Raw genomic sequence first — 56,291 nt, 5'->3', positions numbered from 1 at the left:
ATGTTCTTCTGAATGGCCTGCTTGATGCTGTCGATCCGCTGCGAATCGGTCGCCTGGACGTAGACCGTGGTGACCTTGTTCTTCGCGTCCGCGAGGGTCTGCGCCTGGGCGAGCGGCAGATAGACGTTGGCGGCCGCGTCCCCGCTGTCGGCGGTCGCGATGCCGATGATGCTGTACTTGGTGCCCTTGACGGTGATGGTCTTGCCGACCGTGAGCTTCTGCTCCTTGGCGTAGGCGCTGTCGACGACGGCGGCCTTGGCGGCGGTCTCGGTGCTCTTGAACGTACGCCCCGAGGTGATCTTCGAAGAGGTCAGCGGCCCAAGTCCCTGATGCGCCACGTCGGTCCCGTACACGGTGTACGAGTTGACGTCGAACGCGGCCCCGCCGCCCTGGACTTCACCGGTGGCCGGGCCGCCCCGCTGCTGCCCCGGCTGCTGCTGGACCTCCCCCCGCTTGAACTGCCCGTTGACCTTCATCACCCGCACACTCAGCCCGCCGACCGCGTCCGCGACGCCGTCCTGCTTGCCGACCTGCGCGACCGTCGAAGCGGCGAGGGTCTCGAACCCCTCGACCATCACAAGGTCCTTGCTCTGCGCGGCGTCGTTGTCGCCCTTGGCGTCGAACGCGAAGCGGGGCTTCCGCGTGGTGTCCCCCTCACCGGGAGGCGCGGCGGCCTTGGTGACGGTCATGTCGGTGCCGAGCCCGTACAGCGACTCCAGGACCTTGTCCTGGGCGCGGTTCATCCCGGACGACACCGAGTTGACGACGATGACCAGCGCGATCCCGAGGGCGAGCCCCGAGGCGACGACGAGCGCCGCTTTTCTGCGACGGCGCAGCTCGCGCCGGAGATAGATGAAGAACATGGTGCGGAAGCTAGGTGCGTGGTGTGAAGGCGGGTTAAGCCCGGGATGAGAGCCGCATGAGTGTTGCTGCGGCGCGCGCCCGCTCGGCCCAGCCCACCGGGACCCGTCGCGTACGACGTCAGGCTGACGCGGCACGCGCCATGCGTCGCTGAACCGGCGTGCAGGGGACGGGACTTGACCAAGAAGGCCGCACGAGCCCTACACCAAGGAACGCACCGGCCTCCGCTACCCTGTGGCCCATGCATGGGGGACTAGAAAACAACTCCAATTTGGCCGGGAGCGGAGCCCAGCCACTGGAGCCCGGACATCCACGGCGTATCGGCTCCTTCCGGCTGATCGGCGTGCTCGGCTCCGGCGGCATGGGGCGGGTCTATCTCGGCATCTCCTCCTCCGGACAGTACGCCGCCGTCAAGCAGGTCCTGCCGGCCCTGGCCGAGGACGACGACTTCCTGCGCCACTTCGGACACGAACTCGACAACCTGGCCAGGCTGCCCGCCGGCGTCAGCGCGCGGATGCTGGCCAGCGACCGCACTGCGCGACCGCCGTGGTTCGCCACCGGCTACATCCCCGGCATCACCCTGAGCGAGGCGGTGCGCCTGCACGGCGGCGCGCTGCCCGGCGACAGCCTCTGGCGGGTGCTGCGCGACGCCGCATCCGGCCTGCGTTCGGTGCATGCGGCCGACATCGTCCACCGCGATCTCAAGCCCTCCAACGTCATGCTGACCCGCGAGGGCCTGACCCTCATCGACTTCGGGGTGGCGCGGGCTGCCGACCAGAGCCGGCTGACCCGGACCGGCATGGTCATCGGCACCCCCGCGTTCATGGCACCGGAACAGGCCGTCACCGGACAGAATTTGAGCGGAGCGGCGGACGTGTTCGCCCTCGGCAGCCTGCTGCTGTACTCGGCGAACGGCCGCCCGCCCTTCGGCGACGGGTCCGGCCCCGACATGCTCTACCGCATCGTCCATACCAAACCGGACATGGGTGATCTGCCGGAGACGCATCCGGACCTGTCCGCCGTGATCACGTCCTGCCTCGCCAAGGACGCCGCGGACCGGCCCACGGCGGCGGAGCTGTTCGAGCTCGCGGGCGACCACACACTGCCGCTGTCGTCCGCAGCGTCCGCGCCCTGGCCACGAGCCGTTGCGGAACGGATCGCCGACCGGGCCGCCTTCGCGGCGACCGTGCCCGCGAACGCGGAGCACGACGACGCGGACGGCGCCGACGGCTCGGGACCGAAGTCCCTGAAGCCCGGCGACCCGGAGCCAGTCGCGCCGGAACCGGAGAAGAAGCCTCAGCCCGATCCCCCGGCGACGCCCGCCTCGCCGGACTCCCCCAAGCGACGCGACCGCCGCACCCGCGTGCTCCTCTTCGTCCTGCCCGTGGTGGTGGTGACGGGCACGACCCTGACCCTCGCGCTCGCGCCCTACGGAGGCTCTTCGCAGGGCGCGGGCCCCGGCGGATCGACGCCCTCGTCCGTGGTCTCACCGTCCGCGTCGCCGACAGGCGGCGGGTCTCCGAAGCCCAAGGCACCGTCGTCCCGCCCGCCGGGCTCCAAGCCCGATCCGAGCTCCGCCCCCTCATCCGGCGCCTCTGGCGCGGCGGGGGGCAACGCAACGACGGATGGGGCCGGATCCGCAGGCTCCGGTTCCGGCGCGTCCAGCGGTTCGAGCAACTCGGGCGGTTCCGGCACCTCCGGCGGAGAGAAGCCCCCTGCGCAGCCCGCACCCTCGGGGACGCACCTGCTCAAGGGCACCTCGACGGGCCGGTGCCTGGCGGACTCCTACTCCCCCTACGCGGGTTCCGCCGTCTCCAACTCGGTGTGCGGCGAGCCGTCGGGCAACGGGACCACCATGAACTACCAGTGGACCTACAAACCCATCTCGGGCAACACGTTCCGACTGGTCAGCCAGGGCAGTGGCCGTTGCATCGAATCCCGGGGCTACGCGGGAATCGCGATCGCGGACTGCAACGGCTCCGAAGCTCAGGCCTGGCAGATCAGTGCCACGAAATCGAACGGCCACACCCTGCAGAACGTCGCCCAGAGGAACTGTCTCGGGATGTCGAGCTCCATCGGCTTCCAGCAGACCTCCTGCAACCCCTCGGATCCGGCACAGCTCTGGCGCAACTCCTGACCCGTCCCCGCCGCCCGGCCGCTACGGCAGGTCGAGGTTGCGGACGACGTAATCGATGAGCTGGTGGAGGCGAGGCTGGACCGCTCACATCTACTCGACGATCCAACAAAGCCGCTGTTGTGGACGGTTCTGGACGAGGCAGTGCTGCGGCGCAGGGTAGGCGGGGCCGCCGTCATGGCGGATGCTCTGAATCACGTGGCGAGGCTCGCCCACCGCCACAGGATCATCGTCCAAGTGCTGCCGTTCGAAGCGGGCGCGCACATGGCTGATGAAGGAGCGCTCAAGCTGATGTCTTTCATCGACGCACCACCACTCGCTTATCTACAGGCGCTGGGAACGGGGCAGTTGCAGGACGATCCGGCTACAGTCGCCCGGTACGAGCTGACCTACGATCTGGTCGGGGCCAGCGCACTGTCACCGCAAGAATCAATGGCTCTGATCGAATCAGTGGCGGAGGATTACGCGCATGAAGATCAGCCCTGAGTACGACCTGAGCGCGGCGACCTGGCGCAAGTCCAGCTACAGCGGCAGCAGCGGCGGCGACTGCCTCGAAGTCTCCGACCACCACCCCGGCATCGTCCCCGTACGCGACTCCAAGAACCCCGACGGCCCGAAACTCGTGTTCCGGGCCGCCGCTTGGTCCGCGTTCGTCGCGGGGCTCACAGGCTGAGCGCGTCCTCCGCGTTGTTCATCCAGGCCGTCACGGAGTTCGTGGGCGCCACGTACAGACCGGGAGTAGAGGCCTTGAGCGGCTTCTGCTCCAGGTCGGACTCCGTGTTCATCGTCATCCGGATGTAGTTCACGGTCTTGCCCTTGCCGTCGTTCTTGCCGCCCATCAGGCCGGCGTAGGCCGACTCGCCCGGCTTGAGCACGAGGTCCTTGCCGGGGAGCGTCTCCTTGCGCTCGTTGGCCTGCCCGTCCAGTTCACCGAAGGTCACGATGGGGGAGGTGAGGGCCTTGCACGGCTTGCCGCTCTTGTTGGTGATCTTCAGCAGGTAGCTGCTCGTGGTGGACTCGGCCAGGCTCGCCGAGAAGGTCGCGTCGTAGGTGCTGCAAGGGAAGAGGTCGTACTCGGGATCGGGCGACGAGTCGCCGCCCGTGGAGTCCGACGGCTTCGCCGGCGAGGGCTTGGCGGGAGACGGTTTCGCGGTCGCGGTGCCGCCGGTGGACGGCTTCGCGGTCGGCGGGGTCGCCGTCGCCTTCCCCGTGCCGCTCGGCTTGTCGGCGGAGGAGCCGCTGGGCTCACAGGCCGTCAGAGCCAGTGCGGATACGGCGGCGAGCACGACGGCGGCTCTGCGAACGTTGGTCCTCATCTGATGTTCCCCCCGAGTGAGAAGCGCGAAGTGCGCTGCGCTGGACAGACCACGAGCTTCCCGTACAACCTTCACAGCTTGGTGACGGAGCCTTGCCGAATTCACCACGGAAGAGGGCTACTCGGCGGCGCAGGACACGTCCCGGGCCGGACGCTCACCCGTGAGGAGGAACCGCGTCACCGCATCGTCCCCGCACGCGTTGCCGTTGGCGCGGTAGGCGCCGTGGCCGACCGAGTCGACCGTGACCATCCGGGCCCGCTGCCCGAAGGCCTTTCGCATCTTCAGCGCACCGGTCAGCGGGGTCCCCGGGTCGCGCAGATTCTGGATCAACAGGACGTTCGACGGGCCGCCGTCCGGCGTGATGCGGACCGGGCGCTCCCGGGGCTCGTCGTGCCAGAAGGAGCACAGCGAGATGTTCACCGGCATGCCTGCGGTGAGCGGGTACCGCTTGCGGCTCTTGGCCACCTCGCGTTCAAAGGCGGCCTGGTTCCCGTCCGGCCAGTCGACGTCGTTGCAGATGGTGGCGCCCGAGGAGGCGGCGGAGTTCTGCATGGCCTCGTCCGGCGGAGTGTTCGGCGCGGGCAGCTCGCGGCCGTCGCGGGCGGCGGCGATCAGCTTGGCGAGGCCGGCGAAGCGGTCCTTGGGTGCGTAGAGGCTCTCCAGCAGTGCCTGGCGCAGGACGTTGCCGTTGAGCTCGGCCGGGTTGGCGCCGGTCCACGGAATCGGTGCCCGGTCGAGGCGCTCGGCGAGCGCGAGGAACAGCGGCCGGACATCGGCGGGTGCGGCGGCGAGGCGGTCGGGGTTCCCGGGGTCGGCCGCCCAGGCGGCGAAGTCGGGGAAGGCGTCCTCGACACCGGTCTGATAGTTGGCGAGCCAGCCGCGGGCCACCCGCTTCGGGTCGGGGTCGTCGTTGCTGTCCAGGACCCAGCGGTCGGTGCGCAGGGGGAACATCTGCGCGTACACGGCTCCCGCATACGTCCCGTACGAGGCGCCCCAGGCGGACAGTTTGCGTTCGCCGAGGGCCTGGCGGACGGCGTCGATGTCCCGTGCCTCGTTGCGGGTGCTGATGCTGCGGAGCACGTCGCCGCCGTTCTTGGCACAGGTGTCGGCGAGACGGCGTGCGGTGGTGGTGTTCTTGTCGATGGACCCGTCGGGCGCGGGGTACGGCCGGATGTTCACAAGGGCCAGGTCGTCGTGCGACAGGTCGCAGCTCACCGGCGTACTGCGGCCAACGCCACGCGGGTCGAAGCCCACGATGTCGTAGGCGTCGCGCACCGACTGGGGCAGGGCCTTCCCCCTGATGGAGGGGTCGTTGATGCCGGGGCCGCCGGGTCCGCCGGGGATCAGCAGCAGCGTGCCGCGCCGGGCCCCGGGGTTCTCGCTGCGTATACGGGAAATGGCGAGGGTGATGTGCGGCCCGCCGGGCTCGGCGTGGTCGAGCGGCACGGCGAGGGTCGCGCACTCCTGACGCTGATCGAGTCCGGTGCCCGGGCACTTCTCCCAGCGGACAGCCGTGTCCGGCCGCGGAGTTGCCGCGGCCGACGCGGGTGCGGGGAGAGCGACCAGGGCGGTCGCGAGAACGGGAAGGGTGAGGGCCACTGATGTGAAGCCGGGCTTCCGGCTGCCGATGATTCGCATGGGACGACCCTCGCGCAGCGGCGGACTATCTCCCACCGGGCCAACTGGCCTGTTCATCCGGGGGTTTGCCCCACCCCGAGACCGCTCTCGGGGTGGGGCAGACCAAGGTCCTGCCAGTAGATGACCGTGTACCCGTTGCCACCGTCCTGGCCGGGGTCACCCTTCGCGCCGTTGACTACGGCGCCCGCGCCGCCGGCCCCACCATCGCCGCCGGCCGCGGAACCCGACGGCAGGCCGACGATCCCGTGGGCGCACGGACGGCCGCCGCGGGAGTGTGATGTTCGGGATGCCGACCGAATGTCCGCACCCGGCACATTCCACTGCCCCTCGCCTCGGCGCTCGCAGACCGGGCGTCACGTGATCCAGCCAGGTGATCGGTTGAGCCGTCCGGGTCTACCCGCACACACGCCCGAGGGCGGTACCCCCCTGGGAGTGGGGGTACCGCCCTCGGTCAGGACCGGGTCCGAGCCGTCAGGCTCAGAAGTCCATGTCACCGCCCGGCATGCCGCCCGGAGCGGCGGCGCCCGCCTTCTCCGGCTTGTCGGCGATGACGGCCTCGGTGGTCAGGAACAGCGCCGCGATGGAGGCCGCGTTCTGCAGGGCAGAGCGGGTCACCTTCGCGGGGTCGATGATGCCCTCGGCGATCATGTCGACGTACTCGCCGGTCGCGGCGTTCAGACCGTGGCCGACGGCCAGGTTGCGCACCTTCTCGACGACGACGCCACCCTCGAGACCACCGTTGACGGCGATCTGCTTGAGCGGAGCCTCCAGCGCGAGCTTGACGATCGCGGCACCAGTGGCCTCGTCGCCCGTGAGCTCGAGCTTCTCGAAGACCGAGGAAGCCTGGAGCAGAGCCACGCCACCACCGGCGACGATGCCCTCCTCGACGGCCGCCTTCGCGTTGCGAACGGCGTCCTCGATGCGGTGCTTGCGCTCCTTGAGCTCGACCTCGGTCGCGGCACCGGCCTTGATGACGGCCACGCCGCCGGCCAGCTTCGCGAGGCGCTCCTGGAGCTTCTCGCGGTCGTAGTCCGAGTCGGAGTTCTCGATCTCGGCACGGATCTGGTTCACGCGACCGGCAACCTGGTCGCTCTCGCCGGAGCCGTCGACGATCGTGGTCTCGTCCTTGGTGATGACGACCTTGCGGGCGCGGCCCAGCAGGTCCAGGCCCGCGTTCTCGAGCTTGAGGCCGACCTCCTCGGAGATGACCGTGCCGCCCGTGAGGATGGCGATGTCGTTCAGCATCGCCTTGCGGCGGTCACCGAAGCCCGGAGCCTTGACGGCAACGGACTTGAAGGTGCCACGGATCTTGTTGACGACCAGGGTCGACAGGGCCTCACCCTCGACGTCCTCGGCGATGATCAGCAGGGGCTTGCCCGACTGCATGACCTTCTCCAGCAGCGGAAGGAGGTCCTTCACGTTACTGACCTTGGAGTTGACGATCAGGATGTACGGGTCGTCGAGCGACGCCTCCATACGCTCCATGTCGGTGGCGAAGTACGCCGAGATGTAGCCCTTGTCGAAGCGCATACCCTCGGTGAGCTCGAGCTCCAGACCGAAGGTCTGGGACTCCTCGACGGTGATGACGCCTTCCTTGCCGACCTTGTCCATGGCTTCGGCGATGAGCTCGCCGATCTGGGTGTCGGCGGCGGAGATGGAGGCCGTCGAAGCGATCTGCTCCTTGGTCTCCACGTCCTTGGCCTGCTCGAGCAGGGCGCCGGAGACGGCCTCGACGGCCTTCTCGATGCCACGCTTGAGGGCCATCGGGTTGGCGCCGGCCGCCACGTTGCGCAGGCCCTCGCGGACGAGCGCCTGGGCGAGGACGGTCGCGGTGGTCGTACCGTCACCGGCGACGTCGTCCGTCTTCTTGGCGACTTCCTTGACCAGCTCGGCGCCGATCTTCTCGTACGGGTCCTCGAGCTCGATCTCCTTGGCGATGGATACACCATCGTTGGTGATCGTGGGGGCGCCCCACTTCTTCTCGAGGACGACGTTGCGGCCCTTGGGGCCAAGGGTGACCTTGACGGCGTCGGCGAGCTGGTTCATCCCGCGCTCGAGACCGCGCCGTGCCTCCTCGTCGAACGCGATGATCTTGGCCATGTGAAGTGGTCCTCCCGGACTGGGGTGGATTCTCCGGACCGCGCTGGCGCCCGCGACGGACGGCCTGAGAGCCGTGCGGTTCCTTGCCCCGCCGACCCTTCGGGCCTCACCGACCCGGTCCTTAAGCTGTCACTCTCACCTGCAGAGTGCTAACGCCAATGATTAGCACTCGACCTATGAGAGTGCAAGCGGCTTCGACGAAGCCTCGATGAGGGGTGGTGGCCGGGTGACGGGTGGGCGCAAGCGGCTCTCGCGGATCGCGGACGGGCACGGAGACGCACGAAGGGCCCGCATCCCCCTAGGATGCGGGCCCTTCGTGCGTGAGTGTCGCGTGAGTGCGTCGGTGGCCGATCGCGCCGAGATCAGACGGCGAGCTTGACCATGTCCGCCTGCGGCCCCTTCTGGCCCTGCGAGATCTCGAACTCGACCCGCTGACCCTCTTCAAGGGTGCGGTATCCGTCCATCTGGATCGCGCTGTAGTGGACGAAAACATCCGCACCACCGTCGACCGCGATGAAGCCGTACCCCTTCTCCGCGTTGAACCACTTGACGGTGCCCTGAGCCATGCCTAACTCCCCTATTACTGGCCCTTGCACAGGTCCGCACTTCGCGGACCCGGGTCAGAACTCACCACCCGACAGGAGGGGGTGTGCGCCGGAACGCGTCGACCGCGGCTGAATGTATCTGCCCAACTGCCCTCTGCAACAGGTCAATCAGACGAGAAATCCGAGCGCGCGCGAACGGATAATTGAACCGAATTCAAGAAATTCCGGGGCAAGTCGGGCCCGGCAAATGGCGCTTAAGGAGGCAATTCGATCGCGCACATTGGCTGCTTCTTCTTGGGCCCGGGCGCATTCTCATATGCGGTCGGCACAAGCAGCGGAGGGGGCTTCCCCAACTGTACCGCGCTCAACCATGCAGAATTGCCCCCTCCGCTTCTCTTGCGGAGGGGGCAATTCTCTTAACGCTGCGTAACTCAGCCGCCGGCGACGGCGGGAATGATCGAAACGCCCGCACCGTCCGGGGTCGCCGTCTCGAGACCCTGCTCGAAACGCACGTCGTCGTCATTGACGTACACGTTCACGAAGCGGCGCAGCTTGCCCTGGTCGTCCAGGACGCGCGCGGCGATGCCCGTGTGGTTCTTCTCCAGGTCGGAGATCACCTCGGAGAGCGTCGCGCCCTCCGCCGGGACCTCGGCCCGACCGCTCGTGTACGTACGGAGAATGGTGGGGATGCGGACGTTCACGCTCATGGTGTTCTGCCTTCCGTAGGTAGTCAGCGGGCCAGGCCGGCGTCGCGGAACGCGTCGAGGCTCGGGCGGATGGTCGCCGTGGGACCGGTCGTCGGAGCGACGGCGTCGAGGGTCTTGAGACCGTCACCGGTGTTGAGCACGACCGTGGTGAGCGCCGGGTCGAGCACGCCCGCCTCGATCAGCTTCTTCGTCACGCCCACGGTCACGCCACCCGCGGTCTCCGCGAAGATGCCCTCCGTACGGGCGAGGAGCTTGATCGCGTCGACGATCTGCTCGTCGTTGACGTCCTCGACGGCGCCGCCGGTGCGGCGCGCGATGTCCAGGACGTACGGGCCGTCGGCGGGGTTGCCGATCGCCAGCGACTTGGCGATGGTGTTCGGCTTCTGCGGCCGTACGACATCGTGCCCGGCCTTGAAGGCGGTCGACACCGGCGAGCAGCCCTCGGCCTGGGCGCCGAAGATCTTGTACGGCTTGTCCTCGACCAGGCCGAGCTTGATCAGCTCCTGCAGGCCCTTGTCGATCTTCGTGAGCTGCGAGCCCGAGGCGATCGGGATCACGATCTGGTCGGGCAACTGCCAGTCGAGCTGCTCGCAGATCTCGTACGCCAGCGTCTTGGAACCCTCGCCGTAGTACGGGCGGAGGTTGACGTTGACGAAGCCCCAGCCCTCGCCCAGCGGGTCGCCGATGAGCTCGGAGCAGAAGCGGTTGACGTCGTCGTAGTTGCCCTCGATGCCGACGAGCTCGCCGCCGTACACCGCGGCCATGACGACCTTGCCCTGCTCCAGGTCGTGCGGAATGAACACACAGGAGCGGAAGCCGGCCCGCGCGGCGGCGGCGCCGACAGCGCCCGCCAGGTTGCCGGTGGAGGAGCAGGAAAGAGTGGTGAAGCCGAAGGCGCGCGCGGCCTCGACGGCGATCGCGACGACACGGTCCTTGAAGGAGTGCGTCGGGTTGCCGGAGTCGTCCTTGATGTACAGGCCGCCGGTGACGCCCAGCTCACGGGCGAGGTTGTCGGCCTTGACGAGCTTGGTGAAGCCGGGGTTGATGTTCGGCTTCTCGGCCACGTCGGCGGGGACGGGCAGCAGCGGGGCGTACCGCCAGATGTTGTTCGGACCCGCTTCGATCCGCTTCTTCAGCGCCTCGGGGTCATCGGCCGGAAGGTCGTACGCGACTTCGAGTGGCCCGAAACAGGAGGCACAGGCGAAGATCGGGCCAAGGTCGAAACGCTCTCCGCACTCGCGGCACGAGAGCGCCGCGGCGGGACCGAGGTTCACGGGGGTGGTTGCGACAGTCTGCACAGCCATGGTGGCGAGGCCCTTTCTCCTCATCTTCCTCGCGACGCATTTCGCCACGAGACGGAATTGGCACCTTCCCCACCGTGACCTCGCGGTCGGCGGGAGGGTTGCCGGGACTTCAACGGGCCGTTCCCTCTGTCCCTCTGGATGAGCGGTATTCGGTTATCAGCGTGAGGACCCCCGACATGCGACGGTCATCCGCGTTGTTCAAGACTGTAACCGAAGGCCCGGACGCTTGAGATAGTCGTCCGAACCGCGAGATGGATCACAGGATCCGGATGTCAGAGGGAGACGCGCACGTGCTGGAAGAGGTGGAGCGCTGGCTGACCAGGCGTTCCTGGTCTGCGGCCGACCGCCCGCTCGGCCGGCTGATGGCCGGCAAGCGCGGTACGACCATCAGCGTCGTCCTGCCCGCGCTCGACGAGGAGGCGACGGTCGGCGAGATCGTCACCGTGATCCGGCGTGAGCTGATGGAGGCCGTACCGCTCGTCGACGAGCTGGTCGTCATCGACTCGGGTTCGACCGACCGTACGGCCGAGGTGGCCGCGGCTGCCGGAGCGCGCGTCGTGCACCGGGACTCGATCCTGCCCCGGATACCCGCGGTCCAGGGCAAGGGCGAGGTGCTGTGGCGGTCGCTGATGGTGACCGGCGGCGACATCGTCTGCTTCGTCGACGCTGACCTCAAGGAGTTCTCGGCCGACTTCGTCTCCGGGATCGTGGGGCCGCTGCTGACCGACCCCGAGGTGCAGTTCGTCAAGGCGATGTACGACCGGCCGCTCGGCGAGGTGTCCGGTCAGGGCGGCCGGGTGACCGAGCTGGTGGCGCGGCCGCTGCTGAATCTGCACTGGCCGCAGCTGGCCGGGTTCGTCCAGCCGCTCGGCGGGGAGTATGCGGCGCGGCGCTCGCTGCTGGAGCGACTGCCCTTCCCCGTGGGTTACGGAGTGGAGCTGGGTCTGCTGGTCGACGCGCTGCACACGGTGGGGCTCGACGCGCTGGCGCAGGTGGACGTCGGTTCGCGCAAGCACCGCCACCAGGACGGTCAGGCGCTGGGGCGGATGGCCGCGGCGATCTACCGTACGGCTCAACTGCGGCTCTCCCGCGGTCACTTGGTGCGGCCTGCGCTCACACAGTTCGAGCGGGGCGATGAGGGCTTCGTACCGCGGACACATGCAGTGGACACCGAGGAGCGGCCGCCGATGCGCGAGATCGGCGAGTACGCGGCACGGCACGCGGCATGAGGACCGGCATGAGGACACCGAGTGGCGCAGTCCAGCCGTACGCACGTTTGAGGGTTTACAGGAAGGGCTAGGTTTCGGCACATGGTCTCCCAGCAGCCTGCCGCCCAGATCCTTGTCGCGTCGAACCGCGGCCCGGTCACATACACGCGTCAGCAGGACGGTTCGCTGGACGCCCGCCGCGGCGGGGGCGGTGTGGTCTCCGGTCTGTCCGCGATCGACTCCGAGTCGGACTCGGTGTGGGTGTGCGCCGCCCTCAGCGACGGCGACCGCGAGGCGGTACGGCGCGGGGTGGCCGAGCCCGGGGTGCGGATGCTCGACATCGACGCCGATGTGTTCGCCGACGCGTACAACGGGATCGCGAACTCCGTGCTGTGGTTCGTGCACCACATGCTCTACCAGACGCCGCTCGAGCCGGTCTTCGACGCGGAGTTCCGCCGCCAGTGGGCCTCGTACGAGGCCTACAACCGCGCCTTCGCCGAGGCCCTGGCCGAGGAGGCCGCGCCGGGCGCCGACGTCCTGGTGCAGGACTACCACCTGGCGCTGGTGCCCCGGATGCTCCGCGCCCACCGCCCCGACCTGCGTATCGGCCATTTCTCGCACACGCCGTGGGCACCCGTCGACTACTTCCGGATGCTGCCCGACGACATCGCCGCCCAGCTGCTCGGCGGCATCCTCGGCGCCGACCGGGCGGCGTTCCTCACCCACCGCTGGGCGGATGCCTTCACCGACTGCTGCCACACCGTGCTTGGCCCCGGCATCCCTTCTGGCACCCGGATCGGGGTGCACGGTCTCGGCGCGGACGCGGACTTCCTGCGGGAGCGCTCACACCGGCCCGACGTGGAGGAGCGGCTGGCCGCGCTGCGCGAACAGGTGGGCCCCGGGCGAAAGACGATCGTGCGCGTGGACCGCACCGAACTGTCCAAGAACATCGTGCGCGGGCTGCTCGCCTACCGGCACCTGCTGGAAACCCGGCCCGAATGGCGGGAGCGGGTCGTCCACGTCGCCTTCGCGTACCCCTCGCGGCAGGACCTGGCGGTCTACCGCGAGTACACGGCCGAGGTCCAGCGCGTCGCCGACGAGATCAACTCCACGTACGGGTCGGAGACATGGAGCCCGGTCGTCCTGCATGTGAAGGACGACTTCGCCCGCTCCCTGGCCGCGTACCGGCTGGCGGACGTCGCCCTGGTCAACCCCATCCGGGACGGTATGAACCTGGTCGCCAAGGAGATCCCCGTCGTCTCCGACGACGGCTGTGCGCTGGTGCTGTCGCGTGAGGCGGGAGCGCACGAGGAACTGGGCGAGGACGCGGTCACGGTCAATCCGTACGACGTGACCGGCACCGCCGACGCGCTGCACCAGGCGCTGACCATGCCCCACGACGAACGGGCCCACCGCACCAAGCGGCTGGCGGCCGCGGCGACCGCGCTGCCGCCGCAGCAGTGGTTCCTCGACCAGCTACAGGCGCTGCGCGAGGGCTCCTAGGAACTCCACGACCGCCGCCGGACCCGGCAGCAGCAGGTCGGCGCGGTCCGCGACCTCCGGCACCTCGGCGCTGCCGCTGCACACCAGCAGGCCGGGGATGCCGTCCGAGCGGAGCTTTTCGACGGCGGCGAAGGCGGGCAGATCCCCGAGGTCGTCCCCGGCGTAGAGGACGGCTTCGGCCTCCACTTCGCGTACGTACTCGGCAAGCGCCACGCCCTTGTCCATGCCCGGCGGGCGCAGCTCCAGGACCATACGGCCCGGCTCCACGATCAGTCCGTGGCGGGCGGCGAGCTCGGCGAGCGGATCGCGCAGGGCGTCGAAGGCGGCCTGCGGGTCGGAGGCGCGGCGCGTATGGACCGCGACGGCCTGGCCCTTCTCCTCGATCCAGGTGCCCTGCCACGCCCCGATGTCGTCGAGGAATCCGGGGAGTTCGGCGCGGGCGGCCGCGACACCGGGATGCGGGGCCGGCGTTTTGACCGTGCCGGACACGGCGTCCCAGCGCTCGGCGCCGTAGTGACCGAGGACGACGAGATGGTCCAGGCCCGGCACTCCGGCGAAGCCGCCGTACCGGACGGCGACACCCGCGGGGCGTCCCGTGACCACGGCGACGGATGCGATACGTGGCGCGAGCGCGGCGAGCGCCGGGACGGTGCCGGGGTGGGCGCGGGCCTGTTCGGGGTCGGGCACGATCTCGGCGAGAGTGCCGTCGAAGTCGAGGGCGACGACGGCTTTCTGCGGCCGGGCGAAAATCGCGGCCAGACCGTCACGGCCGGCGGGGGTGGACGGCGTCGGCAGGGGATGCGGGTACGGGGAGCTGCCCATGGACCGACCCTATCGGCGACTTCGTTTCGCGTCCCTGACACGGCGGAGCCGGTTGACCGTGACCGGGTCGTGGGCGAGGGCGCGCTCGTCGTCGATGAGGGCGTTGAGAAGCTGGTAGTAGCGGACCGGGGAGATGCCGAGCTGTTCCCTGATGGCCCTCTCCTTCGCGCCGGGCCCCGGCCAGGAGCGGTGCTCCATGGCCAGTACGGCACGGTCACGCTCGGAGAGCGCCTGGTCGTCGGTCATACGATCCAACATATCGGCGACGGGTTGTTCTCTGCCGCGGACCGCCGGGACTACTCGGCGTTCTCCTTGACGGTGGCGGCGCGGGCGATGCGGCCGAGAACATCAGCCGGGTTGGCGCCCGGCTCCACAGCCTGTCCGACGTTCTTCTTGATGTTCTCGCTGACGGCCGCCCATGAGGTCTTGCCGACGGGCGGAAGCACCGAGGTGGGGAGCTCTTCCAGGAACTCCTTGAGGTCCTGGTGCTCGGGGTCCGCGGCCATCGCCTCGGAGGCGGAGACCGTCACCGGCAGCAGGTCGTTCTGGCCGGCGAAGTCGAGGACGTTCTTGTCGCTGAAGACGAAGTCCAGGAACTTGCCGATCTCGACGCGGTGGCCGTTCTGCTTGAAGCCCATGATCCAGTCGGCGACGCCCATCGCCGCCTTCGCCTTGCCGGTGGTGCCGGGCAACGGCACCTTGCCGACGTCGATATTGGCCTTCGCTGCGGCCTGCATCAGGGAGGGGTGGCCGTTGACCATGCCGACCTCGCCGCGCGTGAAGGCGGCGAAGGCGTCCTTGCGGTTCAGCTTGCCGGGGGCGACAGGGCCCGTGAGCTTCTTGTCGACCAGCTTCGTCTTCAGCCAGTTGAAGGTGGCGACGTTCTGCTCGGAGTCGATGGCGTAGTTGCCGGTGGTGTCGGTGTAGCCGTCACCACCGCTGAGCAGCCACATCATGGTCTCGGCCTGGGCCTCTTCAGGACCCAGCGGCAGCGCGAAGGGGTACTTCGCGTCGGTGTTGTCCTTCAGCTTCTCCGCGTCTTCGACGAGGTCGTCCCAGGTCTTGGGGGTCTCCTTGATCCCGGCCTCTTTGAAGAGCTTCTTGTTGTAGAAGAGCAGCCGGGTGGAGGCGACGAACGGCAGTCCGTACTGGACGCGCTTCATCTCACCGGCGTCGGTGAGCGGGCCGAGGAAGTTGGACTGCACGGGTATGGAGAGCAACTGGTCGGCGGAGTACAGCTTGTCGGCCGCGGCGTAGTCGGCGTACGCGCCGATCTGGGCGACGTCCGGGGCCTTGCCGGCCTTGACCATCTCGCCGACCTTGCGGTCGATGTCGTTCCAGGACTCGATCTGGACGTCGATCTTGATGCCGGGGTTCTGCTTCTCGAACGCGGCGCTGAGGTCGGCCCAGTACTTCTTGCTGCTCTGGCCGCCGGACACGTCGTAGTCGGCCGCCACCAGCTTGAGGGTGACATCGCCGGAACCGCTGGTTGTGCCACAGCCCGCGAGAGCCGCCGTCATGCCCAGTGCGGCGAGCGCCGCGGTCAGACCCAAGAAGCGCTGATGCACAGCTCTTCCCCCACCCTCTGCTTTGGTTGCCCGTCTTGTCCCAGTCGGTCCCCCGCGACGTCCTGTGAGATGAGCTGCGATTTTCCACCATCCGGAGGTATGAGGTCTACTCCACTGCATATCACTTCCGCAACGTCAGTCCCGGGGCCACTTCCGTGACGTCCGTGCCCGGCCGGGCAGGCATTGCCCGGGCACGCCGCGGGCTGCTAAGCACGTCCCTTGGCACGAAGTGGTCGATGCCGGTCCCGAGTTACGCGTATGTCGCGAGGAGCCCTGTCGCATGTCCCGTACCGCAGCAGAGATTGCCACCCAGCCCGCCTGCTGGCGCCGAGCGGCCGAGGCCGCGGCCGCCTTCGAAGGGCTGCCACAGCCGGGGGAGCGGGTCGCCGTCACCGGGTGCGGCACGTCCTGGTTCATGGCGATCGCGTACGCGGCGCTGCGGGAGGCGGCGGGGCTGGGCGAGACCGACGCGTTCGCCTCGTCGGAGTTCCCTGCGGGGCGGTCCTACGACCGGGTCGTCGCGATCACCCGCTCCGGCACGACGACGGAGGTCCTGGACCTGCTGTCCGCCCTCCGCGGCAAGGTCCCCACGCTGGCCCTGACCGCGGACCCGAAGACCCCCGTCATGGACGCGGCGGACGCGGTGGCGGTGCTGGACTGGGCGGACGAGGAGTCGGTCGTCCAGACCCGTTTCGCCACGACCGCGCTTGCCTTTCTGCGGGCCGGACTCGGTGACCTGCCCGGCGTGAAATCCGTCACCGAGGCGGCGGTCGACGCGGAGCTCGCGATCACGGAGCCGCTGCCGGACGCGGTGGTCGGGGCGGAGCAGTGGACGTTCCTGGGCCGCGGCTGGACGTACGGCCTTGCGCTGGAGGCGGGCCTGAAGATGCGCGAGGCGGCGGGCGCGTGGACGGAGTCGTACCCGGCGATGGAGTACCGCCACGGCCCGATCTCGATCACCGGCCCGGGCCGCGTGGCCTGGGTGTTCGGCGCACTCCCGGAGGGCCTGTCGGTCGACGTGGCCCGGGTGGGCGGCACCCTGGTGGCCCGCCAGGAGGCGGACCCGCTGGCGGACCTGATCCGCGCGCAGCGCCTGGCGGTAACGCTGGCGGAGTCGAAGGGCTTCGACCCGGACCGGCCGAGGAATCTGACGCGGAGCGTGATCCTTTCCTGACGGGCCGGTCCGGGGCGCGGGGCGGTCCGGGCTGCTCGGACTGCCCGTGCCGCGGGGCGCGGGGCGTCGGCCCCCCGTCCTTCACTCCGCGGCGGTAGCCGCTGCGCGGGGCTGATCCCCTCCCCGCCCCTTCCCGCTGTGACATTTTGCGGCTCCGCCGCGTGGGGGGCTGCGCCCCGGGCCCCCCGCAGGAGGGGTACGTGAGGGCTGACGCCCTCACGCCCTCGGCGCTTCGGCGGCTTCGCCGCGGAGCACCCCAGGTCACCCACCCGGGCCGGCGCGGCGCGAAGCTGCCGCAAGGGGTGCGGGGCTTCAGCCCCCGCATCCCTCGCCCCGGGGTCTGGGGCTTGCCCCCAGTTTCGGGAAGGGGCGGGTGGGGGAAAACCACTCCGCCGTTTGTATGGGCGCGCAACAATCCGTCGCAGTGGACTAGACCTTTCCCCCGTCCACCCGCCAGACTGTCCACGTGAGACACGTCATCGCCCTCGATGTGGGCGGCACCGGCATGAAGGCCGCCCTCGTCGCGGCCGACGGCACCCTGCTGTACGAGGCCCGTCGCGCCACCGCGCGTGAGCGCGGGCCCGACGCCGTCGTCGAGTCGATCATCGGCTTCGCCGGCGAGCTACGCGCGTACGGCGAGGAGCACCTCGGCGAGAGCGCCCTCGCCGCCGGCGTCGCCGTCCCCGGCATCGTCGACGCCGAGAACGGGATCGCGGTGTACGCCGCCAACCTCGGGTGGCGCGACGTGCCGATGCGCCGGCTGCTCAGCGAGCGACTCCACGGCGCCCCCGTCGCCCTCGGCCACGACGTCCGCACCGGCGGCCTCGCCGAGGGGCGCATCGGCGCGGGCAAGGGCGCCGACCGGTTCTTGTTCGTGCCGCTCGGTACCGGGATCGCCGGTGCCATCGGCATCGCCGGGCAGATCGAGGCCGGCGCCCACGGATACGCCGGTGAGATCGGCCATATCGTCGTCCGCCCCGACGGCCCTGCCTGCGGCTGCGGCCAGCGCGGCTGCCTGGAGACCCTCGCCTCCGCCGCCGCGGTGACCCGCGCGTGGGCGAAGGCGAGCGGCGACCCGGACGCCGACGCCGCCGACTGCGCCAAGGCCGTCGCCTCGGGCGATCCGAAAGCCGTGGCCGTGTGGCTCGACGCCGTCGACGCCCTCGCCGCCGGACTCGTCACCGCGCTCACCCTGCTGGACCCCCGCACCCTGATCATCGGTGGCGGTCTCGCCGAGGCAGGGGAAACCTTGTTCACACCACTTCGGGCCGCGGTCGAGGAACGAGTCACGTTCCAGAAGCTGCCCGCCATCGTCCCGGCGGCCCTCGGGGACACCGCCGGATGCCTGGGCGCAGGGCTGCTCGCCTGGGATCTACTCGACACGGAGGTAACCGGCTGATGGCCGACCGCATGGTTCTCACGGGCGCCCGGGTGGTACTGCCCACCGGAACCGTCGAGAACGGACGGGTGATCGTCGAGGGGACGAAGATCGTCGGCGCCGCGCCGGCCGACGCGGCATCGCACGACCTCTCCGGCCACTGGGTCGTCCCCGGCTTCGTCGACATCCACAACCACGGCGGCGGCGGCGCCTCGTTCACCTCCGGCAGCGCCGAGGACGTGCTCAAGGGCGTACGGACCCACCGCGAGCACGGCACGACCACCCTCGTCGCCTCCACCGTCACCGGCGAGATGGACTTCCTCGCCCACCGCGCGGGCTTCCTGTCCGAGCTGGTCGAGCAGGGCGACCTCGCGGGCATCCACTTCGAGGGCCCCTTCATCTCCCCGTGCCGCAAGGGTGCCCACAGCGAGGAGCTGCTGCGCGACCCCGATCCGGCCGAGGTGCGCAAGCTGATCGACGCCGCACGCGGTACGGCGAAGATGGTCACCCTCGCCACCGAACTCCCCGGCGGCATCGACTCCGTACGCCTCCTCGCGGAGCACGGCGTGATCGCCGCGATCGGCCACACGGACGCGACGTACGAGCAGACCGTCGAGGCCATCGATGCGGGCGCGACCGTGGCGACGCATCTCTTCAACGCGATGCCCGCGCTCGGCCACCGCGCTCCGGGACCGATCGCCGCGCTCCTGGAGGACGAGCGGATCACGGTCGAGCTCATCAACGACGGCACGCATCTGCACCCCGCCGCCCTCGAACTCGCCTTCCACCGCGCGGGCGCGGCCCGCGTCGCGTTCATCACCGACGCCATGGACGCGGCAGGTTTCGGCGACGGCCGCTACCAGCTCGGCCCGCTCGCAGTCGAGGTCAAGGAGGGCGTCGCGCGGCTGGTCGAGGGCGGTTCCATCGCGGGCTCGACGCTCACGCTCGACACCGCGTTCAGGCGCGCGGTCACCATCGACCGGCTGCCGGTGGAGGACGTCGTCCAGGCCATCTCGGCCAATCCCGCGAGGCTGCTGGGCGCCTACGACACGGTCGGCTCGCTGGAGCCGGGCAAGGACGCCGACCTGGTGGTACTCGACGCCGAGTTCACGCTCAAGGGCGTGATGCGCAAGGGCGAATGGGTGATTGAGCCGCAAGTAGGGTGATTTCTACGCAAGTCACTCAAGGCGGTTGGCCCGGGGGTCTGGGCCATCCGCTTTCCGTTTGGCATGATCAGGGCCCGTACGAGCACGGCAAACGCGTTCTCCGGGGGTGTGTACGGGTGATCCTGACGGTCACGCTCAACACCGCTCTCGACATCACGTACCGGGTCCCGGCGCTGACGCCGCACGCCAGCCACCGCGTCAGCGAGGTCCGCGAACGCCCCGGCGGCAAGGGCCTCAACGTCGCCCGCGTGCTGTCCGCACTGGGCCACGAGAGCGTCGTCACCGGCTTCGCGGGCGGGCCCGTCGGAGCCGTACTGCGCGATCTGCTGGCCCCGCTCGCACCGCACGACGCGCTCGTCCCGATCGCCGGGACCACCCGCCGCACGATTGCCGTGGCCGACGACGCGAGCGGCGACACGACCCAGCTGAACGAGCCGGGGCCCACCGTCACCGCCGAGGAATGGGCGGCGTTCCTCTCCTCGTACGACTCCCTGCTGCGCGGAGCCGACGCCGTCGCCCTGTGCGGCAGCCTTCCGCCAGGCATCCATGTGGGCGCGTACGCCGAACTGATCCGCCGGGCCCGCGGCGCCGAGGTCCCCGTGCTCCTGGACACCAGCGGCGAACCACTGCGCCGCGGCATCGCCGCCCGCCCCGACCTGGTCAAGCCGAACGCCGAGGAGCTCGCCCGGCTCACCGGCTCCCGCGAACCGCTGCGCGCCACCCGTGACGCCCGCCGCCGCGGCGCGCACAGCGTGGTCGCCTCGCTCGGCCCGGACGGCGTCCTCGCGGTCACCCCGGACGGTGTCTGGCAGGCGGCCCCGCCCGCGCCGGTGAAGGGCAACCCGACGGGCGCGGGCGACTCGGCAGTGGCCGGGCTGCTCTCCGGGCTCGTGGAGGCGCTTTCGTGGCCGGACAGGCTCGCCCGCGCTGTGGCACTGTCGGCGGCGACCGTACTGGCCCCGGCGGCGGGCGAGTTCGACGCCGCCGCGTACGAGGAGCTTGTGCCGCGGATCGCGGTGACCGAACGCGTGACCGCGGCGTGAAAGCCCGCAGCAAGCGCACAATCGGGCTCAGCCGCCCGGGAATGGGGATGGACCATGCCACTCGTCAGCACCGGTGAACTCGTCTCGGCCGCCGCGGCCGACGGCCGCGGCATCGCCGCCTTCAACGTCATCACGCTGGAGCACGCCGAGGCGATCGCCGCCGGCGCCGAGCAGGCCGGCGAGCCCGCGATCCTGCAGATCTCCGAGAACGCCGTGAAGTTCCACGGCGGACAGGTCTCCGCCATCGCCGCCGCAGCAGCCGCCGTGGCCCAGGCGTCCAGCGCGCAGCTCGCCCTCCACCTGGACCATGTCGTCTCCGTGCGCCTGCTGAGGTCGGCGGACGACGAGGGCTTCAGCTCGGTGATGTTCGACGCCTCGAAGCTGCCGTACGACGAGAACGTCCGCGCCACGGCGGACGCCGTGCGCTGGGGACACGAACGCGGCATCTGGATCGAGGCGGAACTGGGCAAGGTGGGCGGCAAGGAGGGCGAGGCCCCGCTCGACGCCCACGCCCCGGGCGTCCGCACCGACCCGGCCGAGGCGGCGGCCTACGTCGCCGCCACGGGCGTGGACGCCCTGGCCGTCGCGGTCGGCTCCTCCCACGCGATGACGGAGCGCACGGCGGCCCTTGACCACGCCCTGGTCGCCCACCTGCGCGACGCGGTCCCGGTCCCGCTGGTCCTGCACGGCTCCTCGGGCGTCCCGGACGAGGAAATCCGCCGCGCGGTCGCCTCGGGCATGGTCAAGATCAACGTCGGAACGGCCCTGAACACGGCCTTCACGGCCGCGGTCCGGGCCTTCCTGGAGACCGACCCGCAATCGGTGGACCCCCGGAAATACCTCGCCCCGGCTCGCGAGGCGATGGCCGGGACGGTGGCGGGGTTCCTGCAGACGATCAGCCTGCGGACGATCAGCGGCTGATCAGCCGTTCCTGAGGCTGGTCAGCCGTCCTTGACCTCGAGCCAGTCGAGGATCACGTTGCACTGGTTGCCCTGCTCGCAGGAGATCTTGAGCTCGTTCTCGCCCTGCTTGAGGTTGACCGGCGCCCACGTGGTCTGCCAGTTCTTGTCCCAGGCCGGGTCCGTGGAGTGGATGAAGTTCTTCAGACCCAGCGGGTTGGTGTTCGCCTTGCCGTTGACCGTCAGCGTGGCATTGGCGTCCTGCGCCGGGATGGCGTAGCGCACATACAGCCGATACCCACCGGCCTCCTTGATGTTCGCCTTCCAGGTGACCGAGGCGCCCACCGCGTTGAAGCCGGTGACGAACGCGCCGCCGGCACCCTCCGCACCCTCGATGTCCTTGGCCAGCACGGCAGGCGCACCCAGCTGCAGCGTCGCCGCGTCCTGCTTCGGCAGCGGCTCCTTCGGGTCCTTTGGCGTGGACGGGTCATCGCTCGGCTTCACCGACTGGCCCGCGCTGGAGCCGTCGGTCCCGCCGGACCGACCCGCCTTGTCGTCCTCGCCGCCGCCCGTCATCAGCGCCGCCGCGATGCCGATCACGACCACCGCGACCACAGCGATCGCGCCGATCAGCAGGCCCTTGGTGTTGGGGCCGCCGCCGCGTCCCCCGCCGTGGCCGCCGCCCTGGGACGGGACCGGGCTGGTGGGGGCGCCGCCGGGGTAGGTCTCGGGGGCCGCGTACTGCGCGGTCGGCTGGCCCTGCTGCCCGTACGACTGCTGCCCGTACGCCTGCTGCTGCGGGACCTGCTGGCCGTACTGGCGCTCGCCGACCGTCCGGACCTGGTTGTACGAGGTTCTGGGGACGCCGGGCTGCGCGGCCGGACCCGGATAGCCGTAGCCGCGGCTCTGGCCGGGCGGTGTCGCACCCGCTGCCCGTCCGTCCTCGTACAGGTAGCCGAACGGATCGTCGTCCTCGGGCGTGCTCGCGCCGTTGTTCGCGGCCGTCATCCCCATTCACTCCTCACCATGTCGTCAGCACATCGCCGACGCGGGCGAGCCTACCCGGTTCGGAGTAACCCATAGGGTGCCGTTGACCTCAGCCGGCCCGCCGGTGCACCTTCGCACGGGACCGCTTCTCGACGTACATCCGCTGGTCGGCGCTCTGCAGGACCTCTTCCACGGACATTCCGCAGCTCGCCCAGCCGATGCCGAAGCTCGCCCCTACGCGGACCCCGCGGCCGCCGACCCGGATCGGCAGGATGATCGCGTTCCGCAGGCGTACGGCCAGGTCGGCGGCGTCCGCCGCGCCCAGGCCGTCGGCGAGCACGACGAACTCGTCACCACCGAGCCGGGCGACGGTGTCGTTGTCGCGTACGCCGGTCGTGAGCCGGCGCGCGACCTCCACAAGCACCGCGTCGCCGGTCTGGTGCCCGAACCGGTCGTTGATCGACTTGAAGCCGTCCAGATCACAGAAGAGGACCGCGAGCCCCTTCGTCCCGTCGTCGGCCTCGCCGTCGGGAGCGATCGTGTGGACATGGTGGTCGTAGGGCACGCCGGTGGTCTCGAAGTCGAAGCCGTCGCTGCCGAAGATCCCCTCGCTGTCCGCCCCGTACGCGGCGTCCAGGGCCTCGATCGCCGTCTCCCGCGCCGTCTGCGGCCGCTCGCACAGCCGCGCGCTGAGCCGGGCACGCAGCTCGGCACTGTTCGGCAGTCCGGTGAGTGCGTCGTGACTGGCCCGGTGCGCGAGCTGGAGCTCGTGCCGCTTGCGGTCCTCTATGTCCTCGACATGGGTGAGCAGAAACCGGGGGCCGTCCGCGGTGTCCGCGACGACGGAGTTACGGAGCGAGACCCAGACATACGTCCCGTCCCGCCGCCCGAGCCGCAGCTCGGCTCTGCCCCCCTCGGCAGACGTACGCAGCAGAGTGCCGACGTCCTCGGGGTGGACGAGATCCGCGAAGGAGTAGCGGCGCATCGCGGAGGCGGGTCTGCCGAGCAGCCGGCACAGGGCGTCATTGGTGCGCAGCAGCCTGCCGTGCTGGTCGCCGCCCATCTCGGCGATGGCCATACCGCTCGGCGCGTACTCGAACGCCTGCCGGAAGGACTCCTCACTGGCGCGCAGGGCCTGCTGCTCACGCTCCAGGCGGACCAGGGCGCGCTGCATGTTTGCTCGCAGGCGGGCGTTGCTGATCGCAATCGCGGCCTGGGACGCGTACATCTGGAGCGCTTCCTGGCCCCAGGGTCCGGGCCGCCGTCCGTTGCGCGGCCGGTCGACGGAGATGACGCCGAGGAGCTCGCGGCCGCCGCCCGATGCATACATGGGCGCGTAGAGCCGGTCCTGCGGGTGCCACTCGTCCTCGAAGCGCGGGTCGGGGCCCTCGGTGTGCCACTGCGGGACGTCGTCCTCGATGAGCACCCAGCCCTCGGTGTGCGGGATGAAGCGCAGCTCGCCCCAGGCCTCGCCCATCGAAAGACGGCGTTCCCAGGACGGGCGGGAGCCGACGCGGCCGGTGATCAGGGCTTCCGCGGCGGCGCTGCCGGCGAATGCGGCGACGACGAGATCACCGTCGGGGCGTACGAGATTGACGCAGGCCAGCTCGTAGCCGAGTCCTGCGACGATTCCGTCGGCCACGGTCTGCAGTGTGTCGGCCAAGCTCCGGGCCGTGTTGAGGTCCGCGACCACCTGGTGCAGCTGCCGCAGGGTCGCAAGACGGACGTAGGGCTCCGACTCGGTCTCCATTGCTCGCTCTCCCCGAGACCTCGACAGCAAACTCCAGGGTTCTCATCGGCGTTCTTGTTGCGGTATCACGGCCACTGAATCACAGCGAGCTGTCCACTCGGTACACAGGGTCAACAAATACTGCACTCTGTGACTCAAGTCACAGTGGATGATGGCGGGTTGCCTGCGCGGGCTGCAATGACCCTCGCTTTCTTGAACGCAAATACGGTGTGTGCTGTGCACCCACGGGGGTCCGGCGTGCGGTCACGACGGTCCTAGGACCTGGCTGGTCCCCTGGCCCGATGCGGGCGCGGGACGGCCGAGACTAGCGTTCCTCGTGTGTTGCAGACGACCCCCGCTACCGCCCCTGTTGCCATCCCCCATGCTGAGGGGGTGAGCAACGAGGAGTTCCGTGCCGCCATGTCCCGGCTGGCCGCGGGTGTGGTGCTGGTGACCGCGCACGACCCGGACGACGGCCCGCGCGGCGAGGACGTCGGCATGACGGCGACGGCCTTCATGTCGGTGTCACTGGACCCCCCGCTGGTCCTGGTGAGCCTGCGCAACGGCTCCCGCATGGACGACCTGCTCACCGAACAGCCGCTGTGGGCGGTCTCGGTGCTCTCGGAGAGCCAGCGGCACATCGCGGGCCGCTTCGCGATGAAGGGCCGCGTCAGCGACCGGCTGCTGTTCGAGGACATCCCGTACACGAGGGGCGAGGTCAGCGGGGCGCTGCTGGTGAGGGGCTCGCTCGCGACGCTGGAGTGCCGTACGGAGCAGCGAGTCGAGGCGGGGGACCACACGCTGGTGATCGCCCGCGTGCTGACGGTGGGCCTCCCGAGCGGAGACGGCAACCCGCTGTCGTACTTCAAGGGCCGCTACCGGCAGTTGGGCTGACGTTTCCGGTACGGGAGGGGACGCGCGCGTCCGACCGGGATGCGCGGGACGCGGGCCCGACCCGGGACGCGCGGGACGCGGGGTGGGCCGGTCCGGAGCCGGCGCGGCTACCAGTCGCGGCCCGTGCGGCCGCGCTTCGTTTCCGAGCGCTGCTTCTTCTCCCGCAGCCGCCGCTCGTTGATACCCCGGGGAATCCTCGTCGCCCGGCGCGGCCTCGGCGGCGGCGCCGTCGCCTCCGCGAGCAGCGCGGCCAGCCGCACCGCCGCCGTCTCCCGGTTGCGCCACTGCGAGCGGTGCTCCGACGCGCGGACCGCGATCACACCACCCACCATCCGGCCCGCGAGCCGCTCCAGCGCGCGGTCCTTCCAGACCGGCGGCAGCGCCTCGGTCCTCGCGAGGTCGAAGCGGAGCTCCACCTGTGAGTCACTCGTGTTGACGTGCTGGCCACCCGGTCCCGACGACCGCGAGAAACGCCACATGAGCTCGGCCTCCGGCAGGGAGACCGAACCGCGGATGATGTAAGGACCGGACATGTGTCCATGGTCGCGTGCCCACCGCGCTCCCGTCACCCACTTTTCCGCGGATGGAACCTGACAGTCCCCTGCCTGCGTTATGACGGGTGACGGTAGCTTCGAGGCTCGAAGCCCGCACAGTCGACCACGAAGGGGACTTCCCAATGGCAGTAAGCCTGTCCAAGGGCGGCAACGTCTCGCTCACCAAGGAGGCACCGGGCCTGACCGCCGTCACGGTCGGCCTCGGCTGGGACGTCCGTACCACCACCGGCACCGACTTCGACCTCGACGCCTCCGCGATCGGTGTGAACCCCGGCGGCAAGGTCGCTTCCGACGCCCACTTCGTCTTCTTCAACAACAAGGCGACGCCGGACCAGACCATCGTGCACACCGGTGACAACCGCACCGGCGAGGGCGGTGGCGACGACGAGCAGATCAACGTCAACCTGGCGGGACTGCCGGCTGACGTCGACAAGATCGTCTTCCCGGTCTCCATCTACGACGCCGTCACCCGCAGCCAGAACTTCGGCCAGGTGCGCAACGCCTACATCCGCATCGTCAACCAGGCGGGCGGCGCCGAGCTCGCGCGCTACGACCTGAGCGAGGACGCCGCCACCGAGACCGCCATGGTCTTCGGCGAGCTGTACCGCAACGGCGCGGAGTGGAAGTTCCGCGCGGTCGGCCAGGGTTACGCCTCGGGTCTTGAGGGCATCGCCCGCGACTTCGGCGTCAACCTCTGACGTACGCAGCGCTGCGCAGAGGGAGCCCCCGGCCGCCCGGCCGGGGGCTCCCCGCGCTCATGGGTTCGCGGGCTTGTCCTTGCCGTACAGCCAGGTGTCCCACAGCTCGGTGAGGTCCTTGCCGGACTTCTTCTCCACATAGGAAGTGAAGTCGGCGGTGGAGGCGTTGCCGTGGCGGCGCTCCGCCGCCCAGCCCTCCACGATCCCGAAGAAGGCGTAGTCGCCCACCGCCTGACGGACCTTGTGCAGGACCATCGCGCCGCGGCCGTACACCGGTTCGTCGGAGACCTTCTCCGCGGACGGCGGATCGGCGGGCGGGAAGGCCCAGTTCTTCCCGTCGGCGAAGGCCTCGTCGAAGCTCTCCTGGGCCGGCTGGTCGTTGAAGTCCTCGTCCCAGATCCACTCCGCGTACGTCGCGAAGCTCTCGTTGAGCCACATGTCCTTCCAGGACTTGGGCGTCACGGAATTGCCGAACCACTGGTGGGCGATCTCGTGCACGAGCGTTTCCGGGAGCTGGTCCACCGGGATGACGGGCTTGGTCTGGGTCTCCAGGGCATAGCCGATGTCATCCTTCGGCACAACGATCACACCGGCGGAGGAGAAGGGGTACGGACCGAAGTTCGTCTCCCCCCACTCCACGATCTCGGGGATTTGCGCGATCAGCTCCGCGCCCTGCTTCCCCACGGCCGCGTCGACAGCGGTGAGGACCGGCAAGCCTCTGGACGTGCGGGACGGCGTCGTCTCGTAGTCGCCGATCGCCAGCGTGGCAACGTAACTCGCCATCGGCTGCCTGGACTTCCAGACGAACCTGGTGCGCCCGCCCGCCGGGCCCGTGCTCATCAGCTCTCCGTTGGAGATCGCCTGCAGCCCCTTGGGCACAGTGACCGTGATGTCGTACGTGGCCTTGTCGCTCGGGTGGTTGTTGCCCGGGAACCAGGCCATCGAGCCGCTGGGCTCGCCGACCGCGAGGGCGCCGCTCCCGGTCTGCAGCCAGCCCTCTTCCGAGTTGTCCTTGTCGATGACGGTCTTCGGTTCACCGGAGTAGCGGACGACCGTACGGAAGGTCTTGCCCTTGTCGATGTCGCGGTGCGGGCGCAGCGTCAGCTCGTCGCCCGCCCGGTTGGCCGCGGCCTTCTCGCCGTCGACGGTGGCGCTCTCGACGTTCAGCCCGTGGAGGTCGAGGTTGAAGGCGCTCAGGTCCTGGGTGGCGCGGGCGGTGATCTCGGCCGTGCCCCGGAGATGGCTCGTGTCCGGGTCGTAGTCGAGGGTCAGGGCGTAGTGCTGGACGTCGTAACCGCCGTTGCCGAGCCCGCGGAAGAGCGGGTCACGCACGCCCGCCGCGCCCGGCTTGCCGTGCACGCCCGAGCCGCCGTCGGTGCAGCCCGCGAGCAGGAGCAGGGCGACGGCGGGCGTCAGGGTGCGTACGAGAGTTCGCATATCCACGCACTTGATCCTATGCGGGGCGCGAATCGGCAGGCGCATCTGAGCCGGATCTACGCGAAGTTGGGCGTGGACACGAGGGCGGGTGCGGTCTCGGTGGCGAAGGAACAGCGGCTGCTGCCGTAGTCCCACCCGGCCCGGGGTGGCCGCACCGCATATGCCGCCCACCGCGCCAACGCACCGTATAGCGGACCCTGTTGTATGCCCTCCGGACAACTCAAGGTCAAATGTTTGTTGCAGACCTGTCAACAACGATCTTTCGCTGGCACTCTCTCCTCCGCTACCCCCACAACTGGCGAAGGAGTCCACGTGACCCGCCTGCAGTCCTCGCACCACACCGCCCCCTCCCACAAGCGTGCGCGAACCGCACGTGCCGCCGCCCTGATCGCCTCGGCCGCCATGGTCGCCGTCGCGTTCACGAGCGGCTCGGCCAATGCACAGGCCGACCGCGAAGAGGGAGCGACCGCTCTCGTACTGTCCTCCGCGCAGCGCTCGGCCGCGCTCAAGGACGCCCAGGCAGAGGCGGTCACCACCGCCGGAGCCATCGGCCTCGGGAGCAAGGAGAAGCTCGTCGTCCGGGACGTCGTCAACGACGCGGACGGCACGGTGCACACGCGCTACGAGCGCACCTACGAAGGGCTCCCCGTCATCGGCGGCGACCTCGTCGTACACGAGAAGAAGTCCGGCGCCCGCTCCACGACCAAGGCGACCAACGCCCGAATAGCCGTGGCCAGTACGGCCCCCGCCGTGTCCGTGGCCACCGCGAAGAAGTCGGCGCTCGCCGCCTCGGACGCGAAGTCCGAAGCCGCCTCCTCCGCCCGCAAGGTGATCTGGGCGGCCACCGGAAAGCCCACCCTCGCCTGGGAGACCGTCGTCACCGGCGTCCAGCAGGACGGCACCCCGAGCGAGCGGCACGTCCTCACCGACGCGGCCACCGGCAAGGAGCTGTACGCGTACGAGGCCATCGAGACCGGCACCGGCAACAGCCAGTACAGCGGCACCGTCACGCTCGGCACCGCGCCCTCGTACACGCTGACCGACACCGGCCGCGGCGGCCACAAGACGTACGACCTGAACGGCGGCACCAACGGCACCGGCACCCTCTTCAGCGACCCCGACGACACCTGGGGCAACGGGACCGCGTCCAACCGCCAGACCGCGGCCGTCGACGCCCACTACGGCGCCGCTGTGACCTGGGACTTCTACAAGAACGAGCTGGGGCGCAACGGCATCAGGGGCGACGGCGCCGCCGCCTACTCCCGCGTCCACTACGGCAACGCGTACGTCAACGCCTTCTGGTCCGACGCCTGCTTCTGCATGACGTACGGCGACGGCGCGGGCAATCTCAAGCCGCTGACCTCGCTCGACGTGGCCGGCCACGAGATGAGCCACGGCCTGACCGCGTCCACGGCCGGTCTGAAGTACAGCGGGGAGTCCGGCGGCCTCAATGAGGCCACCTCCGACATCTTCGGAACCTCGGTCGAGTTCTACGCCGCCAACGGCTCGGACGTCGGCGACTACCTCATCGGCGAGAAGATCGACATCCGCGGCAACGGCACCCCGCTGCGCTACATGGACAAGCCCAGCCGCGACGGCAACTCCGCCGACAACTGGTCCAAGAGCGTCGGCCGGCTCGACGTGCACTACTCCTCCGGCCCGGCGAACCACTTCTTCTACCTGCTCTCCGAGGGCAGCGGCGCCAAGACCATTAACGGCGTCAGCTACGACTCCCCCACCTCCAACGGCTCCACCGTCACCGGGATCGGCCGGGTCAAGGCGTACAAGATCTGGTACAAGGCGCTCACCACGTACATGACCTCGTCCACCAACTACGCGGGCGCGCGCACAGCCACCCTGCAGGCGACGAGCGACCTGTACGGGGCGGGCAGCGCGGAGTACACGGCGGTGGCGGCCGCCTGGACCGCGATCAACGTGAAGTAGCCCCGATGTGACGTCGTACGACTTCGAAGCCGTACGACGTGTGCTCACGGGCCGCGCCGGATCATCGCCGCGCGGCCCGTGACACCATCAGCCCGTGCTCGACATCGGCTACTCCCTCTCCCGCCGCTTCCCCGACCCCCCGCAGACGGACTACCGCCGCGCGGACGTCCAGGCCCTGCGGCACGACCTCTTCTGCGGCGACGTCTATCTCGCCGACACCAAGGAGGACCGCGAGGTTTCCACAGCCTGGGGATGGGTGCCGGTCCTCGACTTCGCCTGGGCCCTGTGCGACATCGTCGAACGGCTCGACCGCGACCCCCTCGGCAGCCGCGCCGCCAAACCCCAGCACGCCGAGCTGGACTTCACCGAGTCCGCCGACCGCATGCTCTTCGAGCGGCGCTTCGGCTGGGTGGACGTGGAGGCCGACTGGATGCCCGGCGACGAGCCGCCGCTCACCTTCAGCCATGCCGAGCTGCGCCGCGAGGCCCGCGATTTTCTGCACGATCTGATCGCGGACCTGTCCGACATGCACGAGGGCCTCGCCGACAACCCGGTGGTGTGGGACATCCAGGCCCGTTTCCCCCGCGTGTGACAGCCCCGATGACGGCCTCTTGACCTCAAGCGAACTTGAGCTTGAAGGGTGTTCCCCGTCAGTACGGATCACACGCCAGGGGAGCCACCCATGCACGCCATCCGCCTCCACGCCTACGGCCCCGCCGAGAACCTCACGTACGAGCAGGCCGAAGACCCCGTCCCAGGCCCCGGCCAGGTGCGGATCGCCGTGGCCGCGGCCGGCGTCCATCTCCTCGACACCGCCCTGCGCGAAGGCATGACCGGCCCCTACCCCGCCCCCGCCGTACTGCCCACCATCCCCGGCCGTGAGGTCGCCGGAACCGTGGACCGGCTCGGCGAGGGCGTCGGTGAGGTATGGCTCGGCAAGAAGGTCGTCGCCCACCTCGGCATGAATCCCGGGGGCTACGCGGAACTGGCCGTCACCGACGCCGCCAGACTCCACGAGATCCCCGCGCGGCTGGACGATGCCGAGGCCGTCGCGATGATCGGGACAGGCCGTACGACGATGGGCATCCTGCAGTTCACCGACCTCGGCCCCGACGACATCGCGATCGTCCCGGCCGCGGCGGGCGGCATCGGCACGCTCCTCGTGCAGTACGCGAAGAACGCCGGCGCGATCGTGATCGGCCTGGCGGGCGGCCCGGAGAAGGTGGCCCGGGTCGCCGACAACGGCGCCGACCTCGCCGTCGACTACAAGCAGCCGGACTGGCCCGAGCAGGTCCGCGCGAATCTCGGCGCGCATCTCAAGGACAGGAAGGCCACCGTCGTCTTCGACTCGGTCGGCGGGGCGACCGGCCGCGCCGCCGTCGACCTCCTCGGCAAGGGCGGCAAGCACCTCGTCTTCGGCTGGTCGAGCGAGGGCCTGCACGACGGCGGCCCGCTGACCTTCACCGAGGAGGAGCTGGCCGAGCGCGGCATCACCTCCGAAGGCGTACTCGGCCCGGTGATGCTGCAGAAGGCGGGCGGAGACGTGCGCGTACTGGAAGAGCGCTCCCTCGCCGAGGCCGCGGCCGGACGGCTGCGCCCCGCCGTGCAGCGCTACCCGCTCGCCGAAGCAGCCGCGGCCCACCGCGCCCTGGAGACGCGCGGCACGATCGGCAAGGTGGTCCTGATCCCGTAAAGCCCTGTCCGGTCCTAGGAGCCCAACGACGCCAGCGCCTCGTCGGTCAGCCGGTACACCGTCCACTCGTCCTGCGGCTTCGCGCCGAGTGAGCGGTAGAAGGCGATCGACGGGGCGTTCCAGTTCAGGACGGCCCACTCGAGGCGCTCATAACCGCGCTCCACACAGATCCGCGCCAGCTCGGTCAGCAGCGCCTTGCCGTGCCCGCCGCCGCGCACCGCCGGCCGCACATACAGATCCTCCAGATAGATGCCGCTCACGCCGGTCCACGTCGAAAAGTTCAGGAACCACAGCGCGTAGCCCGCCACCTCCCCTTCGTCCGTCTCCGCGATGTGCGCGAAGGCGGCGGGCCGCTCCCCGAACAGCGCCTCGGCCAGCTGCTCCTCGCTCGCGCGGGCCTCGTCCAAGGACTTCTCGTACTCGGCGAGTTCGCGGACCATACGGTGAATCTCGGGGACATCGGCCGGTGTGGCGTTACGAATCATGAAGCCAGCGTGCCCGCCCGGCCCCTGCCGTGCCAGCAGTTTCCGACCAATGGACACCTGCCCCTCCCGGCTGCCGGCAACCGCCGACGAACGTGCGCCGACCCCTCCTGCGTACGACGATGAAAGGGCCAACGAGTACCCTCCCGCCACACGCACTCAAGCTGAGCAGCAGGGGCATCATGAGCACGAGCACCGTCAACGGCGGCATTTCGTTCTGGTACGCACAGGAAGGCACCCCCGTCCCCCGGGAGCCCCTCCCCGGCGACGCCACCGCGGACGTCTGCATCGTCGGCGGCGGATACACCGGCCTGTGGACGGCCTACTACCTCAAAAAGGCCGTCCCCTTCCTGAACATCACCGTCCTCGAAGGCAAGTTCTGCGGCTACGGCGCCTCCGGCCGCAACGGCGGCTGGCTCTACAACGGCATCGCCGGCCGCGACCGCTACGCCAGACTCCACGGCCACGACGCCGCCGTCCGCCTCCAGCAGGCCATGAACGACACCGTCGACGAGGTCATCCGGGTCGCCGCCGAAGAGAACATCGACGCCGACATCCACAAGGGCGGCGTACTCGAAGTCGCCCACAGCCCCGCCCAGTTGACCCGCCTCAAGGCCTTCCACGCCGTCGAGATCGCCTTCGGCGAGAAGGACCGCGTCCTGCTCGGCGCCCGCGAAACCGCCGACCGGATACGCGTCACCGGCGCCGTCGCCTCCACCTGGACCCCGCATGGCGCGCGCCTGCACCCGGTCAAACTGGTCAAGGGGCTCGCGGCGGCGGTCGAGGCGCTGGGCGTCACCATCCACGAATCGACGCCCGTCACCGAGATCAAGCCCAAGCACGCCGTAACCCCCTACGGCACGGTCCGCGCCCCCTACATCCTGTGCTGCACCGAGGGCTTCACCGCGAACCTCAAGGGCCACAAGCGCTCCTGGCTCCCCATGAACTCCTCCATGATCGCCACCGAGCCGCTCCCCCAGTCCGTCTGGGACACCATCGGCTGGGACGGCCGCGAAACCCTCGGCGACATGGCCCACGCCTACATGTACGCCCAGCGCACCGCCGACAACCGCATCGCCCTCGGCGGCCGCGGCGTCCCGTACCGCTACGGCTCACGCGCCGCCACCGCCGGAAATACAGACCGCACCCAGCCCGCGACCGTCGAAGCCCTCCGCGACATCCTCGTCCGCTTCTTCCCCACCACCGCTGGCGTCCGCATCGACCACGCCTGGTCCGGCGTCCTCGGCGTCCCCCGCGACTGGTGCGCCACCGTCACCCTGGACCGCTCCACCGGCCTCGGCTGGGCAGGCGGCTACGTCGGCTCGGGCGTGGCCACCACCAACCTCGCGGCCCGCACCCTGCGCGACCTGATCCAACAGGACTCGGGCCAATCGGGCGGCACCGACCTCACGACGCTCCCCTGGGTCAACCACAAGGTCCGCGCATGGGAACCGGAACCCCTGCGCTGGCTGGGCGTCCAGGCGATGTACGCGGCCTACCGCACGGCGGACCGCCGCGAATCCGCGGCCCACTCGGCGGAAACGGACCGCATAGCCAAGATCGCGGACCGGATCGCGGGACGTCACTGACACCTGCGGCATCCAGCCCTCGCGCATGACAAAGCCCAGGCCGACGAGGGCCGGCCTGGGCAGCTGAGCCCCCTGTCGGATTCGAACCGACGACCTACGCATTACAAGTGCGTTGCTCTGGCCAGCTGAGCTAAGGAGGCGCGTCCGAGCAGTCTAACCGGACCCGTCACCTGCCCCGGTCGAAAATTTCATCGCCTTCCGGCTACTGACAGATCGGACATCGCCAGGTAGCGTCACGGCAGGTTCACCACAGGTGGACTACACCACTCCCTTACTCGGATCGTCCGGCACGTTCCTGCCGGTGAAGGAGAACATCACCATGGCCACTGTCACGTTCGACAAGGCAACCCGGATCTACCCGGGCACCGAGAAGCCCGCCGTCGACCAGCTCGAGATCGAGACCCAGGACGGCGAATTCCTCGTCCTCGTCGGCCCCTCCGGCTGCGGCAAGTCGACCTCCCTGCGCATGCTCGCCGGTCTCGAGGACGTCAACGCCGGCTCCATCCGCATCGGTGACCGCGATGTCACGCACCTGCCGCCCAAGGACCGGGACATCGCCATGGTGTTCCAGAACTACGCGCTCTACCCGCACATGTCCGTCGCCGACAACATGGGCTTCGCCCTGAAGATCGCTGGCATCAACAAGAGCGAGATCCGCAAGAAGGTCGAAGAGGCCGCGAAGATCCTCGACCTCAGCGAGTACCTGGACCGCAAGCCCAAGGCGCTCTCCGGGGGTCAGCGTCAGCGTGTCGCCATGGGGCGCGCCATCGTGCGTGAGCCGCAGGTCTTCCTCATGGACGAGCCGCTGTCGAACCTCGACGCGAAGCTGCGTGTCTCGACCCGTACGCAGATCGCCAGCCTCCAGCGGCGTCTCGGCATCACGACGGTGTACGTGACGCACGACCAGGTCGAGGCCATGACCATGGGTGACCGTGTCGCAGTCCTCAAGGACGGTCTGCTGCAGCAGGTGGACTCGCCGCGCAACATGTACGACCGCCCGGCGAACCTCTTCGTCGCGGGCTTCATCGGTTCCCCGGCCATGAACCTCGTCGAGGTTCCGATCACGGACGGCGGCGTGAAGTTCGGCAACAGTGTCGTCCCGGTCTCGCGTGAGGCGTTGTCCGCCGCCGCGGACAAGGGCGACACCACCGTCACGGTCGGTGTGCGTCCCGAGCACTTCGACGTGGTCGAGCACAACGGCGCGGCCGCGAAGTCCCTCTCGAAGGACACCGAGGACGCTCCGGCCGGTCTCGCCGTCTCGGTGAACGTCGTCGAGGAGCTCGGCGCCGACGGTTACGTCTACGGTTCCGCGCAGGTCGGCGGCGAGCACAAGGACCTCGTTGTCCGTGTCGGCGGCCGCTCCGTCCCGGACAAGGGTGCCGAGCTGCATGTCGTGCCGCGTCCGGGTGAGATCCACGTGTTCTCGACCTCGACGGGCGAGCGTCTCAGCGGCTGACCCGGTCGCAGGACCCCAATTCGCCGGAACGGCCCCGCAGTTCGCTGCGGGGCCGTTTTCGTATGTCGACAAATACCCCGGCACTCCCCGGCACATCGGTCATTTCAGGCGCATTTCGAGCCTGTACGTCAACGCCCGATTCGAAACGCCGCATCGAACCATCACCCGCCCGAGTGACTAAATGTCGCCAAATCATCACTGACCGCTACGCTCGCTCGCGTGACCCACACAGCCCGCCGAATCGGCCGCACTCTCGCCCTCGTTCTGCCCGTCGTCCTGGTGCTCTCCGGAACCCTCGCGGTCACCAGCGTCCCGTGGGCAGGGCACAACACCGACTCGCAGATGCTCACCGCGTCCTCGGAGAATGTCTCCGTACGCGCCAAGCCCCGTGCCCCGCAGGACATCCTGCGCGACCGGCTGCTCACCGAACTCCAGGAGAAGGACGCGGGCACCGCCCTCACCGACCTCCAGCGCGCCGTCGAGGAGCGCCCGTCGCTCGCCAGGCACTGCATGTCGATCGCCCGCGCACTCGGCCGCGCCGCCGTCGTCCGGTACGGGCCCACGCGCGCCCAGAGCTACTCCCGTCCCGTCTGCGACACGTCCTTCGCGAGCGGCGTCTCCCGGCAGACACAGGGGAGCTGACCGCGGGGCCACGCCCCGCGCCGCATATCGTTCACGGCATGCATACGCCTACGTATCCGACGCAGGCCGTGGTCCTGGCGGGCGGCCAGGGCTCGCGGCTGCGCCCGTACACCGACGACCGCCCCAAGCCGATGGTCGAGATCCCGGGGACCGGGACCCCGATCATCGGCCATCAGCTTGCCTGGCTGGCCGCCGAGGGCGTGACCGACGCCGTCGTCTCCTGCGGTCATCTCGCCGAGGTTCTGCAGCAGTGGCTGGAGAGCGCCGATCTGCCGCTCCGGGTCACGACCGTCGTCGAGACGGAGCCGCTCGGCCGCGGCGGCGGCCTCAAGTACGCCGCCGCCCGCCTCCCGCACCCGGACCAGCCCTGGTACGCCACCAACGGCGACATCTGGACCCGCTTCTCGCTGCGCGAGATGGCCGCCTTCCACGGCGAGCGGGACGCCATTGCCACGCTTGCTCTCGCCCGTCCCCGGATCCCCTGGGGAGCCGTCGAGACGGACGCCTTCGGTCACATCACGGACTTCATCGAGTCCCCGCCGTCGCCGTATCTCATCAACGCGGGTGTGTACGTCTTCTCCGCGGCCTTCACAGAGCTGCTGCCGGACAAGGGCGACCACGAGCGCACCACCTTCCCCCGTCTCGCGCGTGAGCGCCGCCTGGCCGGTTTCCCGCTGCCTCAGGGCGCGTACTGGCGGGCGATCGACACCGCCAAGGATCTGACCGAGGCCGCCAAGGAGCTTGCCGCGCAGGCGCGTTGACAGGCCGGCTGACGAGCCCCGTAGTGCAGTCCCCAGCGAAAGGGGCGGCCACCGTTTTCACGGTGGCCGCCCCTTTTCGGCGTCCTCTTCGTCGTACGCGTACTCAGCCGAGCAGGCCGCCGATCACCCGGCCGCCGCCCGAGCCGCCGCTGCCGCCACCGGAGCCGTCCCCGCCCCCTGAGCCGCCGCCGCTGCCGGTACCGCCGCTGGACGAGGGGCCGGAGCTGCTGGACGGCGGCTGTGCCGGCTCGGACTGTCCCGGCGGCCTCTGGCCCGTGCCCTGCGTCTGGCTCGGCTGGTCGCCGATCGTGCCGGTCTCGCGGACCCTCTCCTTGGAGGGCGTCGCCTTCTCGGCCTTGGGGGTGTGGCTCTCGGACGGCGACGGTGTGCCGTTGTCTCCGCGTGTGCCCGACGAGCTGCGCTCGCTGGGCTCCTGCGGCAGTGGGGACCCGGGGAGGTGGTTGGTCGGGTCCTGGTTCGGCCCCGGCACGGTCACCATGTCCGAGGAGCGCACGGCCCCGCCGAGCAGGGAGCCGATCAGCAGGGTGAGGCCGACCACGACGGAGGCGACGACCGTGCCGCGCCGCAGCACGCGCCGCCGCAGCTCCCACAGTTCCGAGCGCGGGCCGAGCTTGCGCCAGGCCTCGCCGGCGAGCCGCCCGTCGATGGAGTAGACCGGGGCACCCGCGATGATCAGCGGGGACCAGGCGGCAAGATAGATGATGTCGGGCGCGTCGTACGCCGGGACGGTCTTCCAGCTCACGGTCAGGATCAGCGCCGCCGACAGCAGCGCGCCGATGACCGCCGCGACCCGCTGCCAGAGGCCGAGCACCGTGAGGACGCCGACGACGACCTGGAGGAAGGCGACGGTGAGGCCCGCCCCGACGGGGTGGGACAGCGCGAAGTCGCGCAGCGGTTCGGAGAGTCCCCACGGTTGCAGGGAGTGGAGCCATTTCACCATCGAGCCGCGTTCGCCGCCGTCGAAGTAGACGGGGTCGCAGAGCTTGCCCATTCCGGCGTAGATGGAGATGAAGCCGAGGAACACCCGCAGTGGCAGCAGTACGACGCCGAGGTTCATGCGCCGCCCTGGGTAGTAGGCGTGCCGCACCGCGTCTGCGCCGTGCCGCTGGGCGGGGCTCTCGCCGTCGCCGCCCGCCTCGAACTCCTCGTCCTCGTAGGGCTCCTGGCCGTAGGAGTGGTACGAGTCGTACGCGCCGACGGCCTGCCGCATGGGGGGCAGCAGCGGCCTGCCGGAGCCGCCGGACCCGGGCCCTCCGACGACGGGCGTCCGCGCGGTGTCGGTCGCAAGGTCGGCGGCCAGGTCGATCCGCGGGATCACCTGCGTCGCGCCGGTGTCGAAGGCTCCGCCGTCGTAGGTGCCGGTGTCGAAGGAGTCGAAGGTGTCGCGCTCCGCGGTGGAGTTGCGTACGGCCTGGAGCAGGCCGGTCGCGCCGACGTCCCCCGGCGCCGACCTGCCGCTCCACACAACGGGCGCCCGCCGCCGCATCGCCGCGCCGGCTCCGCCGGCGACGGGGATCCGTGAGGTGTCCGCCAGGGCACGTGCGGGGCGCGGGCTCTGAGCGAGCTGCACCCGGAAGCTGGCGTGGTTCACGATGACCTGCGCAGGATCGCAGTCCACCTTGACCATGCTCAGCGCAGGCTGATCATCGAACCCGGGCGAGGGCGTTCTGGTGTCCACACTCATCTAACCGAGTGACTTGTGTTTAGGACACTGCCCCGAAGGGCCCTATCTGTCCGAGACCCGTCAAGGCCCGTTCGTCAAGGGGCCGCCCGATCTTGAGCGATGCGTCAATTCGTATGACGATCACGGGAGTTGGCAGCAGAATGTGACTCCGCTGCGACAGAGGGGGATCACCAGTGACCGACCGGGTCGAGTCCGCGCGGGCAAGCAATCAACTCACTTTCGGGGACCTCACCGACTATCCCGTGATGGCTCAGGCCCTGGACAACCAGTGGCTGCCGCCGGACCTGGCGGCCGGTCAGCAACGCGCGCACGCCACAAAGGGCAGTACGCCCAAGGCCGTTGCCGCCGCCTCCGCCGAGCTGCGCCGCTCGCTCGTCAACAGCGGCACGCTCGTGGTCAATCGCGCGTACCTCCTCACCAACGAGGCGCTCTACCGCAACTACCGCCCCGGCATCGAGCCCGCCGAGCACGAGGCCTTCGTACGGCTGCTCAACGACCGCGCTCTGGTCCCCTACCTCTACCGGGAACGGGACCCCGGCGAGGAGTACGCGTGGAGCAAGGACAAGCACGTGCAGCAGTCGTGGCGGCGGCTGCTGGCTGACGAGGCTGAGCCCGCGTGCGTCCGGTTCGACTGGGACGACGACACCAACAAGGAAGAGACCGAGAAGGTCAGCAACTACTTCTCGACGAGCCTGTCCACTCTGCGCCGTCTGAAGATCCCGCAGCTCGCCAAAGACCTCGGCATCGCGCAGGAGCGTGCCAGGGCGCTGCGCGAGGGGCTCCTCAAGGACATCTACGACTGGGCCGGCGATCAGGATCCCGACAAGGACATCACTCGCAACGCCGTCTACCAGCAGTTCCTCTGCCGTCCTGGGACCGAACCGCACGAGCAGCTGCTGCGGGAGGGGGAACAGGTGCTCCCCGCCAAGCAGTTGATCGACCTGCTGTACAGCGTCGGCGTGCCCAAGGCCAGCGGTCTGATCGCGCTGACCCCGCCCGATTCGCCCGCACGCAGCGCCCTGCAGGAGCTGGGCGAGGCGGAGCGGTCCCCGGTGGCCGACCCCGAGGCGCTCGGCAGACTGCTGCGCGACGTCTTCGCCGACGCCCTGAACCGGGCCGTGGACGGGCCCAACTCCTATGCCGGTCTTGGCCTTTCCGACATCACGAAGCTGCGCCGCGAAGAGGAGTGGCGCGCGTACATCGATGCGCTCAACGGCTTCGTCCGGGGTGGCTTCGCGCACGGACGTGTCCCCGATCCGGAAGGCTTCACCGGCGCCACCTCCGAAATCGCCGAACTGCACGCGAAGATGCTGCGCAAGGCGCGGAAGATCAGCCGCTCCGGGGAGGGTTTCCAGCGTGACATCGGGGTTGCCCTCGTCCTCGAGTCGGCGGGCATCTCGCTCCAGCTCGCGGGCGACGGAGTGTCGCTGCTGTCGGGGTCGATCCAGCTGGCGAGCGCGGGCCTCGGCGCGCTGGTCGTCCGTCTGGTGTTCACGGACAGGGGCAGCAGCCTGCGCAGCGGGCTCGGACACAGCGTGACATTTCCTGCCCTCAGGCTGGGCAGTGTGAAGCGGGACTGGGAAACGCTGCTCGGCGCGTACGGCGAACGGATCACGGAGGTCGGCGCCCTGCCGCGTGGGAACCAGGCCGACCAGCAGATACCCGACGCACCGTAGAAGGACCACCATGGACACGTACGACCGGCTGCGAACCGAGCGCCCCGAGCTCTTCGTCAATCCGCCCGGCGGCATCGAGATCCTGACCGATCCGGCGTCGGTCGCGGCCGCGGGCGGTGTGGTCTACGAGGACCCGTATGTGATGCTCCTGCGCGATCCGGTCAGGTTCCCGGACGGCAGGACCGGTACGTACATCCGCTCGATCGGCACCACCGCGGAGCCGGGCTGTGTGGTGCTTCCGCTGCTCGACGGCGAGGTGGTGCTGGTCGAGCACTTCCGGCACGCGACCCGCTCGTGGCTGTGGGAGGTGCCGCGCGGCTTCGGCACGAGCGGGCTCGGCGGCGAGCAGAACGCCGCGAAGGAGTTGCGGGAGGAGATCGGCGCGGGTGTGCGGGAGCTGATTCCGCTCGGCGCCATCCACCCCGACGCGGGGGCACTGGGCGACCGTGTCCTGCTGTATGCCGCCCGGATCGACGCCATCGGCGACCTGGCGCACGGTGAGGGCATCCGGAGCACGCTCACCCTGCCGTTCGCCGAGGCGGAGGAGATGGTGGGCGACGGCCGGATCATGGACGCGTTCACCATCGCCGTGCTCAGCCGCGCGAGGCTCGCGGGCCTGGCGGACGTCGCCGGCTGACAACACGCCGGAAGGCTCACCCCGGGGGCGTACAGGGCCCCCGGGCCCGGATCATACGCGCCGCTCGGCCGCCTCGGGCCCCTCTTCTGCCGCCCTCACACGGCTCGGCCCTGGGCGCCTCCCCGGCTTCGGGACGGCAGCGCCCGCCTCCGGCCGCCGAGCGAACCGTCAGACGCGCCGCTTGGCCGCCTCGTACAGCACCACACCGGCCGCGACGCCCGCGTTCAGCGACTCCGCGCCGCCCGGCATCGGGATGCGGACGAGGTAGTCGCAGGTCTCGCCGACCAGACGGGACAGGCCCTTGCCCTCGCTGCCGACCACGATGACGACCGGGCCGCCGAGCGCTTCGAGGTCGCCGACCTCGTGCTCGCCGTCCGCCGCGAGGCCGACGACCACAAGGCCAGCCTTCTGGTACGACTCCAGGGCGCGGGTCAGATTGGTCGCGCGGGCGACCGGGGTGCGGGCGGCCGTGCCCGCCGAGGTCTTCCACGCGCCGGCCGTCATGCCCGCGGCCCGGCGCTCCGGCACGACCACACCGTGGCCGCCGAACGCGGACACGGAGCGGACGACGGCACCCAGGTTGCGCGGGTCGGTCACGCCGTCGAGCGCGACGATCAGCGGGTCCTCGCCGTCGTCGAAGGCGGCGGCCGCGAGGTCTTCGGGGTGCGCGTACTCGTACGGCGGGACCTGGAGGACCAGGCCCTGGTGGTTGAGCCCGTTGGTCATCCGGTCGAGCTCGGGGCGCGGCGCCTCCATGATGTTGATGTTGCCGCGTCCGGTGGCGAGCTGGAGCGCCTCACGCACCCGCTCGTCGTTGTCGATGAACTGCTGGACGTAGAGCGTCGAGGCGGGCACGCCGTCGCGCAGCGCCTCGAAGACGGGGTTGCGGCCGACGACCATCTCGGACGTGCCCTTGCCGCCGCGGCGGGCGACGGGGCGGCGCGCGGTGGTCTTCTTGGCCTGTGCGTTGGCGATGCGGTTCTTCTTGTGACCCTTGCGGGCGGAGGCGGGCGGTGTCGGGCCCTTGCCCTCGAGGCTGCGGCGTCGCTTGCCACCGCTGCCGACCTGCGCGCCCTTCTTGTTGGACGTGCGGCGGTTCCTGCGCTGGCTGTTCCCGGCCATGACTACCTGTTTCCTGAAGCTTTCGAATGCGTACGTACGTAAGAAAGTGTGCCGCCCGGGGACCCGGGCGGCACATTGTGGCCGGTCAGCGCGGTCCGAGCGTCCAGCGCGGGCCTTCCGGGCTGTCCTCGATGACCAGGCCCGACTGCTGCAGCTGGTCGCGGATGGCGTCGGCGGTCGCCCAGTCCTTGCGGGCCCGGGCCGACTCGCGCTGCTGGAGCACCAGCCGGACCAGGGTGTCGACGACGCCGTGCAGGTCTTCGCCGCGGTCGGCCTCGCCCGCCCAGTGTTCGTCGAGGGGGTCCAGGCCGAGGACGCCGAGCATGGCCCGCACCTCGGCGAGGCGGGCGACGGCGGCTTCCTTGTCGTCGGCTGCCAGTGCGGAGTTCCCCTGGCGGACCGTGGTGTGGATGATCGCGAGGGCCTGCGGGACGCCCAGGTCGTCGTCCATCGCCTCGGCGAAGGCGGGCGGCACCTCGGCGGCGGGCTCGACGACTCCCCCTGCCTTCTCGACCACGCGCTGGACGAAGCCCTCGATCCGCGCGAAGGCGGACTCGGCCTCGCGCAGGGCCTCCTCGCTGTACTCGATCATCGAGCGGTAGTGCGGCGTACCGAGGTAGTAGCGCAGCACGATGGGGCGCCAGTGCTTGACCATCTCGGAGACGAGCACCGAGTTGCCGAGCGACTTGGACATCTTCTCGCCGCTCATGGTGACCCAGGCGTTGTGCACCCAGTACTTCGCGAAGTCGTCGCCGAAGGCCTTGGCCTGGGCGATCTCGTTCTCGTGGTGCGGGAAGATCAGGTCGAGTCCGCCGCCGTGGATGTCGAAGGCCTCGCCCAGGTACTTGTGCGCCATCGCCGAGCACTCCAGGTGCCAGCCGGGACGGCCGCGGCCCCAGGGCGTCTCCCAGCTCGGCTCTCCGGGCTTGGCGGCCTTCCACATGGCGAAGTCGCGCTGGTCGCGCTTGCCGGTCTCGCCCTCCCCGGAGGGCTGGAGCAGATTGTCCAGCTCCTGGTTGGACAGCTTCAGATAGCCGGGGAAGGAGCGCACGTCGAAGTAGACGTTGCCGTCGGCCTCGTAGGCGTGTCCGCGCTCGATGAGGCCGCGCATCATCTCGACCATCTCGGGGACGTGGCCGGTGGCGCGCGGTTCGTACGTGGGCGGCAGGCAGCCGAGGGTGTCGTAGCCGTCGTTGAAGGCGCGCTCGTTCTCGTAGCCGATCGCCCACCAGGGGCGGTTCTGCTCGGCCGACTTGGCGATGATCTTGTCGTCGATGTCCGTGACATTGCGGATGAAGGTCACGTCATAGCCGCGGTGGATGAACCAGCGGCGCATGATGTCGAAGTTGAGATACGACCTGACGTGCCCGATGTGCGGCGCCGCCTGCACGGTCGCGCCACACAGGTAGATCGAGACACAACCCGGCATGAGCGGGGTGAAGTCACGGATCTGCCGGGCGCTGGTGTCGTACAGGCGAATGGTCACGCATCAAGGGTAGTGGCCCGATACCAGTGCCCCGCGACCCTTGTGGAACGCGGGGAGGAGTTTGTGACTTTGTCCGAGCGGGATACGAGGCGGGCACAGGGTTTCCTGGCGACAACTCGCCGCCTGTGCCAGGTATTTCACCCGTCCGTGCTGAACACCAGCGCCGTGGCGATCGCGGCCAATCCTTCCGCCCGTCCCGTCAGACCGAGCCCGTCCGTCGTCGTCCCCGACACGGAGACGGGCGCACCGACCGCCGCGCCCAGCGCCTTCTGGGCCTCGTCGCGCCGCTTGCCGATCTTGGGGCGTACCCCGATGACCTGGACGGCGACATTGCCGATCTCGAAGCCTTCGGCCCGTACGATCCGCGCCGCCTCGGCGAGCAGCGTGACGCCGGAGGCACCGGCCCACTCGGGCCGGGAGGTGCCGAAGTGGGCGCCGAGATCGCCGACGCCGGCCGCCGAGAAGAGCGCGTCGCAGGCGGCGTGGGCGGCGACGTCACCGTCGGAGTGCCCGGCGAGGCCGTCCTCGCCCTCCCACAGGAGTCCGGCGCACCACAGCTCGCGGCCCGCCTCGAAGGCGTGCACGTCCGTGCCGATGCCGATCCGGGGGAAAGGGCTAGAAGCCATCGTTGGCCCTCCTGCGGGCGAGAACCGCCTCGGCGAGTACGAGATCGAGGGGGCGGGTCACCTTGAACGCCTCCTCGTGGCCGGGTACCACCACGACCCGTTCGCCGAGCTGCTCGACCATGCTGGCGTCGTCGGTGACGTTGTCCGTGACGGTCTCGTGGGCACGCAGGAGAGTCTCCAGGTCGAAGCCCTGCGGGGTCTGCACGGCGCGCAGCCTGGCCCGCTCGGGCGTCGCGACGACCAGTTCGGGCGAGCCGTCCGCGCTGGGCTCGACCTCCTTGACGGTGTCGGCGAGGGGCAGCGCGGGCACGACGGCCAGGGCTCCGTCCCGTACGGCCTCGATCACCGCGTCGACCGTGTCGACGGGCACCAGCGGCCGGGCGGCGTCGTGGACCAGCACGGCGTCGATGCCGGGCGGCAGGGCGTCCAGGCCGAGCTTCACGGACTCCTGGCGGGTGTCACCGCCGGGCACGACCAGGAAGTCGGTCCTGTCCGGAAGTGCGTGGTCGGCGAGGAGGGACTTCACTTCGGCGGCACCGTCGGGCGGGGCCACCACGACGACGAGCGAGACGGCACGGGATGCGGCCATGGCTCGTACGGCGTGGATGAGCATGGGCGTGCCGTTCAGCGTACGGAGCGCCTTGGGGGCGCCCGGGCCGAGCCGTACGCCCCGGCCGGCCGCCGGGATCACCGCTGCGGTGCGGAACGGGGGCGATTGGTCTGACATCGGTTGCACTCCGGCAGGTTTGTTTCCTTGGCCGACATGGGTATGGCCACAGCGTGCCGGGCGCGACGCCTTGACCGGACCCTTCCGTGACAACTGGTCTGCGCCAGCCGCCCGGGCCCGGCACACCAAGGGGCAGGGTGCCGTGCTTGCTGAAACGCTGCAAGCAGGGATGGACGAGCAGGTACGGACGGGCAGAGAGACGAACATGCCGCAGCGCCCGGCGACAGGACTGTAATCACAGCATGTCAGCGGGCACCGCGGCACTTTATTGATTCCAACGCCGATGCGTCAGGACGCGAGGACCTCGTCGAGCAGAGCCTCGGCCTTGTCTTCGTTGGTGTTCTCCGCGAGGGCGAGCTCGCTCACCAGGATCTGGCGGGCCTTGGCGAGCATGCGCTTCTCACCAGCGGAAAGCCCACGCTCCCGCTCGCGACGCCACAGGTCACGTACTACTTCGGCGACCTTGATGACATCGCCGGAGGCGAGCTTCTCGAGATTTGCCTTGTAGCGTCGGGACCAGTTCGTCGGCTCTTCTGCATACGGTGCGCGCAGCACCTCGAAGACCCGGTCGAGCCCGTCCTGACCGACCACATCGCGTACGCCTACAAACTCCGCATTGTCCGCCGGCACGCGAACCGTCAAGTCGCCCTGGGCGACCTTGAGCACCAAGTAGGTCTTGTCCACGCCTTTGATCTGGCGAGTTTCGATGGCCTCGATCAGCGCGGCCCCGTGATGGGGATAGACCACGGTGTCGCCAACCTTGAACGTCATGTGACAGGTACCCCTTCCGTGGCTATCCAGGGTAACACGGATACGGCTTCTTCTGAATGGCGTTTTCGCAGGTCAGGGCATATCTCGGGGCTTGACAACAGCAACACGAACGTGCTGCGGGCGGCTTCCGGAAGGGGGTATTCGCAGGTCGGAGCGGCTGCGCGGGCGGACAGAAACGCGCACGTTACACCCGGCACAACCCCCTCCGAGGAGGCCGAACGTCCCGGTTTGCCGGGTTCCAAGCGGTGAACTTCCCGTACTCCGTTCGGCGGTCGGTCACCCGTACGGACGGATCCGCCGTCGAATCCGGAATTGATCACCGAGAAGTATTCGGTAAGGAATGTGTGGTGGCCCCGGGAATTGATCACTCTGGTTATGTGAACGGCGTACGAAAGAGCAAGATCGCACCGACCGGGCACGCCGGGGCCGGGAGCGGCGGCAGGCAGCGGCCGGTGAAGGGGCGGGTCGGGTGCGGGGCGGGCGCGGGCGCTCGGTAACCTAAGCGCGAACTGACACGGGCTTAGCGATCTGCATGCCGGTTTCACGCCAGTTCAACAGCCTGTCCGTAGCCAGTCCGTACGTCCAAGGAGATGCCGCCGCCGTGAGCCGCAGCCTTCGACGCGGCGCCCTCGCCGCTACTGCCATCGTGTTCTCGATCGCCTCGCTCTCCGCATGCGGTGCAGGCATGGACGCGCAGACCCTCGGCGTCCGGCCCGACAATGCCGCGACGACGGTCGACACCATCAAGATCCAGAACGCTGCGGTGATCACGCAGCCGACGGCGGACGCGGAAGGCCCAGCGGTCGTCTCCGCGACGGTCTTCAACACCGGCTCCGAGCCGCAGACGCTCGACGCGATCACGCTGCCGGGGCTGAGCGCCCCGGTGAAGCTGTCCGCCGCGAAGGGCTCGGGCTCGATCACCGTTCCGGCGCTGGGCTCGATCATCATCGGCGGCGCGGGGAACGCGTCCGCGGTGATCGAGAAGGGTCAGGGGGTGTCGAAGAACACCGGAGGCGTGCAGGACGTCCTCTTCCGCTTCAGCGACACCGGTGACGTGAAGATGCAGGCGCTCGTCGTCCCCGCGAAGAGCTACTTCGAGGGCTACGGGCCGAGCACGCTGCCCAAGCCCCCGGAGAAGCCGTCGCAGGAGCCCACCGGCACGCCGTCCGGCACCCCGTCGGGTTCGGCCACGGGCCAGGCGGGCGAGCCGGGCAACGGCCGGTCGGGGGAGCCGGGCACTCCGTCGGACTCCGCGTCGGCGTCGAACAGCGCGGGCCACTGACACGTATGAGGGCGCCCCGCCAGAGAAGTTCTGGCGGGGCGCCCTCATGTCGTTCCGGGCCCGTCGTTCTGGGCCGGTTTACGGCTCGAACTTGTAGCCCAACCCGCGAACCGTCACCAGATAACGCGGCGCACCCGGGTCCGGCTCGATCTTGGCGCGGAGGCGCTTGACGTGGACGTCCAGCGTCTTGGTGTCGCCCACGTAGTCCGCGCCCCAGACGCGGTCGATCAGCTGCATGCGGGTCAGCACCCGGCCCGCGTTGCGCAGCAGCATCTCCAGCAGGTCGAACTCCTTCAGCGGGAGGTCGACCTTCCCGCCCGAGACCGTGACGACGTGGCGGTCCACGTCCATCCGGACCGGGCCCGCCTCCAGGGCCGCCGGGGTGACCTCCTCCGGCTCGCCGCGGCGGCGCAGGACCGCGCGGATGCGGGCGACCAGTTCCCGCGAGGAGAAGGGCTTGGTGACGTAGTCGTCGGCTCCTATTTCCAGCCCGACGACCTTGTCGATCTCACTGTCCTTGGCGGTCACCATGATCACCGGGACGTTCGAGCGGCCGCGCAGCTGGCGGCACACCTCGGTACCCGGCAGCCCGGGCAGCATCAGGTCGAGGAGGACGAGGTCGGCGCCATTGCGCTCGAACTCGTCGAGCCCCTCGGGCCCCGTGGTCGCGATGGCGACCTCGAAGCCTTCCTTGCGGAGCATGTAGGACAGGGCGTCGCTGAATGATTCCTCATCCTCGACGACGAGCACTCGGGTCACGGAAGGACCTCCGGGGCAGGAATTTCGCTGTTCGGATCGGTGTCGTAAGGCCGGTCGTCGTCCTCGTCGACGCGATCCGGTCCGGTGGTTGAACGGTCCCGCACGGCCCCCGCTTCGGGAAGCCGCAGGGTGAAGGTGGAGCCCTGACCCTCGGAGCTCCAGACCGTGACTTCCCCGCCGTGCGAGGCGGCCACGTGTTTGACGATAGCCAGTCCCAGGCCGGTGCCCCCGGTGGCCCGGGACCGGGCGGGGTCGACGCGGTAGAACCGCTCGAAGACCCGCTCGCGGTCCTTCTCCGAGATGCCGATGCCCTGGTCGGTGACGGCGATCTCGATGAGATCGCCGCCGGGCGCGGCCACACGGCGAGCTGATATCCCGACCCGGGTGCGGGCCGGGGAGTAGTTGACGGCGTTCTCGACGAGGTTGCCGAGGGCCGCTGCGAGCTGGCCGCGGTTGCCCCAGATGTGCAGGGCGGCGGTGCCTCCCCCGGAGCCTTGAGCCTGGGAGGTACCCCCGACGGCCATCGTGATCTGTTTGGTGGACGCGGGATGCCGGGATCTGTCGATGGCTTCGGCGATCAGTTCGTCCACACGTACTGGTTCGGCGTCCTCCAGCGGGTCGTCGTTCTGCACCCGGGAGAGGTCGATGAGCTCCTGTACGAGATTGGTGAGCCGGGTCGCCTCGATCTGCATACGGCCGGCGAAGCGCTCCACCGCTTCGGGGTCGTCCGAGGCGTCCATGACCGCCTCGGAGAGCAGGGAGAGCGCGCCGACCGGGGTCTTGAGCTCATGGCTGACGTTGGCGACGAAGTCGCGCCGTACCGCTTCTATCCGGCGGGCCTCGGTGAGGTCCTCGACGAGGAGCAGTACGAGCCGGGAGCCGAGGGGGGCCACCCGGGCGGAGACGGCGAGTGCCTCGCCGCGGCCGGTGCCGCGCCGGGGCAGATCGAGTTCGACCTGCCGTATCTCGCCGTCACGACGCGTGTCGCGTGCCATGTGCAGCATCGGTTCGACGGCGAGTTTTCCGCCGCGTACCAGACCGAGGGCGTACGCCGCGGAGCTGGCCTTGACGACGGAGTCGCTCTCGTCGAGGACGACCGCGGAGGATCGGAGCACGGACAGGACGGTGTCGACGCCGGGCGGCAGCACGGCGTCTGTGTGCAGGGAGGTGCGGGTGGGTCGCGCCTGGTCGCGTTCGCTCCAGCGGAACGCCAGCATGGCGATGACACCGGTGCACAACCCGGCGATCGCTGCCGCTGCGGCGACCGCCGCGTTCACGTCCATGCATCCAGGTTATGCGTGGCCAGGGAGATGCTCCCAGCCAAACGGGTGGCTCCTCGAACAGTCGTCGCCCAGAGTTCACCAAGGGGATAGGGCTGATTCACTTCCGGTGGAGCATCCGGACTTGTAACGGACAGAACGTGGGAGCGTGGGGGTCCAAGGCCCCACCCGGACCCCCCGGTCGTATCAAGAGAGGGACACCCCATGCGGGACGCGTACCACGAGGAACTGGACTCGATCGGCGAGGGCCTGGTCGAGATGGCCCGGCTGGTCGGGTCGGCGATCGGGCGCGCCACCACGGCCATGCTCGACGCCGATCTCAAGCTCGCCGAGAGTGTGATCGCCGCCGACCAGAAGGTCGACGATCTGCAGCACGACCTGGAGGCACGGGCGATCGCGCTGCTGGCCCGGCAGCAGCCGGTCGCGACGGATCTGCGGATCGTGGTGACCTCCCTGCGGATGAGCGCGGACCTGGAGCGCTCCGGCGACCTGGCCCAGCACGTGGCCAAACTGGCCCGGCTCCGCTTCCCCGCCACGGCCGTGCCGAGCGATCTGCACGCCACCATCCTGGAGATGGGGCAGCTGGCGCAGCGGCTGATGGCCAAGGCGGCAGAGGTGATCATCACCAAGGACGTCGACCTGGCGCTCCAGCTGGAGACGGACGACGACGAGATGGACCTGCTGCACCGCACGCTCTTCCAGCACCTGATGGACGACCGCTGGAAGCACGGCATCGAGACGGCCGTGGACGTGACACTGCTCGGCCGCTACTACGAGCGCTTCGCCGACCACGCCGTGTCGGTGGCGAAGCGGGTCGTCTATCTGGTGACAGGCGAGCACGCGGACGAGATCCAGCCGCCGACGGCGGTCGAGGGCGCGTAGCTCCCTGCGGGGCGCGCGGTATGCCTCCGAGCGCCGTTGATGCGCCCGCAGAAGCGGGCATGCAATGGGCAGAGGCGGCACATCTCGTACGCCCATGAGGAGGGACCCATGGCCGAATCCCCCACGACCGACCTTCAGCAGGAAGCGCCTGCCGAAGTGGTGTTCCTGCCCGTGCTCGGCGCCTGCGGCTGCGGCTCGGGCTGTGGTTGCGGGTGCCAGTCGGGCGGACCGTGCCAGTGTGGTGGCTGCTGCGGCTAGCCGATGCTTCGTACGTAAACGAGAGGGCCCCGTCCGACCAGGACGGGGCCCTTCGCGTATGTACGGGCCCTCGCGTCTGTACTGAGGGCTACTTCCCGAGGGCTACTTCTTGCCCTGGTTCTTCACGGCCTCGATCGCCGCCGCTGCCGCGTCCGGGTCCAGGTACTTTCCGCCCTTGGTGAGCGGCTGGAAGTCGGCGTCGAGCTCGTAGTAGAGCGGGATGCCCGTCGGGATGTTCAGGCCCGTGATGTCGGCGTCCGAGATGCCGTCGAGGTGCTTGACCAGGCCGCGCAGGGAGTTGCCGTGCGCGGCGACCAGGACGGTGCGGCCGGACAGCAGGTCCGGGACGATGCCGTCGTACCAGTACGGCAGCATCCGCTCGACGACGTCCTTGAGGCACTCGGTGCGCGGACGCAGCTCGCCCGGGATCGACGCGTAGCGCGGGTCGTCGCTCTGCGAGAACTCCGTGCCGTCCTCGAGGACCGGCGGCGGGGTGTCGTACGAGCGGCGCCAGAGCATGAACTGCTCCTCGCCGAACTCGGCCAGGGTCTGGGCCTTGTCCTTGCCCTGCAGTGCGCCGTAGTGACGCTCGTTCAGCCGCCAGGAGCGGTGGACCGGGATCCAGTGGCGGTCCGCGGACTCCAGCGCCAGCTGCGCCGTGCGGATGGCGCGCTTCTGGAGCGAGGTGTGCAGTACGTCGGGGAGCAGGCCGGCGTCCTTGAGCAGCTCACCGCCGCGGACTGCCTCCTTCTCGCCCTTCTCCGTCAGATTGACGTCCACCCAGCCGGTGAACAGGTTCTTCGCGTTCCATTCGCTCTCGCCGTGGCGGAGGAGGATCAGCTTGTACGGTGCGTCGGCCATGCGTACGAGACTAATGGACGCCGGTGTGGGCGTGTCGGTTGACGTCCAGCGTCAATTGACTGGCGGCCGGGCCCCCGGCATATGTAACTTGCGGATGCCTTCCAAGCCACTTACAGCACCCGTTCCCGGGGGGAATCCGTATGTCCATAGCCGGTCTGCGACGTGCCGCAAGAGAGAGCGTCTCGGGGTTGCCCCGGGAGTTCTGGTGGCTGTGGACGAGCACGCTGGTCAACCGGCTCGGGGCCTTCGTCGCGACGTTGGTGCCTATTCGGTAGACCGTACGCCCCGAGAGTCGTACGGTCGTTCGACCAAGGGGGCACCATGAACCTTTCGGGTATGCAGCAACTGCGTGACAGCCTCGCGGGTCTCCGCGCCGGCCTCTACGCACGCAAGAGCGCGTATCAGGGCAAGACCAAGAGCAAGGGCCGCTCGGTCAAAGAGCAGCTCGACAACGGACAGACGACCGCCGACGAGCTCGGCGTGAACGTCGTCGAGCAGTTCATCGACGACGACCGGTCAGCCTCGACCTACCGCGCACGGGAGCGCGAGGAGTTCGAGCGCATGATCGAGTGGATCGAGAGCGGGAAGCTCGACATCGTCATCGCATGGTCGGCGACGCGGTTGCAGCGCGACCTCGCCGTCTACTCGCGACTTCGTGACGCGTGCAAGCGGCACGGCGTGCTGTGGTGCTACGGCGGCAAGGTCTACGACCTGTCGAACAAGGACGACCGTTTCCGCACGGGCCTCGACGCGCTGCTCGGCGAGCGCGAGGTCGACGAGATGCGCGACAACATCCTGCGGACGCTGCGGGCGAACGCGGCCGACGGCCGGCCGCACGCGCAGGCCGCCTACGGGTACCGGCGGATCTACGACGCGCGAACGGGCGCGTTCATCCGCACCGAGGCACACCCCGTACAGAAGCCGATCATCGTGGAACTGACAAAGCGCGTCGGCAACTTCGAGGACCGGACGAAGATCGCGGTTGCGTTCAACAAGCGGGGGGTAACGCCGCCCACTCGCCATTGGACCAAGGGCATGGTTAAGAAGCTCGCGGCGTGGCACCCCAACCTCGCAGAGAACGAGGACATCCACCCGGATTGGCTCGCGCGAATCGAGGCCGCGGTCGCCCTGCGTCAGGAGGCCAGAGACCGACTGGACGCCGGCGAGGACCCCGTCGAGATCGCGCGGGACTTCATCGACCGTAACGAGCCGCTCGTGATGGCGCGTTGGATCTCCGCCACGATCACCGCGTACGCGATCGACGAGCGGTACCTCGGCTACCGCAAGCATCACGGCAAGGTGACCAACAAGGAGGCGTGGCCGGCGCTTGTCGACAAGGCCGACCACGTGCGCGCGGTGGCTGCGGTCAACAAGGGCAAGGAGAAGCGGAAGTACAACCAGCGTCCGGGCAAGGCGATTCACCAACTGTCGGGCGTGATGATCTGCGATATCTGCGAGATCCCGGTGAACTCCGACCGGCAGCACGGTCTACCGCGGTACTCGTGCGCGGCGCCGGCGCCCAAGGGGAAGAAGGGGTATCACGCGAGCGCGCAGGTCTCGATCGTCGATCCGTACGTCGAGCGGAAGGCGTTCGAGTGGTTGTCGTCGCCGTCGTTCGCTCGGGCGTACGCGAAGGACGACGCGCAGATGATGAAGGAGATCGAGGAGGCCGAGGCCGAGGCCAAGCTGCTGCAAGCCGAGCTCGACGAGTTTTATGAAGAGGCTGGCGCAGGGCGCCTTTCGGCGCGAGCGTTGGTCGCCGTCGAGGCTGAGAAGCTGCCGAAGATCGAGGCTGCGAAGAAGCGGGCCCGCTCGTTGTCGGTCCCGCCCGTGGTGCGTGAGCTCGCGGGGGCGTCGGTTGAGGAGATCGCGAAGGCATGGAAAGGGTTGGACCTGTCGCAGCGTCGAGCGATCGTCGAAGCGTTGGTCGAGGTGCGGTTGAAGCCGCAGGGTACGGGCCGGCGCGATGTTGCGGTCGAGCAGTTCGTCGCTGTGATCCCGAAGCAGCTCATCCGCAGGAAGAAGGGGGCGGCGGCGCAGGCCGCGGTCGCTAAGGCGGCATAGGGCCGCTGAGGGCACAGAAAGGGCCGCACGGGCGTTTCCCGTGCGGCCCTCGTGCTTGTCAGGTACGACGTCGGCCTCTGTCCGGCTAGGACGCGTGCTCTCTCGGCTCGTCGTCGTCGCCAGGGTGGGGGGCAAGGCCGTTCAGTGCCTGTTGCAAACCGGCCGCACCTGTGGGGGTGATGTGGCGGCGGTCCATGTCGATCGTCAGTCCATCCTCGGTTGCGCGGACGACTGCGATTGCTCCGGTGTCGAGTTGGGTGCGGGTAACGCGGATCAAGGTTCGTGCCCCCCTTGTGGCATGCCAGGACCTTGACTCGAACATATGCACGAATCGAGGACCCGAATCACCCTACTCCGCCGAACACCGCAGGTCACTCGCATACGACGCGGTGTGACCCTCTCTAGTCTGACGATTGATCACCTTCGGTTAGTTCCCGGGGCAGCTCACCGGCGGCGTACCTCCTGAGCAGGTTTTCCACCTTTGGCATGTCCTTGCGGCCCATGCCGGGTGCGTGCACTACGACAACAGTCGCCTCGGGCGTACTCACCTCGAACGGGTCGCCGGCAACGAGGCCGCAATATTGCTGCGAGGCCGCGATGCGCACCTCACGCTCGGGCCGACCGATGGCTGCTGCCACGGCGCCGACGACCCCCGGCTCGAGCATGATCGGCTTGTCTTGCGCGATCCGGTGCAGGGTCGTGTAGCCCACCACTACCCCTGTCTCCGGATCGACCGCACGCTCAGCGAGCTTGCGGTACGAGAGCCCCTGCTCTTCCTTCGCGGCACGCAAAAGATCCCCAAAGGGGGTGCCGTAGGGGGTGCCGGTCTCCGACACTCTCTTACTCCTGTTCTTGTTGCAAAACTCGAACACTCTCATCTAACCAGCCACCACCCCGTATCGCACACCCCACAACTGCGTTGACGTGCCCTTTCCCGCCACCTACGGTTGCCGTTGTTCGAGAACTGCAACAGCAGGGCGGGCGCTTTCATGCGCTATGCGCCCTTGACTGTTCGACTTGTGGAACAGAACGGAGGGGGAGCCGTGAACACCACCGAGACGCCAAGCACCCCGGCCGGGCCGGACGACTGGCCCGAGCCGACCGCCGAGCAGCTCGCCTTGATCCGCCGCATCCTCGCCCCCCGCATCCGCCAGGCGCGAAACCGGCGCGCCGAGCAGCAGTCCGCAGCGTGAGGAGAGAACAGCACGTGAGCAACGTCGAGTTTGTCGGTCCGCCGCCGGCGCAGCGCAACACGAAGCACGCCAGGATCGCCCGCGAGCTGCGGTCGCATCCTCGCGTGTGGGGAGTGGTGCGCAAGCCGGACAGTATTCAGCGGGCGGCGTCCGCGGCTCAGGCGATCCGCGGCGCGAAGCTGGCCGCGTACGTGCCGGCCGGATCGTTCGAGGCGGTCGCCCGCACCGTCACCGAGGGCGGAGTCGTCGAGTACCGCGTCTACGCCCGGTACGTCGGGGGTGCGAAGTGAGCACCGCCGCGCCGGCGACCGTGACGCCGACGGGGGTCGTTGTCGCTCCGCCGGACCTTGACCGCGAGCAGTGGCTCACCGTGCGTCGTACGGGAGTTGGGGGCTCCGAGGTCGCCGCGGTACTCGGCATGAGCAAGTACGCCTCGCCTCTCGAGGTCTACCTCGACAAGGTGGGCGAGCTGCCGCTCGACCGACCGCAGCTCCCCGAGCTCGCCGAGGCTGCTTTCTGGGGGCTGGAGCACGAGCCGACGATCGCCCGCGTATTCGCCGAGCGATCCGGTCTCGGCGTCGTCGAGGGACCGGGGACGCTCGCGCACGTCGAGCGCCGTTGGATGCTCGCGAACGTCGACAGGTACGTGCTCGACAAGGGCGAGTCGACGCCGTCCAGCCTGTTGGAGATCAAGACACGGTCCGCCTATCAGCTCGACGAGTGGCTGCTCGGCGTACCGGACGGGCCGGCGCTTCAAACGCACTGGTATCTCGCCGTGACTGGCTACGACCGTGCGCATGTCGCCGCACTGCTCGGGGGCAATCGGCTCCTGATTCACCGCGTCGAGCGCGACGAGGGACTCGTCGCGCACCTCGTCGAGATCGTCGGGGAGTTCTGGCAGGGAGTGCTCGACGGCACCCCGCCGGCCGTCGACGGTTCCGAGGCCACCGAGGAACTGCTCGGCCACCTCTACAAGGTCAAGGCCGGCGCCGTGACCGTCGCCGACCCTGCCGAGGTCGCGCCGCTGCTCGAGCGCCGGCGCGAACTGAAAGAGCGCGAGGCCCGCGTCGAGGCCGATCTGCGCGAGGTCGACAACCAACTGAAAGCCACCGCCGGCGAGGCCGAGGTCGTCAAGACACAGGGCGCCGTCGCCTACACCTACCGGCAGAACGGCACGTTCTCGCCGAATCGATTCGCCCTCGCTCATCCGGACCTCGCCGAGCAGTACCGGCGACCCGTCGATGCGCTCGACACCGCGCGTCTCGCCACCGAACACCCCGACACCTTCCGGGAGTTCCGCGCCCGCCGCCTGATCGTCCCGAGCCCGAAGGAGTCCGCCGCAGCGTGAGCACCACCCTTGCCGATCGCGTCGCCAAGCGCGCTACCCGCTCCCCCGCCGTCCCGTCCAACCGTCCCGCGCAGCCGGCCAGCCTCGTGCAGTTCGTGCAGCAGATGCGCCCGGAGATCGAGCGCGCGCTGCCCGCGCACCTTGGGGGCGCCGACCGTATCGCCCGCATCGCCCTTACCGAGCTGCGCAGGGTCGAGCACCTGGCCGAGTGCACGCAAGAGAGCTTCGCCGGCGCCCTGATGACGTGCGCGCAGCTCGGCCTCGAGCCCGGAGGGGTGAGCGGCGAGGCGTACCTGCTGCCGTTCTGGTCCAAGAAGGCACGCGCCTACGAGGTGCAGCTCGTGCTCGGGTACCAAGGAATGATCAAGCTCTATTGGCAGCACCCGCTCGCCGCCGGCCTCGACACCCACACCGTCCACGAGGGCGATCTCTTCGAGTACGAGTACGGACTCGAACCGAAGTTGAAGCACATACCGGCGCGCGGCAACGCCAAGGGCCAGCCCTCGGACTACTACGCCGTTGCTCGCCTCACGAACGGTGGCTCGGCATTCGTCGTGCTGGACGTCGAGGACGTCGAGACGATCCGTAAGCGGAGCAAGGCCAAGGACTTTGGCCCGTGGTCGACCGACTACGACGCGATGGCCCGCAAGACCTGCGTACGGCAGTTGTTCAAGTTGCTGCCGAAGAGTGCCGAGCTCGCTCGCGCCGTGGCGCACGACGAGACCGTGCGGCGCGATGCGTCGCCCGAGGGGCTCGACGTCCCCGGGGACTACATCGAGGGCGAGCTCGTCCCGCAGCCGGCCCCACAGAGCACCGGTCCCGCCCCCGCGGTCGAGGACGTGCCCGAGCAGTTCAACGGCTGGCCCGAGGCCGCCGAGCCGGCCGTCGCCGAGGCCGCCGCGCAGTGATCCGACCGCCGGCCATTGCGTACCGCTGCCGGCATTGGGACGGGACGGGGCGCCGCTACTGCGGCGCCCCGGGCGCCCGCCGCTACGTCATCGGCTACCGCTGCCCGCTCCACACTCCCGCCGCCCTCGCCGGCCACCCCGAAGCACCCGAGACCCCGCCCCGCAGCCACCAGAAGGGAGGTACGGCCTGTGACGTGGTTCAAGATCGACGACAGCGCGCACATGCACCCGAAGTTCATCGCCGCGGGTAACGCCGCCCTCGGGTTGTGGCTGCGCTGCGGCGCCTACTCCGCGCAGCACCTCACCGAGGGCACCGTGCCCGGCATCGTGGCCAAGCAGTACGGCACCGCCCCACAGGCCGCCAAGTTGGTCAAGGTCGGTCTGTGGCACGAGCAGGGGCACGACTGCCCGCGCTGCGCGCAGCCCGCCCCCGGCGACTACATGGTGCACGACTTTTTCGAGGCCGGCCGCAAC

The 56,291-nt window shown here is 69.5% G+C and carries 53 protein-coding genes, 1 tRNA gene, 3 pseudogenes and 1 riboswitch (2 of these 58 running past the window's edge); of the genes and pseudogenes, 31 read left to right on the top strand and 26 right to left on the bottom strand.

The genetic code is table 11. From position 1 onward, the window contains the following. Positions 1–863: the 5' portion of an ABC transporter permease gene (locus ABZS64_RS08850; RefSeq protein WP_355825160.1), read on the bottom strand. It extends 580 nt beyond the left edge of the window; 863 of the gene's 1,443 nt are visible here — the first part of the coding sequence; its start codon is at positions 861–863; the stop codon falls past the left edge of the window. A gap of 239 nt (positions 864–1,102) precedes the next feature. Here ABZS64_RS08850 and ABZS64_RS08845 point away from each other — a divergent pair, with 239 nt between their 5' ends. The 3 genes and pseudogenes from ABZS64_RS08845 (at position 1,103) to ABZS64_RS08835 (ending at position 3,668) form a co-directional block, all read left to right on the top strand. Further along, positions 1,103–2,998, top strand: coding sequence for a protein kinase (locus ABZS64_RS08845; protein WP_355825157.1), 1,896 nt, complete (start codon positions 1,103–1,105; stop codon positions 2,996–2,998). 36 nt (positions 2,999–3,034) lie between these two features. Then, positions 3,035–3,481, top strand: a pseudogene (locus ABZS64_RS08840) (DUF5753 domain-containing protein); the annotation flags it as partial. After that, positions 3,465–3,668: a DUF397 domain-containing protein gene (locus ABZS64_RS08835; RefSeq protein WP_355825154.1), complete on the top strand. Its 204-nt coding sequence runs from the start codon at positions 3,465–3,467 to the stop codon at positions 3,666–3,668. The pseudogene ABZS64_RS08840 and the gene ABZS64_RS08835, both read left to right, overlap by 17 nt. Here the strand turns inward: ABZS64_RS08835 and ABZS64_RS08830 are convergent. From ABZS64_RS08830 to thrC, 6 genes are all read right to left on the bottom strand, one after another. After that, positions 3,658–4,311, bottom strand: coding sequence for a DUF4232 domain-containing protein (locus tag ABZS64_RS08830; RefSeq protein WP_355825151.1), 654 nt, complete (start codon positions 4,309–4,311; stop codon positions 3,658–3,660). The two genes, ABZS64_RS08835 and ABZS64_RS08830, sit on opposite strands and share 11 nt — an antisense overlap. Before the next feature lie 117 nt (positions 4,312–4,428). Next, positions 4,429–5,949 (bottom strand): alpha/beta hydrolase, encoded by a 1,521-nt coding sequence (locus tag ABZS64_RS08825; protein WP_355825148.1) that lies wholly within the window; start codon positions 5,947–5,949, stop codon positions 4,429–4,431. Between the two features lie 477 nt (positions 5,950–6,426). Further along, positions 6,427–8,049, bottom strand: a complete 1,623-nt coding sequence (gene groL, locus ABZS64_RS08820) for a chaperonin GroEL (protein WP_355825146.1) — start codon at positions 8,047–8,049, stop codon at positions 6,427–6,429. A gap of 362 nt (positions 8,050–8,411) precedes the next feature. Further along, positions 8,412–8,615, bottom strand: coding sequence for a cold-shock protein (locus tag ABZS64_RS08815; RefSeq protein ID WP_005315736.1), 204 nt, complete (start codon positions 8,613–8,615; stop codon positions 8,412–8,414). A 410-nt stretch (positions 8,616–9,025) separates the two neighbouring features. Beyond that, complete coding sequence (locus ABZS64_RS08810) at positions 9,026–9,301, bottom strand: MoaD/ThiS family protein (protein ID WP_355825143.1); 276 nt, start codon at positions 9,299–9,301, stop codon at positions 9,026–9,028. Between the two features lie 23 nt (positions 9,302–9,324). Then, complete coding sequence (gene thrC, locus ABZS64_RS08805) at positions 9,325–10,605, bottom strand: threonine synthase (protein WP_355825140.1); 1,281 nt, start codon at positions 10,603–10,605, stop codon at positions 9,325–9,327. A 17-nt stretch (positions 10,606–10,622) separates the two neighbouring features. Next, a riboswitch (SAM riboswitch) is annotated at positions 10,623–10,750 on the bottom strand. A 145-nt stretch (positions 10,751–10,895) separates the two neighbouring features. Between thrC and ABZS64_RS08800 the strand changes: the two genes are divergently transcribed. Together ABZS64_RS08800 and ABZS64_RS08795 are read left to right on the top strand one after the other, a co-directional pair. Next, positions 10,896–11,834: a glucosyl-3-phosphoglycerate synthase gene (locus ABZS64_RS08800; RefSeq protein WP_355825426.1), complete on the top strand. Its 939-nt coding sequence runs from the start codon at positions 10,896–10,898 to the stop codon at positions 11,832–11,834. A gap of 81 nt (positions 11,835–11,915) precedes the next feature. Then, positions 11,916–13,316: a trehalose-6-phosphate synthase gene (locus ABZS64_RS08795; RefSeq protein WP_355825137.1), complete on the top strand. Its 1,401-nt coding sequence runs from the start codon at positions 11,916–11,918 to the stop codon at positions 13,314–13,316. Here the strand turns inward: ABZS64_RS08795 and otsB are convergent. Genes otsB through ABZS64_RS08780 form a run of 3 tightly spaced genes read right to left on the bottom strand, consistent with a single transcriptional unit; the run spans position 13,290 to position 15,658 of the window. After that, the gene (gene otsB / locus ABZS64_RS08790) at positions 13,290–14,138 is read right to left on the bottom strand and encodes a trehalose-phosphatase (protein ID WP_355825134.1); all 849 of its coding nucleotides are present in this window, start codon (positions 14,136–14,138) and stop codon (positions 13,290–13,292) included. The genes ABZS64_RS08795 and otsB overlap by 27 nt on opposite strands. 9 nt (positions 14,139–14,147) lie before the next feature. Next, positions 14,148–14,396: a DUF3263 domain-containing protein gene (locus ABZS64_RS08785; protein WP_355825131.1), complete on the bottom strand. Its 249-nt coding sequence runs from the start codon at positions 14,394–14,396 to the stop codon at positions 14,148–14,150. A gap of 38 nt (positions 14,397–14,434) precedes the next feature. Next, positions 14,435–15,658, bottom strand: a complete 1,224-nt coding sequence (locus ABZS64_RS08780; protein WP_355825423.1) for a sugar ABC transporter substrate-binding protein — start codon at positions 15,656–15,658, stop codon at positions 14,435–14,437. Positions 15,659–15,986: 328 nt separating this feature from the next. Between ABZS64_RS08780 and ABZS64_RS08775 the strand changes: the two genes are divergently transcribed. The 5 genes from ABZS64_RS08775 to ABZS64_RS08755 all read left to right on the top strand — a co-directional run bounded on the left by ABZS64_RS08775 (position 15,987) and on the right by ABZS64_RS08755 (position 21,388). After that, positions 15,987–16,880: a sugar isomerase gene (locus ABZS64_RS08775; RefSeq protein WP_355825128.1), complete on the top strand. Its 894-nt coding sequence runs from the start codon at positions 15,987–15,989 to the stop codon at positions 16,878–16,880. A gap of 466 nt (positions 16,881–17,346) precedes the next feature. Further along, positions 17,347–18,279: an ROK family protein gene (locus ABZS64_RS08770; protein ID WP_355825125.1), complete on the top strand. Its 933-nt coding sequence runs from the start codon at positions 17,347–17,349 to the stop codon at positions 18,277–18,279. Beyond that, a complete protein-coding gene (nagA, locus tag ABZS64_RS08765; protein WP_355825122.1) occupies positions 18,279–19,424 on the top strand; it encodes an N-acetylglucosamine-6-phosphate deacetylase in 1,146 nt (381 codons plus the stop codon). The genes ABZS64_RS08770 and nagA overlap by 1 nt, the downstream gene beginning before the upstream one ends. A 116-nt stretch (positions 19,425–19,540) precedes the next feature. Beyond that, positions 19,541–20,467, top strand: a complete 927-nt coding sequence (locus ABZS64_RS08760) for a 1-phosphofructokinase family hexose kinase (RefSeq protein WP_355825119.1) — start codon at positions 19,541–19,543, stop codon at positions 20,465–20,467. A 54-nt stretch (positions 20,468–20,521) separates the two neighbouring features. Continuing rightward, positions 20,522–21,388: a class II fructose-bisphosphate aldolase gene (locus ABZS64_RS08755; RefSeq protein WP_355825115.1), complete on the top strand. Its 867-nt coding sequence runs from the start codon at positions 20,522–20,524 to the stop codon at positions 21,386–21,388. Positions 21,389–21,408: 20 nt separating this feature from the next. Here ABZS64_RS08755 and ABZS64_RS08750 read toward each other — a convergent pair whose 3' ends face one another. Both ABZS64_RS08750 and cdgB read right to left on the bottom strand, forming a co-directional pair. Beyond that, the gene (locus ABZS64_RS08750) at positions 21,409–22,374 is read right to left on the bottom strand and encodes a CBM35 domain-containing protein (protein ID WP_355825113.1); all 966 of its coding nucleotides are present in this window, start codon (positions 22,372–22,374) and stop codon (positions 21,409–21,411) included. Between the two features lie 88 nt (positions 22,375–22,462). Continuing rightward, on the bottom strand, positions 22,463–24,103 hold the full coding sequence (gene cdgB / locus ABZS64_RS08745; protein WP_355825110.1) for a diguanylate cyclase CdgB: 1,641 nt from the start codon (positions 24,101–24,103) through the stop codon (positions 22,463–22,465). 318 nt (positions 24,104–24,421) lie between these two features. On the opposite strand from cdgB, the gene ABZS64_RS08740 reads away from it, so the two are divergent. Next, positions 24,422–24,976 carry a flavin reductase family protein gene (locus tag ABZS64_RS08740; RefSeq protein ID WP_355825107.1) on the top strand — a complete coding sequence of 185 codons (555 nt, stop codon included), beginning with the start codon at positions 24,422–24,424 and terminating at the stop codon, positions 24,974–24,976. A 107-nt stretch (positions 24,977–25,083) separates the two neighbouring features. Here the strand turns inward: ABZS64_RS08740 and arfB are convergent, their stop codons facing one another. Continuing rightward, positions 25,084–25,509, bottom strand: coding sequence for an alternative ribosome rescue aminoacyl-tRNA hydrolase ArfB (gene arfB / locus ABZS64_RS08735; protein ID WP_355825104.1), 426 nt, complete (start codon positions 25,507–25,509; stop codon positions 25,084–25,086). Between the two features lie 143 nt (positions 25,510–25,652). On the opposite strand from arfB, the gene ABZS64_RS08730 reads away from it, so the two are divergent. Further along, positions 25,653–26,228, top strand: a complete 576-nt coding sequence (locus tag ABZS64_RS08730) for a TerD family protein (protein ID WP_266547139.1) — start codon at positions 25,653–25,655, stop codon at positions 26,226–26,228. 57 nt (positions 26,229–26,285) lie between these two features. Here ABZS64_RS08730 and ABZS64_RS08725 read toward each other — a convergent pair whose 3' ends face one another. Beyond that, positions 26,286–27,665 carry a M1 family metallopeptidase gene (locus tag ABZS64_RS08725; protein WP_355825420.1) on the bottom strand — a complete coding sequence of 460 codons (1,380 nt, stop codon included), beginning with the start codon at positions 27,663–27,665 and terminating at the stop codon, positions 26,286–26,288. 36 nt (positions 27,666–27,701) lie between these two features. Here ABZS64_RS08725 and ABZS64_RS08720 point away from each other — a divergent pair. The 4 genes and pseudogenes from ABZS64_RS08720 to ABZS64_RS08705 all read left to right on the top strand — a co-directional run. After that, positions 27,702–27,794, top strand: a pseudogene (locus ABZS64_RS08720) (DNA-binding response regulator); the annotation flags it as partial. 273 nt (positions 27,795–28,067) lie between these two features. Beyond that, complete coding sequence (locus tag ABZS64_RS08715; RefSeq protein ID WP_355825417.1) at positions 28,068–29,609, top strand: M4 family metallopeptidase; 1,542 nt, start codon at positions 28,068–28,070, stop codon at positions 29,607–29,609. 94 nt (positions 29,610–29,703) lie between these two features. Then, a complete protein-coding gene (locus ABZS64_RS08710) occupies positions 29,704–30,201 on the top strand; it encodes a hypothetical protein (RefSeq protein ID WP_355825100.1) in 498 nt (165 codons plus the stop codon). A gap of 90 nt (positions 30,202–30,291) precedes the next feature. Beyond that, on the top strand, positions 30,292–31,302 hold the full coding sequence (locus ABZS64_RS08705) for a zinc-binding dehydrogenase (protein ID WP_355825098.1): 1,011 nt from the start codon (positions 30,292–30,294) through the stop codon (positions 31,300–31,302). Positions 31,303–31,316: 14 nt separating this feature from the next. Here ABZS64_RS08705 and ABZS64_RS08700 read toward each other — a convergent pair whose 3' ends face one another. Beyond that, on the bottom strand, positions 31,317–31,787 hold the full coding sequence (locus tag ABZS64_RS08700; RefSeq protein ID WP_355825095.1) for a GNAT family N-acetyltransferase: 471 nt from the start codon (positions 31,785–31,787) through the stop codon (positions 31,317–31,319). A 179-nt stretch (positions 31,788–31,966) separates the two neighbouring features. Here ABZS64_RS08700 and ABZS64_RS08695 point away from each other — a divergent pair, with 179 nt between their 5' ends. Next, positions 31,967–33,373 (top strand): FAD-dependent oxidoreductase, encoded by a 1,407-nt coding sequence (locus ABZS64_RS08695; protein ID WP_355825092.1) that lies wholly within the window; start codon positions 31,967–31,969, stop codon positions 33,371–33,373. Positions 33,374–33,439: 66 nt separating this feature from the next. Here the strand turns inward: ABZS64_RS08695 and ABZS64_RS08690 are convergent. Further along, a tRNA-Thr gene (locus ABZS64_RS08690) sits at positions 33,440–33,513 on the bottom strand. Between the two features lie 179 nt (positions 33,514–33,692). On the opposite strand from ABZS64_RS08690, the gene ugpC reads away from it, so the two are divergent. The 3 genes from ugpC to ABZS64_RS08675 all read left to right on the top strand — a co-directional run bounded on the left by ugpC (position 33,693) and on the right by ABZS64_RS08675 (position 36,232). Next, the gene (gene ugpC, locus ABZS64_RS08685) at positions 33,693–34,829 is read left to right on the top strand and encodes a sn-glycerol-3-phosphate ABC transporter ATP-binding protein UgpC (RefSeq protein ID WP_355825089.1); all 1,137 of its coding nucleotides are present in this window, start codon (positions 33,693–33,695) and stop codon (positions 34,827–34,829) included. 219 nt (positions 34,830–35,048) lie between these two features. Then, entirely contained in the window at positions 35,049–35,471 is a 423-nt protein-coding gene (locus tag ABZS64_RS08680) for a hypothetical protein (RefSeq protein WP_355825086.1), read from the top strand. Positions 35,472–35,509: 38 nt separating this feature from the next. Next, complete coding sequence (locus ABZS64_RS08675) at positions 35,510–36,232, top strand: nucleotidyltransferase family protein (protein WP_355825083.1); 723 nt, start codon at positions 35,510–35,512, stop codon at positions 36,230–36,232. Positions 36,233–36,335: 103 nt separating this feature from the next. Here the strand turns inward: ABZS64_RS08675 and ABZS64_RS08670 are convergent, their stop codons facing one another. Further along, positions 36,336–37,880 (bottom strand): DoxX family membrane protein, encoded by a 1,545-nt coding sequence (locus ABZS64_RS08670; protein WP_355825414.1) that lies wholly within the window; start codon positions 37,878–37,880, stop codon positions 36,336–36,338. A gap of 230 nt (positions 37,881–38,110) precedes the next feature. Here ABZS64_RS08670 and ABZS64_RS08665 point away from each other — a divergent pair, with 230 nt between their 5' ends. Next, complete coding sequence (locus ABZS64_RS08665) at positions 38,111–39,613, top strand: hypothetical protein (RefSeq protein ID WP_355825081.1); 1,503 nt, start codon at positions 38,111–38,113, stop codon at positions 39,611–39,613. 10 nt (positions 39,614–39,623) lie between these two features. After that, positions 39,624–40,250 (top strand): NUDIX hydrolase, encoded by a 627-nt coding sequence (locus ABZS64_RS08660; RefSeq protein ID WP_355825078.1) that lies wholly within the window; start codon positions 39,624–39,626, stop codon positions 40,248–40,250. A gap of 168 nt (positions 40,251–40,418) precedes the next feature. On the opposite strand, the gene rlmB is transcribed toward ABZS64_RS08660, so the two are convergent. The 5 genes from rlmB to ABZS64_RS08635 form a co-directional block, all read right to left on the bottom strand. Beyond that, complete coding sequence (gene rlmB / locus ABZS64_RS08655; protein WP_355825075.1) at positions 40,419–41,372, bottom strand: 23S rRNA (guanosine(2251)-2'-O)-methyltransferase RlmB; 954 nt, start codon at positions 41,370–41,372, stop codon at positions 40,419–40,421. Between the two features lie 85 nt (positions 41,373–41,457). Continuing rightward, on the bottom strand, positions 41,458–42,858 hold the full coding sequence (gene cysS / locus ABZS64_RS08650) for a cysteine--tRNA ligase (RefSeq protein ID WP_355825072.1): 1,401 nt from the start codon (positions 42,856–42,858) through the stop codon (positions 41,458–41,460). Positions 42,859–42,995: 137 nt separating this feature from the next. Then, positions 42,996–43,484, bottom strand: coding sequence for a 2-C-methyl-D-erythritol 2,4-cyclodiphosphate synthase (gene ispF, locus ABZS64_RS08645; protein WP_355825069.1), 489 nt, complete (start codon positions 43,482–43,484; stop codon positions 42,996–42,998). After that, complete coding sequence (gene ispD / locus ABZS64_RS08640) at positions 43,474–44,211, bottom strand: 2-C-methyl-D-erythritol 4-phosphate cytidylyltransferase (RefSeq protein WP_355825066.1); 738 nt, start codon at positions 44,209–44,211, stop codon at positions 43,474–43,476. The genes ispF and ispD overlap by 11 nt, the downstream gene beginning before the upstream one ends. A 288-nt stretch (positions 44,212–44,499) precedes the next feature. Beyond that, a complete protein-coding gene (locus ABZS64_RS08635) occupies positions 44,500–44,982 on the bottom strand; it encodes a CarD family transcriptional regulator (RefSeq protein WP_003953493.1) in 483 nt (160 codons plus the stop codon). Positions 44,983–45,583: 601 nt separating this feature from the next. On the opposite strand from ABZS64_RS08635, the gene ABZS64_RS08630 reads away from it, so the two are divergent. After that, positions 45,584–46,264: a DUF461 domain-containing protein gene (locus tag ABZS64_RS08630; protein WP_355825063.1), complete on the top strand. Its 681-nt coding sequence runs from the start codon at positions 45,584–45,586 to the stop codon at positions 46,262–46,264. 78 nt (positions 46,265–46,342) lie between these two features. Here ABZS64_RS08630 and ABZS64_RS08625 read toward each other — a convergent pair whose 3' ends face one another. Then, on the bottom strand, positions 46,343–47,023 hold the full coding sequence (locus ABZS64_RS08625) for a response regulator transcription factor (protein WP_142217884.1): 681 nt from the start codon (positions 47,021–47,023) through the stop codon (positions 46,343–46,345). Further along, complete coding sequence (locus ABZS64_RS08620) at positions 47,020–48,306, bottom strand: ATP-binding protein (protein ID WP_355825060.1); 1,287 nt, start codon at positions 48,304–48,306, stop codon at positions 47,020–47,022. Before ABZS64_RS08620 ends, ABZS64_RS08625 begins: the two co-directional genes overlap by 4 nt. Positions 48,307–48,507: 201 nt before the next feature. Here ABZS64_RS08620 and phoU point away from each other — a divergent pair, with 201 nt between their 5' ends. Beyond that, positions 48,508–49,185 (top strand): phosphate signaling complex protein PhoU, encoded by a 678-nt coding sequence (phoU, locus tag ABZS64_RS08615; RefSeq protein ID WP_355825057.1) that lies wholly within the window; start codon positions 48,508–48,510, stop codon positions 49,183–49,185. A 360-nt stretch (positions 49,186–49,545) separates the two neighbouring features. Here the strand turns inward: phoU and ABZS64_RS08610 are convergent, their stop codons facing one another. Further along, positions 49,546–50,304, bottom strand: a complete 759-nt coding sequence (locus ABZS64_RS08610) for a phosphoglyceromutase (RefSeq protein ID WP_355825054.1) — start codon at positions 50,302–50,304, stop codon at positions 49,546–49,548. A gap of 140 nt (positions 50,305–50,444) precedes the next feature. Between ABZS64_RS08610 and ABZS64_RS08605 the strand changes: the two are divergent. Then, a pseudogene (locus ABZS64_RS08605) lies at positions 50,445–50,576 on the top strand (MFS transporter); the annotation flags it as partial. 49 nt (positions 50,577–50,625) lie between these two features. Next, positions 50,626–52,368, top strand: a complete 1,743-nt coding sequence (locus ABZS64_RS08600; RefSeq protein WP_355825051.1) for a recombinase family protein — start codon at positions 50,626–50,628, stop codon at positions 52,366–52,368. A 401-nt stretch (positions 52,369–52,769) separates the two neighbouring features. On the opposite strand, the gene ABZS64_RS08595 is transcribed toward ABZS64_RS08600, so the two are convergent. Continuing rightward, positions 52,770–53,204, bottom strand: coding sequence for a helix-turn-helix transcriptional regulator (locus ABZS64_RS08595; protein ID WP_355825049.1), 435 nt, complete (start codon positions 53,202–53,204; stop codon positions 52,770–52,772). 207 nt (positions 53,205–53,411) lie between these two features. Here ABZS64_RS08595 and ABZS64_RS08590 point away from each other — a divergent pair, with 207 nt between their 5' ends. The 5 genes from ABZS64_RS08590 to ABZS64_RS08570 all read left to right on the top strand — a co-directional run. After that, the gene (locus ABZS64_RS08590; RefSeq protein ID WP_355825047.1) at positions 53,412–53,561 is read left to right on the top strand and encodes a hypothetical protein; all 150 of its coding nucleotides are present in this window, start codon (positions 53,412–53,414) and stop codon (positions 53,559–53,561) included. Between the two features lie 14 nt (positions 53,562–53,575). Further along, positions 53,576–53,851 carry a hypothetical protein gene (locus ABZS64_RS08585; protein ID WP_355825044.1) on the top strand — a complete coding sequence of 92 codons (276 nt, stop codon included), beginning with the start codon at positions 53,576–53,578 and terminating at the stop codon, positions 53,849–53,851. Continuing rightward, positions 53,848–54,909 carry a lambda-exonuclease family protein gene (locus ABZS64_RS08580; protein ID WP_355825041.1) on the top strand — a complete coding sequence of 354 codons (1,062 nt, stop codon included), beginning with the start codon at positions 53,848–53,850 and terminating at the stop codon, positions 54,907–54,909. Before ABZS64_RS08585 ends, ABZS64_RS08580 begins: the two co-directional genes overlap by 4 nt. Then, positions 54,906–55,817 carry a recombinase RecT gene (locus tag ABZS64_RS08575; RefSeq protein WP_355825038.1) on the top strand — a complete coding sequence of 304 codons (912 nt, stop codon included), beginning with the start codon at positions 54,906–54,908 and terminating at the stop codon, positions 55,815–55,817. Before ABZS64_RS08580 ends, ABZS64_RS08575 begins: the two co-directional genes overlap by 4 nt. Before the next feature lie 189 nt (positions 55,818–56,006). Beyond that, on the top strand, positions 56,007–56,291 hold the 5' portion of the coding sequence (locus ABZS64_RS08570) for a mucin-2 (protein WP_355825035.1). The gene runs 669 nt beyond the window's last position; 285 of the gene's 954 nt are visible here — the first part of the coding sequence; the start codon lies at positions 56,007–56,009; the stop codon falls past the right edge of the window.

This window comes from Streptomyces sp. NPDC005408 (genome assembly GCF_040606445.1).
Classification (GTDB): Bacteria; Actinomycetota; Actinomycetes; order Streptomycetales; family Streptomycetaceae; genus Streptomyces.
This window is presented reverse-complemented; position numbering and strand designations above follow the sequence as displayed.

Coding starts and splice junctions, on each gene's coding strand:
- ABZS64_RS08845 (WP_355825157.1), top strand. CDS start 1,103: ATGCATGGGGGACTAGAAAACAACTCCAATTTGGCCGGGAGCGGAGCC.
- ABZS64_RS08835 (WP_355825154.1), top strand. CDS start 3,465: ATGAAGATCAGCCCTGAGTACGACCTGAGCGCGGCGACCTGGCGCAAG.
- ABZS64_RS08830 (WP_355825151.1), bottom strand. CDS start 4,311: ATGAGGACCAACGTTCGCAGAGCCGCCGTCGTGCTCGCCGCCGTATCC.
- ABZS64_RS08825 (WP_355825148.1), bottom strand. CDS start 5,949: ATGCGAATCATCGGCAGCCGGAAGCCCGGCTTCACATCAGTGGCCCTC.
- groL (WP_355825146.1), bottom strand. CDS start 8,049: ATGGCCAAGATCATCGCGTTCGACGAGGAGGCACGGCGCGGTCTCGAG.
- ABZS64_RS08815 (WP_005315736.1), bottom strand. CDS start 8,615: ATGGCTCAGGGCACCGTCAAGTGGTTCAACGCGGAGAAGGGGTACGGC.
- ABZS64_RS08810 (WP_355825143.1), bottom strand. CDS start 9,301: ATGAGCGTGAACGTCCGCATCCCCACCATTCTCCGTACGTACACGAGC.
- thrC (WP_355825140.1), bottom strand. CDS start 10,605: ATGGCTGTGCAGACTGTCGCAACCACCCCCGTGAACCTCGGTCCCGCC.
- ABZS64_RS08795 (WP_355825137.1), top strand. CDS start 11,916: ATGGTCTCCCAGCAGCCTGCCGCCCAGATCCTTGTCGCGTCGAACCGC.
- otsB (WP_355825134.1), bottom strand. CDS start 14,138: ATGGGCAGCTCCCCGTACCCGCATCCCCTGCCGACGCCGTCCACCCCC.
- ABZS64_RS08785 (WP_355825131.1), bottom strand. CDS start 14,396: ATGTTGGATCGTATGACCGACGACCAGGCGCTCTCCGAGCGTGACCGT.
- ABZS64_RS08780 (WP_355825423.1), bottom strand. CDS start 15,658: ATGACGGCGGCTCTCGCGGGCTGTGGCACAACCAGCGGTTCCGGCGAT.
- ABZS64_RS08775 (WP_355825128.1), top strand. CDS start 15,987: ATGTCCCGTACCGCAGCAGAGATTGCCACCCAGCCCGCCTGCTGGCGC.
- nagA (WP_355825122.1), top strand. CDS start 18,279: ATGGCCGACCGCATGGTTCTCACGGGCGCCCGGGTGGTACTGCCCACC.
- ABZS64_RS08755 (WP_355825115.1), top strand. CDS start 20,522: ATGCCACTCGTCAGCACCGGTGAACTCGTCTCGGCCGCCGCGGCCGAC.
- ABZS64_RS08750 (WP_355825113.1), bottom strand. CDS start 22,374: ATGACGGCCGCGAACAACGGCGCGAGCACGCCCGAGGACGACGATCCG.
- cdgB (WP_355825110.1), bottom strand. CDS start 24,103: ATGGAGACCGAGTCGGAGCCCTACGTCCGTCTTGCGACCCTGCGGCAG.
- arfB (WP_355825104.1), bottom strand. CDS start 25,509: ATGTCCGGTCCTTACATCATCCGCGGTTCGGTCTCCCTGCCGGAGGCC.
- ABZS64_RS08730 (WP_266547139.1), top strand. CDS start 25,653: ATGGCAGTAAGCCTGTCCAAGGGCGGCAACGTCTCGCTCACCAAGGAG.
- ABZS64_RS08725 (WP_355825420.1), bottom strand. CDS start 27,665: ATGCGAACTCTCGTACGCACCCTGACGCCCGCCGTCGCCCTGCTCCTG.
- ABZS64_RS08715 (WP_355825417.1), top strand. CDS start 28,068: ATGGTCGCCGTCGCGTTCACGAGCGGCTCGGCCAATGCACAGGCCGAC.
- ABZS64_RS08705 (WP_355825098.1), top strand. CDS start 30,292: ATGCACGCCATCCGCCTCCACGCCTACGGCCCCGCCGAGAACCTCACG.
- ABZS64_RS08700 (WP_355825095.1), bottom strand. CDS start 31,787: ATGATTCGTAACGCCACACCGGCCGATGTCCCCGAGATTCACCGTATG.
- ABZS64_RS08695 (WP_355825092.1), top strand. CDS start 31,967: ATGAGCACGAGCACCGTCAACGGCGGCATTTCGTTCTGGTACGCACAG.
- ugpC (WP_355825089.1), top strand. CDS start 33,693: ATGGCCACTGTCACGTTCGACAAGGCAACCCGGATCTACCCGGGCACC.
- ABZS64_RS08675 (WP_355825083.1), top strand. CDS start 35,510: ATGCATACGCCTACGTATCCGACGCAGGCCGTGGTCCTGGCGGGCGGC.
- ABZS64_RS08670 (WP_355825414.1), bottom strand. CDS start 37,880: ATGGTCAAGGTGGACTGCGATCCTGCGCAGGTCATCGTGAACCACGCC.
- ABZS64_RS08660 (WP_355825078.1), top strand. CDS start 39,624: ATGGACACGTACGACCGGCTGCGAACCGAGCGCCCCGAGCTCTTCGTC.
- rlmB (WP_355825075.1), bottom strand. CDS start 41,372: ATGGCCGGGAACAGCCAGCGCAGGAACCGCCGCACGTCCAACAAGAAG.
- ispF (WP_355825069.1), bottom strand. CDS start 43,484: ATGGCTTCTAGCCCTTTCCCCCGGATCGGCATCGGCACGGACGTGCAC.
- ispD (WP_355825066.1), bottom strand. CDS start 44,211: ATGTCAGACCAATCGCCCCCGTTCCGCACCGCAGCGGTGATCCCGGCG.
- ABZS64_RS08635 (WP_003953493.1), bottom strand. CDS start 44,982: ATGACGTTCAAGGTTGGCGACACCGTGGTCTATCCCCATCACGGGGCC.
- ABZS64_RS08620 (WP_355825060.1), bottom strand. CDS start 48,306: ATGGACGTGAACGCGGCGGTCGCCGCAGCGGCAGCGATCGCCGGGTTG.
- phoU (WP_355825057.1), top strand. CDS start 48,508: ATGCGGGACGCGTACCACGAGGAACTGGACTCGATCGGCGAGGGCCTG.
- ABZS64_RS08610 (WP_355825054.1), bottom strand. CDS start 50,304: ATGGCCGACGCACCGTACAAGCTGATCCTCCTCCGCCACGGCGAGAGC.
- ABZS64_RS08600 (WP_355825051.1), top strand. CDS start 50,626: ATGAACCTTTCGGGTATGCAGCAACTGCGTGACAGCCTCGCGGGTCTC.